This is a genomic window from Lentzea sp. JNUCC 0626, assembly GCF_043632865.1.
Taxonomy (GTDB): domain Bacteria; phylum Actinomycetota; class Actinomycetes; order Mycobacteriales; family Pseudonocardiaceae; genus Lentzea.
Window position 1 is genome coordinate 8,945,597 of record NZ_CP171635.1, and the last position, 55,219, is coordinate 9,000,815.

The following is a 55,219-nucleotide window of genomic DNA, read 5'->3' on the forward strand; positions in this document are numbered from 1 at the left end:
CGGCGAACGCATCGGCCTGTGGCCGCAGGACGTCGAAACGCTGTCCCTAATGGTCCGCCACCACCTTTTGCTGCCACACACCGCAACCCGCCGCGACGTCGAAGACGAGGCGACGGTGCACAGGGTGGTGGAAACGTTGGGCGGCGACGCGGTCCTGCTGGAACTGCTGCACGCTCTGGCCGAGTCGGACTCCATCGCCACGGGCCCAGGCGTCTGGACGGACTGGAAGGCCGCGCTGATGGCCGACCTGGTCAAACGCTGCCGCACGGCCATGGCGGGCGAAGCCCTGCCCAAACCCGAACCCCTCGACCCGGCCCACGTGCAGATGGCAGAACGCGTGGCTTCGTCGGGGAAACCGGACGTGCTGCTCGAAAAGCAGGACCACGCCGCCGTCGTCACCGTGCTGGCCCCCGACCGCCCAGGCGTGCTCTCCAAGGCCGCCGGGGTGTTGGCGCTCAACTCTCTAGAGGTGCACGCGGCAACGTTGCGCTCACACGGCGGTGCGACGGTGGATGCGTTCACGGTGTCACCGAGGTTCGGCTCCCTGCCCGACGCCAAACTCCTGCGCGAACAGCTCACCCGCGCGATCGAGGGCTCGCTGCTGCTGGCGGACAAACTGGCCGCCAAGGAACGCGACTACGGCGGCCCACCCCAAGACCCACCCCCGGCGCGCGTCCTGTGGTTCGACGACGAGGCAACCGGCGCCGTGGTCCTGGAACTCCGCGCCGCCGACCGGATCGGCCTGCTGCACCGCGTGGCGGGCGCGTTGGAGCAGTGCGGCGCCGACGTGCAGTGGGCCCGCGTGTCGACGCTGGGAGCAACGGTCGTCGACTCGTTCAGCATCGCGGGCGACGACCTGGACCGACGCCGGATCGAACGGGCGGTGCTCGACGCGGCCAGGTAGCGGTTGAGTAGCTCTACGCACAACCACTCCGGGTGCTCACGCTCCTGCGCACGTCTGGAACCCGGCAGGCTTCGTGGTGTCCGGAAAGCGTCTTCGAGGGGTAGATCGCTTACCGGACGGGCAGGCCGGCCGGGGCAAGGCCGGTGGTGGCGGGTGACGGAGCCGGGGGAGGTACCGGACACCCACCACCACCGCCGCTCCGGCCGGTGTCGCCCAACCCCGCCACTCGGGCTTCCGCGCCGCCGAAACGCACGCACCGCCGCCGCTCCGTCCGTGTGGCTTCAACGCGCGTAGCCACCCCTGCGACCGTGCCGCCGCGACCTCCGACCCCGCGACCCCCTAACCGAGCCCCCTAAATCCAAGAGAACCCTGTGCATTTCACCCGAAACCGGACCAAACTGAACGAGAAGGAAGGTCAAGACGTCTTCTAGGACATGACCGCCGTGCTGAACACGCAGACCGCAGTCGTCCGAGTGCCGAAGCGCTCGCTCGTAGTCCTCGCCGGAATCCCGGGCGCGGGCAAGACGACCCTGCTCAGCCGACTCGACGCGGACGAACCGGTCACCGTCCTCGACTCCGACCAGGTCCGCACCTGGCTCGAGCCACGAATCCCGCTCCCGTACAAGTACTGGCGCGTGTTGGTGCACCTCACCCACCGTGCCCGAGTCTTCTGGGCGGCGATCTTCTGCAAGGGCCTCCTGGTGGTCCACGAGCCGTCCACCCGCCCCGGCACCAGGTTCATGCTCCTGCTCGCCGGGCTCGTCTCCGGCCGCAGCCGGCACTTCCTCTGGCTGGACGCCTCAGCCGCCCAGGCCCTGGACGGCCAGATCGCCCGCAAGCGCATCGTCCGCACCCACGCGTTCGAACGCCACGTGCGGCGCGGCTCCTCGATGCGCGCGCAGTTCGAGGCGGGCTGGGTGCCGTTCGGATTCAGCGGCGTGACGCTCCTCACCCGTGCGGGAACCTCGGGTGGTCTGCGCATCATGGTGTCGTGATCAAGGCCGTCCTCTTCGACTTCGCGGGCACCCTCTTCGGGCGCCCCACCCACCCGTGGCTGTCGGCGCAGCACCTCTCGGTGCTGCGCGCCCCGGCACCGTTCGTGGCGCGGATGAACGCGGCGGAACGCGCTGTCTGGGACGCCCGCGACCTCACCGTGCTGGCCAACCGGTCGGCCTACTGGACCCTGTTTCGGCTGGCAGGGCTCAGGATGACCGACGACATCTTCCAGCGGCTGCACAACCCGGCGTTCTGGTTGCCGTACCCCGACACCGCCCAGGCGCTCGACGTTGCCAGGCCGTTGAAGATCGGGGTCCTGAGCAACGTCTCGTGGGACATCCGGACCCTCTTCAAACGCGAGGAACTGGACGTCGACGCGTTCCTGCTCTCCTACGAGATCGGCGTCTCGAAGCCCTCCAAGAGGGCTTTCGAGACCGCCTGCGTGCGTTTCGACGTTAGCCCGGAAGAGTGTTTGTTCGTCGGCGACGACCCGGTCTCCGACGGCGCGGCGGTCGAGGCCGGGCTCCAGTTCGCCCAGATCTCGACCGCCCCGGTCGGCCGCCGCGCACCGGTGCTGCTGGAGGCACTCGCCCAGCACGGCATCAGCTGAGCCGCAGCCGCGCCTCCCACAGCGGGTCCTCGCCGCCGGACAGCGGGTGCCGGAACCCGTCGGAGACGTTCCAGTACCGCACGGTCCCGTCCAGCGACCCGGTGACGGCCGCGCCGAACGGAGACCACAGCGCGGCGGTCACCGAGTCGTCGTGGCCGATCAACGCCGTGCGCTGGCCGCCCGTGTACGGGTCCCAGACGCGGGCCGTGCGGTCCTTCGACGCGGTCAGCAGGCTCCGGCCGTCCGGAGACCACGCCAAGGCGTTGATCTCGTTCGTGTGGCCGCGCAGCTCACCTATCTCGGTCAACGCGCCGTCCATCCGCAGCAGCACCACCGCGCCGTCCGTGCAGCCGACGGCCAGCAGGTCCGTGTCCGGATGCCACGCGGCGGACGTGAAGCGCTTGCCCCTGCCGAACGAGCACAGCGTGCGCTCCAGCGAGTTCACCGTGATCAGGTCGTCCTCCCCGGCGACCGCGAACACCCGCCGGTTGCGATGCCACGACACCGCGCGCAACACCCCGGAGTGGCGGGTCCACGAACCGGCCGGCAACGGGGTCCCGGAACGGTCGTAGAGCCGCGGTGACCAGTCGCGGTCGCGGGACACCACGGCCAGCACACCGCCGTCCGACGACCAGCGCACGTCCGTGATCGCGTCCGTCCAGTCGGTCAGCCGCCGCACCTCGGTCGTGAGGCCGTCGGTGATCGAGACGGACCCGTCGGTGCAGCCGATCGCGAGCCGCGCGCCGTCCGCCGACCACGCCACCGCCTCCGGCCAGCCGTCGTAGAACTTGCCGCCGACGGGGTTGTAGCCGTAGCCCGCGAACGGCCGTGGCTCCACGATGAGGTGCCCCACCGTGAGTTCGTCGTGGCGCGGACTCCACGCCAACGCGCGCACGGGGTGCTCCACGTCGATCGAGTTGTTCTCGTCGGGTTCTGAGCCGATCTTCCACGTCCGGTGCGTGCCGTCGTCGGAGACCGTCGCCAGCCGATCACCCTCGTGCGACCACGCGACGTCGCACACGTCCCGCTGGTGGCCGCGCAGGCACAGCAGGTCGGCGCCGGAGTCGGCGTCCCAGATCCGCACGGTGCCGTCGGCCGACGCGGTGGCGATCCGCGACCCGCCCGGCGACCACGCGACCCGGTGCACCTGGTCGAGGTGCCCGGTCAGGTCCCGTTGCCCGCGGGCGTGGTTCACGACGGCCTTGGCGTCCGGGCCGCCGCTCACGAACACCCTCGGACGCAACGGGTGGAAGCGCACCGATCGCACCGCCGACGACGCCACCTGCACGGTCGTGCGGCGCGGACCGCCGGGTTTGCGCAGGTCGATCATGCCGTCGTCGCGCGCGCTCGCGACGAGGTTGTTCGACGCGATGTCGGCGTCCCACAGCGGCACCGGCTGGCCGAGCTTGTCGAGGTTCTCGATCTCGTCGACCGGGGTGCCGCCGCCGTCGACCTCCCACAGGTACGCGACGCCGTTCTCGCACGCGACCAGCACGCGACTGCCGTCGGTGTCGAAGCGCACGGACCTGGGGCGGTGCCGGAGCTTGATCACTCGGATCTCCTGGTGCGTCCACGCCGACCACAGCCGCAGCGTGAGGTCGGTGGCGACGGACGCGATGACGTCGCCCTTGGGGGACCAGGCGACCGAACGCACCCAGCCCGGGCCGTCGCCGTGGCGTTCCTGGTCGTGCGTGAAGACGTGCAGGCAGGCGCCCGTTTCCGCGTCCCACAGCCGGACCGTGCCGTCCTTGGAGCCGGTCACGACGGTGGTGTCGTCCGGCGACCAGTCGACGCCCCAGATGCCGTCCGAGTGGCCCGTGAACGAGCGGTGCAGGTGCGTTGCGGCTATGGCGCGCAACAGACTTCTGCGCCAACCCGTCAGATCGGGTGCGTGCAGCAGCAACCGCACGGCGTCGTCGTCTCCGGCGAGAGCGCGCAGCACCTCGTCCGGGTTCAGCCGGTCCGACCGGTGCACCTCGTCGTTCATCCGCTGTTGCAACGACTGCCGCAGCAGCTGCATCGCGTTGCCGGAGAAGTGCAGTCCTGCCAACGTTTCTTCGAGCTCGGGCCAACGGTTGTCGTTTGGTGCCAACAAGTTCAGCAGTGACGAGAGCCGCGACGGCGCGATGACCTGGTCGGGGTGCTTGACCCAGTCCGTCGCGATGTCCTCGACCTCACGCCGCGCGCGCAGGCCGACGTGGTCGCGTTCCAGCTCCTCCTGCAACTGGGGCCAATGCAGGAACAGGCTCTCGTGCGCGACCTCGATGGTCTGGCGCGTCGCCGTGAGCACGCGGTTGGTGATGAACGGGTCGAGCAGCCGCCGGTCCTCTGCGGGCACCTCGTCCATCGCGAGCGCGCGGCGGGTGAACTTGCCCGACTCGTCCACCGCGACCAGCCGGCGCAACGTCCGCAGCACGCGGCGTTCGGCCTCGTGCAGCGGCGGCCACGAACCGTCCGCGTCACGCACCAGGTCACGGGCCATCGCGAACGCCTCGTCGGCCTGCCTTCGCAGCACGTCCATCACACGACCCGATGCCGTGTACTCGGCCCGTGTGATGGGCCTCGGCGTGCGTTTGCCGTCGGGGTTGACGTGCCGCCACAGGTTCTCCAGCGCGAACGCCAGCAGTGGCAACGATTCGCGGCTCGCGTCCTCTTGAATCAACCCCAACGCGGAGTCGTCGACGTTCCAGCCGAAGGAACGCAACGGGCCGTTGACGACCATCGGGATTTCGGCCTTGGTCAACGGCGTTACCAAGAAATCGTCCCGTAAGAGAGGGGCGAAGTCTTCGCGGCGCATGAGTTCATCTAGGAAATCCGCACGAACCGTGTACACGACCCATGCCTCGCCACGGCTTGCAGCAACGAGTCTGCGCACTAAGTCCGCAGACTCGCTCATTAAGAGCTCCTCGGCCTGATCGAGCACGACCAGCCGTCTGCCCGGTCCCTCGATCTCGGGCAACACGCCCTGCGACGGCGTGACCGGTCCGATGATCGTCCACCCCTCCCGTCGGAGGAGAGGGATCAGACCGGCTCGGACCAGCGACGACTTGCCCGCACCGGACGGACCGATGACCGCCATCGCACCGTGCGTGCGGCGACCGAGCAACGGCTCCGCCAGACGTTGGACGTCGTCGTCACGTCCGAAGAAGAGGGACGCCTGGTGCTCGTCGAAAGCCTTCAGGCCGGGGAACGGGGACGAGAGAGGTGCTGCCTTGGTGACGCCCGCGTGTTCGAGGACCTTCAGCGCGGTATCGCGCGCTGCGGCCAGTGAGTCGGGAGAAGTGGTATCGACGCGTTGGGCCTGGAGGTCGTTGAGAACCGCACGATTCTGCGACCGTGCACTGAAGAACTCGACACACGGCGAATGCGGCTTGCGCTCGCGGAACACGGACGCCTCCCAGATGCACCACTCGGAGAACGAGCCGGGCGACGTCACGACGATCAGGGCGTCGGCGCCCAGCAGCTCTCTGCGCAGGCTGTCCTTCCAGGGCAGTGAGACGTCGAGTCCGGAACCGGGCGCGGTGTAGGCGTGCACGTCCTCGAAACCCGCGGCCAGCAGGGCGTCGCGCAGGTACAGCGCGATCTCGCCGCCCTCGTCGTGCCCGTGGTAGCTGAGGAAGATTCGCCCCATGAGCTGCATCCTGCATCACGAGCTGGGGAGGCACACCGGGCCGGACGACGTGAACGGCTAGTGTGGAGGGCGTGTTCTCCACGCTTTCCGACCGGCTGACCACGGTTCTCCAGGGCCTTCGCGGCAAGGGCCGGCTCAGCGACGCCGACATCGACGCGACCGCCCGCGAGATCAGGGTCGCCCTGCTCGAGGCCGACGTCGCGCTGCCCGTCGTCCGCAACTTCATCGCCAAGGTGAAGGAACGGGCCAAGGGTTCCGAGGTCCACCAGGCGCTGAACCCGGCGCAGCAGGTCGTGAAGATCGTCAACGAGGAGCTCGTCAACGTCCTCGGCGGCGAGACGCGGCGGCTGAACCTCGCCAAGAACCCGCCCTCGGTGATCATGCTGGCGGGTCTGCAGGGTGCCGGTAAGACGACGCTCGCGGGCAAGCTGGCCAAGTGGCTGAAGGGCCAGGGCCACACGCCGCTGCTCGTCGCGGCCGACCTGCAGCGCCCGAACGCCGTCACGCAGCTCCAGGTCGTCGGTGAGCGCGCGGGCGTGCCCGTGTTCGCCCCCGAGCCCGGCAACGGCGTCGGCAACCCGGTCGAGGTCTCGCGCCAGGGCATCGCCGAGGCCAAGGCCAAGCAGCACGACATCGTCCTCGTCGACACGGCCGGCCGGCTCGGCGTGGACGAGGAGATGATGCAGCAGGCCATCGACATCCGGGCCGCCGTCAACCCGGACGAGATCCTGTTCGTGGTCGACGCCATGGTCGGTCAGGACGCGATCAACACCGCCACGGCGTTCCGCGATGGCGTCGGCTTCACCGGTGTCGTGCTCACGAAGCTCGACGGCGACGCCCGCGGTGGTGCGGCGCTGTCGGTCCGCGAGGTCACCGGCCAGCCGATCCTCTTCGCGTCCAACGGCGAGAAGCTCGAGGACTTCGACGTCTTCCACCCCGACCGGATGGCCTCGCGCATCCTCGGCATGGGCGACGTCCTCACGCTGATCGAGCAGGCCGAGCAGCACTTCGACCAGGAGCAGGCCGAGAAGGCCGCCGCGAAGCTGCACACCGGCCAGCTCACGCTGGAGGACTTCCTCGAGCAGATGCTCGCGATCCGCAAGATGGGCCCGATCGCGAACCTGCTCGGCATGCTGCCCGGCGCCGGTCAGATGAAGGACCAGCTCGGCATGCTGGACGAGAAACACCTCGACCGCATCCAGGCGATCATCCGCGGCATGACCCCGGCCGAGCGCGACGACCCCAAGATGATCAACGGCTCCCGCCGGCTGCGCATCGCGAACGGCTCGGGCGTCAAGGTCAGCGACGTCAACGACCTGGTCAACCGCTTCTTCGAGGCCCGCAAGATGATGGCGTCGATGGCGGGCCGGATGGGCTTCGGCGGCGGCGGTGGCGGCAGCAAGACCCGCAAGGGCAAGAAGGGGAAGAAGGGCAAGGGCCGCGGCCCGACGCCCCCGAAGATGAAGGGCGGCTTCCCGCCCGGCATGTTCCCCGGCGGCATGCCCGGCATGCCTCCCGGTGGCGGGATGCCGAACATCCCTGGCCTCGGCGGCGGCATGAACGAACTCCCGCCCGGCTTCGACCCGTCGAAGTTCAAGTTCGACGGGGACGACAAGAAGAAGTGACCATGCACCTGCGCGGCGTCGTCCTGCCGGACGGCGAACCGCGGGACCTGTGGGTCGTCAACGGCCGCGTCCGCACCCGCCCGGTGCCGAACGCGCAGACCGTCGTGGACGGCGGCTACCTCGTGCCGGGCCTGGTCGACGCGCACTGCCACGTCGGCCTGGGCCCGCAAGGCGGCGTCGAACTGCCCGAGGCCGTCGAACAGGCGATCACCGACCGCGACGCGGGCACGTTGCTGATCCGCGACTGCGGCTCCCCGATCGACACCCGCCCGCTGCAGGAACGCCTCGACCTGCCGCGCATCGTCCGCGCGGGCAAGCACATCTCCAAGCCCAAGCGCTACATCCCGGGCATCAGCGTCGAGGTGGAGACCGACCTGGTGACGGCCGTGGCCGAGCAGGCCGCGGACGGCGACGGCTGGGTGAAGCTCGTCGGAGACTGGATCGACCGCGGCGAGGGCGACCTGGCTCCACTGTGGACAGACGACGAACTGGCGCAGGCCATCAAGGTCGCCCACGCGGCCGGTGCCAAGGTCACCGCCCACGTGTTCGGCGAGGACGCACTGCCCGGCCTGATCAACGCGGGCATCGACTGCATCGAGCACGGCACGGGGCTCACCGACGACACGATCGCGTTGATGGCCGCTCGTGGCACTGCCCTGGTGCCCACTTTGATCAACATCGAGACTTTTCCCGGCATCGCCGAGAAGGCCGGGAAGTATCCGAAGTACGCGAACCACATGCGTGATCTGCACGCTCGCGTGTCGCGGACGGTGGCTTCCGCTGTTGAGGCTGGGATCCCTGTTTACGCTGGTACTGATGCTGGTGGGGGGATTCAGCACGGGCGCATCGTTGACGAGATCGTCGCGTTGCGCGGGGTGGGGATGAGCGCTGTTGATGCCATTGGGGCGGCTTCTTGGAACGCCCGGGAGTGGCTTGGGTTCCCTTCGTTGACCGAGGGGGCGGCGGCGGACATCGTCGTTTATGACGAGGATCCTCGGGAGAACCTCGAGGTTCTTCGGTCACCGCGGATGGTCATGCTGCGGGGCCGGATTCACTGACGCGGGTCGGTTTGCGTTCGGGGGCGTTGCGTTCCAGCGGGGTGGGTTGCGTTCCTGGGGTTCCGTCGCCTTGCGAGGGTGGTCCATCAGGCAGTGACGAAGTGAGCGGGGTTGCGATTGGGGCTTGACCTTGAGCCTCTAGCTGGATGCATTCGCGGCCTCCAAAGCCGGGGAGTAGTACGCCCCGGCCGGACCGGACAGGTTGGCATCCAGCCCCTCAAGGTCAAGCCCCAATCGCCATGAACGGCGGAACCGGTTCCCAGAGCTGATCAGCCCGTTCGGGCTCGCTTCGCGTCGCCACGCCAGGTTTCGTAGGTGGTTGGCTTGCGTTGGTGGCTGTCCGGTTGGCACCTCGCGCCTGGCCAAGACGGTGGTCGCCTTGCGTTGGCGACTGCGGTTGGGCGGGAGTGTCAGACCTGCTCGGTACGGTGGGTTGCGGGGGAGCCAACATCCAGGGGGACCCTTGCGTCAGCCTGCCCCCGCCGCCCCTCAGCCGTGCTGCGCGAACGCCCCCACCTCGTAGTTCCCGCCCTTCTGCCGAGTGATCACGTTCAACCGGTTCGCGGCGTTGATCAGCCCGATCAGCGTCACCAGAGCGACGGTCTCCTCGTCGTCGAAGTGCTTCCGCACCGCCTCCCAGGTCTCGTCGCTGGTGCCTTGAGGCGTCAGCAGCGTGCCCTCCTCGGTGAGTGCGAGCGCGGCCCGTTCGGCGTCGGTGAACACCGTCGTCTCGCGCCACCCCGCCACCAGGTGCAGGCGCAGCGGGTCCTCGCCGTTCGCGATGGCCTCCTTGACGTGCATGTCGAGGCACAGGCCGCAGCCGTTGATCTGGCTCGCGCGCAGGCTCACCAGTTCGATCACGCTCTTCGGCAGCGTCGACTCGTGCAGTACGCCGTTGAGTCCCGCGAACCGCTTCGCGAGCTTGGCGCCGGTCTGGGTGGCGAAGAAGTTGATGCGCGGTTCCATTTGGGGTTCCTCCCTCGTTGGCGTTTCGACCACGAGATGCCGGAGCCCCGAATCCTGTGACTGTGATCCGGGCCACTGTCACAAACGCGCGTGTAGTGGTGTCTTGTGGCCATGGATGTCGCCACCGACGCGTTCGTCAGTCATCGGAACCTGCTCTTCACGATCGCCTACGAGATGCTCGGGTCGGCCGCGGACGCCGAGGACGTGTTGCAGGAGACGTGGCTGCGGTGGTCCGGGGTTGAGCACTCGGGCGTGGAGAACCACCGGGCGTACCTGGTGCGGATCGTGACGCGGCAGGCCCTCGGGCGGCTGCGCACGCTCGGCAGGCGCAAGGAGTCGTACGTCGGGTCGTGGTTGCCGGAGCCGTTGCTGACCACGCCGGACGTCGCCGAGGACGTGGAGCTCGCGGACAGCGTGTCGATGGCGATGATGCTCGTTCTGGAGACGCTCACGCCGACCGAGCGAGCGGTGTTCGTGCTGCGTGAGGTGTTCGGGCTGGAGTACGACGAGATCGCGTCCGCCGTGGACAAGAACGCCGCCGCTGTCCGCCAGATCGCCCATCGCGCACGGTCGCACGTGGCTGCGCGCCGTCCGCGTGAGGTCGTGACGCAACAGCAGTCGCGTGAGGCTTTGGCCGCGTTCCAACGCGCCACCGAAACGGGTGATCTCCAGGCGTTGCTGGACCTGCTGGCGCCCGACGTCGTGCTGCTCGGTGACGGCGGCGGCGTGAAGCAGGCGGTGCCGCGGCCGATCGTCGGTGCCTCGAAGGTGGCGCGGTTGCTGGTCGGCGGGCTGCTCAAGTTCAGCGGCTGGACGATGGAGCCCGCGCAGGTCAACGGCCACCCGGCGCTGGTCGTGCGATTTGGTGGCGAACTCGACACGGTGATCGCCGTCCGGATGGAGGACGGCCTGATCAGCGGCCTGTACGCGGTCCGCAACCCGGCCAAGCTCACGCACATGGCGGAGCAGACGGCATTGCGCCGAGGGGTTTAGTAGCAGCGTCTGTACGCCGATCCAACCACCAGGAACTAGGACAACCGGCGGGAACCCGATCTGACCAACTTTTGTCCAGGTGGTTGGTCCGGTTTCCCGCTGTGCCGCACAGTAACCTCGGAATTCCGGGCGGCGGCGTCGAACGCGAGGTGGGCTGATCATGAGAGTGCCAGTGCCTGCTGTTCCTCCGCCGGCGGACGTGGCGTGACTAAATTGCAGAGTGTGAGTGAGCCGGAATCCGTGAAGCCGAGCAACGGCCTCATCGAGACGTTGCGGGACATCAGCCGCAACCCGGAGCCCGAGCGGGTGGGCCAGCGCTGGGGTTTCGGCGCGTTCCTGCTGGTCGAGGCCGTCTTCATCCTGAGCGCCGTGTTCATCACGGCCGTGGGCTCGAGTTTCGGCGCGACGCTCGAGTCGTCGCCGACGCTGGTGCTGGTCGGCTCGCTGGTGCCGATCATGCTCGCGGCCGGGCTCGCGATCGTGATCACGTACGTGCGCGGCAACGGCCCGGTGATCGACCTGCGGCTCAGCCTGACCAAGGCGGACGTGGTCTTCGGTCTCAAGATCGGCGTGATCGGCCTGGTCTTCACCTACTTCGCCGCGTGGCTGTGGGGGACGATCGTCGGCAAGGACAACGCCACGAGCGCCATCGGCGAGCTCTTCAACCAGGCGAACCTCCCGCTGTCCGCCGCCATCACGATGTTCGTCTACATGAGCTTCATCGGGCCGATCTGCGAGGAGATCATCTTCCGCGGTCTGCTCTGGGGCGCGGTCGAACGGCAGGGCTGGAGCCGGTGGGCGGCGTTCGTGCTGACCACGGTGATCTTCGCGGTGAGCCACCTCGAACCGCAGCGCACGTGGTTGCTGCTGGTGATCGCCATCCCGATCGGCGTGGCCCGGCTGATCACCCGCAGCCTCGGGGCGAGCATGGTGGCGCACGTGCTGAACAACTTCCTGCCCGGCCTGTCCCTGCTGCTGCTCTCGGTCGGGGTCATCTGATGGACCTGAACAGCGACCTCGGCGAGGGCTTCGGCATCTGGCAGCTCGGCGACGACACCGCGTTGCTGGGCGTCATCAGCAGCGCGAACGTCGCGTGCGGGTTCCACGCCGGCGATCCGTCCACGATGCGTCGTGTGTGTGAGGAAGCCGCACGCAACGGAGTTCGCATCGGTGCGCAGGTCTCGTACCGCGACCTCGCCGGGTTCGGCCGCCGGTTCATCGACGCGGACCCCGTGGAGTTGGCCGACGAGGTGCTCTATCAGATCGGCGCACTCGATGCGTGCGCACGAGCAGCAGGCACCGAGGTCGTGTACGTGAAGCCACACGGCGCGCTGTACAACGCCACGGTGCATCACGCTGCACAGGCTCAGGCCGTCGTGAACGGCGTACGGGCCTTCAAGGACCTGCCGATCCTCGGTCTGCCCGGTTCGCAGTTGCTGGAGAAGGCGTCGGCGGCGGGCCTGCGGGGCGTCCAGGAGGCGTTCGCGGACCGCGGCTACACGCCCGAGGGCACGCTGGTGCCCCGCAGTCAGCCCGGTGCGCTGCTCACCGACACCGCCGCCGTCGTCGAACGGGCCACCAGGCTGCTCGACGGCGAGATCGTCGCGGTCGACGGCACGGTGCTCAAGACGCAGGCCGAGTCGTTGTGCGTGCACGGCGACACGCCGGGAGCCGTCGCGCACGCGCGTGCCGTGCGGGAAGCGCTCGGGGCCGTCACGCCGTTCGCGTAGGACCCGATTCGGATCCACCGGCCCCCATCTGGCACAATTGCCCGCTGTCCGTCGTGGTCGGCCCCTCTGCCCGGGCCACGGCCGTGCGAACCATCAACACAGAGCTCTCGAGGAGTACCAGGCCAATGGCCGTCAAGATCAAGCTTCAGCGTCTCGGCAAGATCCGCCAGCCGTACTACCGCATCGTGGTCGCCGACGCGCGCACCCGTCGCGACGGCAAGGCCATCGAGACGATCGGCAAGTACCACCCCAAGGAAGAGCCGTCGTTCATCGCGGTCGACTCCGAGCGCGCGCAGTACTGGCTGGGTGTCGGCGCGCAGCCGACCGAGTCCGTCCAGCGCCTGCTGGAGATCACCGGTGACTGGCAGAAGTTCAAGGGCCTGCCGGGCACCGAGGGCACCCTGCGCGTCAAGGAGCCCAAGACCTCCAAGGCCGACCTGTTCGCCGCCGCGCTCGCCGCCGCGAACGAGGAGCCGATGACCGAGGCCACCACGCCGAAGGCGAAGAAGGCCAAGAAGGCCGACGACGCGCCCAAGGCTGACGCCGAGGCGCCCAAGGACGAGGCGTGAGTTTGTTGGCTGACGCCCTCGAACACCTCGTTCGCGGCATCGTCGACCACCCGGACGACGTCCGGGTGAACCTCGTCACGACCCGCCGCGGCCGCACCCTCGAGGTCCACGTCCACCCGGACGACCTCGGCAAGGTGATCGGTCGTGGCGGTCGCACCGCGACGGCTCTGCGCACCGTGATGGCCGGTATCGGCGGTCGTGGCGTGCGGGTCGACGTCGTCGACACCGACCGCTGATCGAAGCTGTTAAGGGCAAATGGACGTCGTTGTCGGCCGTGTGGCCAAGGCGCACGGGATCACCGGCGAACTAGCCGTTGACGTGCGCACCGATTCTCCCGAACTGCGCTTCGCGGTCGGGAGGACGATGCAAGCCAAACTGCGTGACGGCACGTCCCGAAGCCTCACCGTGTCAGCCGCCCGGCCTCACGCCGGGCGGCTGCTCGTGCGTTTCGAGGAAGTCCTCACGCGGGACGTCGCGGAGGCGTTGCGCGGCACGTTGTTGCTGGGCAGCACCGACGACCTGCCGCCGACCGGCGACCCCGACGAGTTCTACGACCACGAGCTCGAAGGGCTCGCGGCCGAACTCGTCGACGGCACGAAGATCGGCACGGTCAAGGAGATCCTGCACGGACCGGGCGGTGAACTGCTCGTCGTCATCCGTGACAAGGGCGAGGCGCTGATCCCGTTCGTGCGCGAGATCGTGCCCACCGTGGACGTGCGCGGCGGCCGTGTCGTGATCGACCCGCCAGAGGGTCTGCTCGATGCAGATTGACGTCGTCACGATCTTTCCCGAGTACCTCGCGCCGTTGCGCGCGGCGTTGCTCGGGAAGGCGATCGACCGCGGCCTGATCAGCGTCGGCGTGCACGACCTGCGCGACTGGACCGAAGACGTGCACAAGGCTGTCGACGACAGCCCGTACGGCGGCGGTCCGGGCATGGTCATGAAGGCCGACATCTGGGGTCATGCCCTGGACGACGTGTGCACGGACGAGACGCGTCTCATCGTGCCCACGCCGGCTGGACGTCCGTTCACGCAAGCGTTGGCGCACGAGTACGCGGACGAGTCGCACCTCGTCTTCGCGTGTGGTCGCTACGAAGGTATCGACCAGCGTGTGGTGGATGACGCTCGTCGGCGCGTGCGCGTTGATGAGGTGTCCATCGGCGACTACGTGCTCGTCGGCGGTGAGGTGGCGGTGCTCGCGATCGTGGAAGCGGTCGCACGGCTGCTGCCCGGCGTGCTCGGGAACCCGAAGTCACATGCTGAGGACTCGTTCCAGGACGGGCTGCTCGAAGGGCCGAGCTACACGCGGCCGTTGGTGTGGCGCGACCTGGAGGTGCCGGACGTGCTGCGGTCCGGCAATCACAAGAAGATCGACCGCTGGCGGCGTGACCAGTCCCTCGTCCGGACCTTCGAACGGCGTCCTGACCTGCTGGAATCGTTGCCCGCGACTGCTTTCGACAAGCACGACCGCGCCCTGCTCACGCGCCTGCGCGAGGGTGGGGAGTAGCCCGATTTCGTTCCGGAAGGCCTGGTCTGGCACACTGGACCAGTTGCCGCAGCCGGTGTGACGTCGGCGTGCGCACACAAACCGACCCCCATCATGTCGTGCACAGACATGGAACATGCTCTGGGGAGTTCAAGACACGTGAGGAACACCGATGAACATCCTGGACGCACTCGACGCCCAGTCGCTGCGCACTGACATCCCGGCGTTCCGCGCCGGTGACACGCTGAAGGTCCACGTCCGCGTCATCGAGGGCTCGCGCGAGCGCGTCCAGGTGTTCCAGGGCGTCGTGATCCGTCGCCAGGGCGGCGGCATCCGCGAGACCTTCACCGTCCGCAAGGTCTCGTTCGGTGTCGGCGTCGAGCGCACCTTCCCGGTGCACACCCCGAACATCGCCGAGGTCGAGGTCGTCACCCGCGGTGACGTGCGTCGCGCCAAGCTGTACTACCTCCGCGACCTGCGCGGCAAGGCCGCCAAGATCAAGGAGAAGCGCGAGGCCAAGCCGGTCTCCTGATCGGTGGCTTCGAGCCCAGAGGACTTCGAGGACGCCTCCGCACCGGACGAACCGGAGCGGGGGCGTACTCCTGTTTGGAGAGAAGTCCTGTACGTCGTCGTGACGGCCGTCGTGCTGACGGTGCTCATCCAGGCGTTCGTGGCGCGGGTCTACGTGATCCCCTCGGCGTCCATGGAAGCGACCCTGCACGGGTGCACCGGCTGCGAGAACGACCGCGTGCTGGTCGACAAGATCGTCTACCGGTTCGGTGACATCGAGCCCGGCGAGGTCGTCGTGTTCCGCGGCCCCGAGGCGTGGACGACCACGGACTTCCGCACCCCGCCGTCGACCAATCCCGTCGCGGGTTTCGTGCGGAACATCGGTTCGTTGCTGGGCATCGCGCCCGCGAACGAGCGTGACTTCGTGAAGCGCGTCATCGCGTTGCCCGGCCAGACGGTGATGTGTTGCGACGAGCAGCACCGTGTTGTTGTGGACGGCAAACCGCTCGACGAGCCCTATGTGCATTGGCAGGCCGGAAGTTCGCCCGCGGACCACCAGCCGTTCGATCCGGTGCGCGTGCCGGAGGGACGATTGTTCGTCATGGGGGACAACCGGATGAACTCCACCGACTCGCGCAAACAGGGCGGTGGGGGCGTAGCGGGCACAGTGCCGGTCGAAAACGTCATCGGCAAAGCCCGGTACGTCGTTTTCCCCAAAGATCGGTGGAGTGTTGTGTCGGATCACAACCCCCCAGCCCCTAGGCTGATCTCGTGGTCGACGACGCTCCAGAGCAGAACCCGCCAGCCGACGAGCCCGGTTCGGACGCTTCGGACAAGCCAGCGAAGAAGCAGAAGAAAAAGGGCAACTTCTGGAAGGAACTGCCCGTCCTCATCCTGGTCGCGTTCGGCCTCGCGATCGGCATCCAGATCTTCCTCGGCCGGGTCTACATGATCCCGTCCGAGTCGATGGAGACGACGCTGCACGGGTGCACCGACTGCTACGGCGACCGGGTGCTGGTGGACAAGGTGACTTTCCGCTTCACCGATCCGGCGCCGGGCGACGTGATCGTGTTCCGCGGGCCGCCGTCGTGGCAGAACGACTTCATCTCCGACGAGCCGACGAACCCGGTCTCGCAGGCGTTGTCGTGGCTCGGTTCGCTGGTGGGTCTGCCGTCGGCGAACGAGGAGGACTTCGTCAAGCGCGTGATCGCCGTCGGCGGCCAGACCGTGAAGTGCTGCGACGAGCAGAACCGCGTGACGGTCGACGGCAAACCGCTCGACGAGCCCTACAAGCACTACGACGAGGGCACGCCGGCCGAGCAGGAGTCGTTCGAGGAGCTCAAGATCCCCGACGGCATGCTGTTCGTGCTCGGCGACAACCGCAACCACTCGTGCGACTCGCGCTGCCAGGGCCAGGGCGGCCTGAACGGCCTGGTCCCGGTGGACGACGTGATCGGCAAGGCACGCGTGATCGTGCTGCCGCCGTCGAGGTGGGGCGGGGTGTCGGACCACAACCCGCAGACCGTCGCGATGAGCGCGCCGGGCTGGCAGGAGAGCGCCCCGCTGGGCCTCGGTATCGTCGGTGCGTGGCCGCTCCTCCTGCTCGGACGCCGAGTGCGAGACCGATTCCGCCGATGACCATGCTGATGCCGCCCCGCGCCGTCGTGCGGGGCTCGACGGGCAACTGGGCCCTGCAGAGCACCCTCGAACGCCGAGGTCTCGGCCCGGTGGCCGGCGTGGACGAGGCAGGCCGCGGCCCGTGCGCGGGCCCCCTCGTGATCGCCGCGTGCGTCCTTCGACCGGGTGATGCTGCCCGCTTCGAGGGCCTCAACGACTCGAAGCTCATGACGGCAGCAGCACGCGATCGGATGTACGACCTGGTCCTGAAGCGTGCCTTGGATCACTCGATAGTGGTCGTTTCGCCCGCCGACATCGACTGGCTGGGCATCCACGTCATGAACATCGAGGGTATGCGCCGAGCCGTGGCCCAGATGGCGACCCACCCCGGCTACGTCCTGACGGACGGCTTCAAGGTGCCGGGCATGCCCGCCCCGAACGTGGCGGTGCTCAAAGGCGACCAGGCAGCAGCCTGCGTGGCAGCGGCATCAGTGCTGGCCAAGGTCACAAGAGACCGGATCATGGCCGACCTGCACGCCCGGCACCCGCAGTACGGATTCAACGTCCACAAGGGCTACTGCACACCAGAACACACGGCAGCGTTGATGGAACACGGCCCGTGTGCAGAGCACCGCTGGTCGTATGTAAATGTGGCAGCAGCGGCCGTTAAGCACGGTCTCGCCGCGCCGCACAGGGTGGCGCGCGGCACGACCGCGACCACCGTGGTCCAGAATGATGCAGCCCCGGCTGACGCCGGGGAGCTCGCGACGAGGGAGGGCGCGGAGCAGATGACCCGCGCGGAGGCGTAATGAGTGCAGAGGATCTCGAAAAGTACGAGACCGAGATGGAGCTGTCGCTGTACAAGGAGTACCGCGACATAGTCAGCCAGTTCTCGTTCGTCGTGGAGACCGAACGGCGTTTCTACCTGGCCAACTCGGTGGACGTGCAGGTGCGCAACGCCGACGGCGAGGTGTACTTCGAGGTGCGCATGTCGGACGCGTGGGTGTGGGACATGTACCGCCCCGCGAGGTTCGTCAAGAACGTTCGTGTCATCACGTTCAAGGACGTGAACGTGGAGGAGCTGGACAAGCCGGATCTCCGCCTGCCGGAAAGCGGTCCGTTCCCCAGCTAGAAGACCAACCCCGCCCTCGCCCCTCGTGCCCAGCACGCGGGAGCGAGGGCGGCGCCATGTCCAGCCTGGCCCCACCGCGCCTTGTCCTGCCGCGCTAGCACACCCCTCTGACAATTCTGCCGTTCCAACATCCACAACGGCCGACTTGTCCACAGCCGCCGAGTTGTCCACAGATTCCCGGCGCCCCCACCGCACACCCCTCCCAGCCCGGCACTGTCGTCTCCAACGACCCGCAGGGAGGCGAGCACAGTGGCACTGGCCGAGACCAGGCAGCAGGAGAAGGGCAGACAGGGCGAGGACCTCGCGTGCAGGTATCTGGAAGGCCAGGGCCTGGTCGTCCTGTCCCGCAACTGGACCTGCCGAGACGGCGAACTCGACGTGGTGGCAGTAGAAGACGGCCGCCTCGTCGTCTGCGAGGTCAAGACCAGAAGCACCCCGCGCTGGGGGCGCCCCGACGAGGCCGTGGACCAGCGCAAGCTCTCCCGCCTCCGCCGAACCGCGCTCCGCTGGCTCGCCGCCCACCACGTCGGCTGGTGCGAGGTCCGCGTGGACCTGATCTCCATCACCTGGCCCGCCCACGGCGAACCCACCCTGCAACACCTGCGGGGAGCCTGAGATGGGCCTGGCACGAGTCTGGTCGGTCGCCCTCTACGGCGTGGACGGCATCGCGGTCGAAATCGAGGCCGACGTGGGCGCGGGCCAACCCCGGACCCACCTCCTGGGCCTCCCGGACGCAGCCCTGCACGAATCCAAGGAGCGCGTCAAAGCAGCGGTCCGCAACAGCGACGAGGAGTGGCCCCAGCAACGCATCGTCCTGGGCCTCTCCCCGGCCAACCTCCCCAAGGGCGGCAGCAGCTACGACCTGGCCATCGCCTGCGCGACCCTCGCCGCCGCAGGCAAGGTCCCCGCGGACCGCCTCGCCACCACGGTCCTGCTGGGCGAACTCGCCCTGGACGGCCGCGTCCGCCCGATCAGAGGCGTGCTCCCGTCCCTCCTGGCCGCCCGCAGGGCAGGCCTGCACGCGGCCATCGTCCCGGTGGACTCCCTTCCGGAAGCGGCCTTGGTGGACGGCGTGACCCTGCACGGCGCGAACACCCTCGCCGAAGCCCTGGCCTGGCTGAGAGGCGGCGACATCACCCTCCAATCCCCGCCGCCGGCACCAGACCCGCCCGCACCACCCGTCCCGGACCTGGCAGACGTCGTGGGTCAACCCGAAGCCCGCTGGGCCCTGGAGGTGGCCGCCGCAGGTGCCCACCACCTGTGCCTGACGGGCCCGCCAGGCACAGGCAAGACCATGCTGGCCGAACGCCTGCCGGGCCTGCTTCCACCCCTGACCCGGCAAGAATCCCTGGCGGTGACGGCCGTCCACTCGGTGGCCGGTGTCCTGTCCTCCGACTACCCCTTGGTGGCCACGCCGCCCTTCGTGAACGTCCACCACACGACCTCGATAGCTGCCCTGATAGGCGGCGGCAGTGGCATGGCCAAACCAGGCGCCGCCTCCAAGGCCCACAAGGGAGTCCTCTTCCTGGACGAGGCCTGCGAGTTCGGCCAGAAGACCATCGACACCCTCCGCACCGCCCTGGAGGAGGGCGAGGTCCGCATCCCGAGACGAGACGGCATAGCCCGCTACCCGGCCCGCTTCCAGCTGATCCTCGCCACCAACCCGTGCCCCTGCGCCCCGCCCAAAGAGATCGACTGCATCTGCACCATCACAGCTCGCCGCCGCTACCAGGCCAAACTGAGCGGTCCCCTGCTGGACCGCGTGGACCTGCGCGTCCGCATGAGGGCCACCACGGCCATGTCCAACGCCGAAGCAGCCCCGCCGGAACCCACAGCCTTGGTGAGGGCGAGAGTCCTCAAAGCCAGGCAGCGAGCAGCCACCCGCTGGTCCTCCCACGGCCACACCTGGCCCTCCAACTCCCAGGTCCCTGGCCCGTCGCTGAGACGAGAGTTCGCCCTCCCGAGAACGACGACGGCCCTCCTGGACAAAGCCCTGGCCATAGGGGCCCTGACCGGCCGGGGAGCCGACCGCTGCCTGAGGGTCGCCTGGACGCTCGCCGACCTGGCCGAAGTCGACCGCCCCACCCAGGACCACGTCGCAGCCGCCCTGCAGTTCCGAGAACGAAGGGCTCCTTAGCCCACCAGAACCGCCGGCCGCGGACCCCACTCCCACTCCGCGCGCCGGCCCCCTGAGCGGGTCGCCCGCCCGTCCCCGGCGGGCGACCCGCTCCTCACCCCCGAGGAGCCACCGTGACCACCCACCTCCCCACCCCAACCCCGACCGCCGCCCTTCTCCGCCTGAGCTGCACAGTCCGAAAGCGCACCTCAGGCGCCAGCCCTCCACACCCCTGGACCCTCGACCCCTGGCAACGCTGGCTCCCGTGGCGGTGGTTCCGATGACCACCACAGATCCGCCCGCAACCCGCTCCGCCACCGAGCCGCCCGGAACCCCTTCCGCCACCGAACCGCCCGCAACCCCTTCCGCCAGACGGGCGTCCGACACCGTCCGCCTGGCCAGGGCCTACCTCTCCCGAGTGGCCGAGCCCTACCCGGCAGCGCTGGCCGCGTTCGTCAAGGAGGTCGGTCCGGTAGAGGCGGCAGCCCGCGTGCGCTCCGGCGAAATTTCGCCCACCGTGGCCAGCCAGACCTCCGCGAGGCGAGCCGAAGAACGCGCCGAAGCCGACCTGGCCACCATCGCCAAACTGGGTGGCCGCCTGGTGGTCCCCGAGGACGAGGAGTGGCCCCGCTGGCCGTTGCTGGCACTGGAGAACATCGCCGCCCTCCGCTGCGGCGGCGAACCCCTGGCCCTGTGGGTGCGCGGCCCGCACTTCCTCGCCGACGTAGTGGACAAGGCGGTGGCAATAGTCGGCTCGCGCGCCTCCACCGCGTACGGAGAGCACGTCGCCGCCGAGTTCGCCTACGGGCTGGCGTTGACGGGCACGACGGTCGTTTCCGGTGCCGCATACGGCATCGACGGCGCAGCCCACCGCGGCGCACTCCACGCCGGCGGCATGACGATCGCGGTGCTGGCCTGCGGCGCCGACACCGCCTACCCCGGCGGACACCAGGGCTTGCTCGCCAAGATCGCGCTGGAGGGCTTGATCGTCAGCGAGTACGCACCGGGCGTGATGCCCGCGCGGCACCGCTTCCTCACCCGCAACCGCCTCATCGCCGCCCTCGGCGGCGGCACCGTCGTCGTGGAGGCGGGGCGTCGCAGCGGGGCCAAGAACACCGCGGCGATCACGCTCGCCCTGGGACGGCAGCTGATGGTGGTGCCAGGCCCCGTCACGTCGGCGAGTTCCGTCGGTTGCCACGAGTTGCTGCGGGACGGACGGGCCGTGTCAGTCAGTTCGATCGCCGAGGTCGTGGAGTCGATCGGACGTTTCGGCGACGACCTCGCCACCCAACCCGCCGAGAAGGAGAGCGACCTCGGCACCCCACAAGGAGAGGCCATGCGCGTCTACGAGGCCTTGGGCAAGCGACGCGGCCTGAGTGCCGAGGTCGTGTCAGTCGAGTCAGGCGTGCCGCTGGAACGGGTTCGAGCGCTGTTGCCCGAGTTGGAGCTCGCCGGACTGGCACTCCGCCTCGACGAAGGCTGGCAGAAGCTGGAACCGGGGTGAGCAAGAGTCCACTGTGGATAGAGCGGGCCGGCGTCAAGCCGCCTGATCGGCCAGGCCCGCAAGACCGCGTGCAGTCAGCCGCCCCGCCAAGCGGCCAACCGGCACGGCGTAGTTCAGCAAGGTCCGCATTCGGGTGGCCCGAGGTCGACTCGACGCCAGTAGGAGCTCAAGGACGACCTCCAGCCTGCCTCGGGGACGGGGCTCTTGCTTCCGTCATCTGGATGTGCCGCCGCCCTTGCGCCTGGGCTGGTCGTCGTCCGGGTCACCTTGGCCTGCGTCGGACTGGTCGGTGTCGGCCTGGTCGGCGTCGCGCAGCACGAGGGCGGCGATGACGGCGTCTGCCAGCGCGTCGGCCTTCTGTTGCTTCATGCCCAGCGAGAGGGCGCGTTCCAGGGCGATCTGGCGCACTTCGGCCAGTTGGGCGGTGGTGAGCGGGGTGGACGGCAAGGCCAGTGGTTCGTCGGGCTTGCCTCGCATCTTGCGCCAGGCCTTGCGGACGGCGCTGGTCATGCCGTCGCGGACGGCCGTGCCGATGCTGTCGGAGACGGCGGTGATCACGCTGCCGGACACCAGGGCGATCACTGGTGTGGCCATGGCCACGACGTCTCCCAGGCCGAAGCCGATCGGGTCGTCGTGGGCCTGGCGCAGGCGGCGTTCGGCCTGCCTGGGGTTCTCCAGGTAGGGAGCGGCCACGACGTCGAACGACGGCAGCTCCTCAGGGGCGATCTTGCGCACCACGTGGCGCGCGAGGTCGTCGGCTGTTCGGACGGTGGTGCTGGCTGCCATCACTACTCCGAAAGGTGATCTGTGCGTGCCGCCAAACCCCTGCTCGTCACAGGGAGTTGAAACGTTATCGTGTTCACGATCATGAGAGCGCTCTCAAATGGGGCGAGGGTGTGGCGATACTTGACCAAACGCCCCGACTGGCGCAGCGTCTTGGCCTATGTCCTCGCCGCCGCATGGTCGGACACGTCGTGTCGATCTCGTTCGCCTGCGCGAAAAACTGCCGGCGAACGTGGAAGACGTGTTGCGCCAGTACGAACGGCATCTGATGTTGGAGCGTGATCTGTCTCCGCACACGGTGCGCGCCTACATCGGAGACGCGGTGGCGTTGCTGGGACACGTCGCCGGGAATATCCCGGAACAAGCGGATGTCACGCGCATTGATCTGACGAATTTGCGCTCTTGGCTTGCCGCGCAACGCACTGCGGGCGCGAGTCGCACGACTCTCGCGCGTCGTGCCGCTGCCGCGCGCGCATTTACCGCTTGGGCGCACCGAGCAGGGCATTTGGCGGCGGATCCGGGGCCTCGGCTCGCGGCTCCGCGTCCGCATCGGACGTTGCCCTCGGTGTTGCGGGAGGACCAGGCGAAGGACGCCATGAGGGCCGTATCCTCTGGCGCGTCCCAAGGCGATCCGGTTGCGCTGCGTGATCAGGCCGTGGTGGAGTTGCTGTACGCCACAGGTATCCGCGTGGCCGAACTCTGTGGTCTTGACCTCGAGGACGTGGACTACTCCCTAAGGGTGATTCGAGTTCTGGGCAAAGGTGGACGCGAGCGCAGCACGCCCTTCGGCGTGCCTGCCGAGCGAGCGCTCAGGCGGTGGGTGGACGAGGGGCGAAACGCCCTGGTAGCACCGGATTCGCCACCGGCGCTGTTCCTCGGTGCCCGCGGCGGCCGGCTGAACCAGCGCGCCGTTCGCACTCTGGTGCACGAGGTGGTCGCCGTGGTACCGGATGCACCGGACATCGGGCCGCACGGGTTGCGCCACTCCGCTGCGACCCATTTGCTGGAAGGAGGAGCGGACCTGCGCACCGTCCAAGAACTGCTTGGTCACGCTACGCTCGCAACGACTCAGCTTTACACACACGTCACTGTCGAACGGCTGAAGGCGATCCATGACCGAACCCACCCCCGTTCCTGACGCCGCAGGGGGAGGATCGCGTACGGCGACCGTGCCCCCTGAACCCGTCCTGCCCGCACCAGTGTCGAAGCAGGCGAGCAACGGGCACCGTCAGAACGGCGCGCCACGCACCGAGGCATCCCCCGAGCCCGGTGCCAACACGCATGTCAACGGCACGCCCGCTGCCGTTCCGACTGCGGTGACGCGCGCGGACGTCCGGTCCGGTGACGACGTCGAAGCCGGCATCGTCGCCCTGTGGCGCAGCTACGGCGAGTCGCGCGACCAGAGCCAGCGAGACCGCCTGGTCCTGCACTACGCGCCGCTGGTCAAGTACGTGGCCGGCCGCGTAGGCACCGGCCTGCCCGCCCACGTGGACGTGGCCGACCTGATCCAGTCCGGCATCTTCGGCCTGGTCGACGCCATCGAGAAGTTCGAACCGGAACGCGGTCTCAAGTTCGAGACCTACGCCATGCAGCGCATCCGCGGCGCGATCCTCGACGACCTCCGCTCCCAGGACTGGGTGCCGCGCTCGGTCCGCAGCCGGGCCCGCGACGTCGAACGAGCCCTCGAACGCCTAGGCGCGAAACTGCAGCGCACGCCCACCGACCGCGAGCTCGCCGCAGAGCTCAAGATCGGCCTGGCCGAACTCCGCGAGCTCTACGGCCAGCTCCAACTCACCAGCGTCGTCGCCCTGGACGAGCTCATCGCCCCGAACAAGGGCGGCTCCTCCCTGGCCGAATCGCTGCCCGACGACGCCGCGGAAGACCCGGTGGCGAGCCTCGTCGACCAGGACAGCCGCCGCCAGCTGGCCGACGCGATCGCCCAGCTCGCAGAACGCGACCGAGTAGTAGTCACCCTCTACTACTTCGAAAACCTCACCCTCGCCGAAATCGGCAAGGTCCTGGGCGTCACCGAGTCGCGCGTCTGCCAGCTCCACACCCGCGCGGTCCTGCGCCTGCGCACGAAGCTCAACGAGCAGTCCGAGGCCTGACCGCAGCCTCACCGCTCACCCCAGCAGCCTGGCACCAGCCGGGCTGCCGCACGCCCGCACCAAGAAGGCCGCGAGGGCCTCACAAATCGGACTTGAACCCCCTTTCCGTCCTTCGCCGGGCCAAATTCACTCGAACGGGTGGCCCTTGGGCTAGGTCCAAGCACGCCCCGTGCCCACTCGGGCATCCGCCGCCCCGCCAGACCCGTGAGCCGGGCGGACCCCGACGGTCCAGGCCAGCCGCAGATCGAGCGCCTGGCAGATGGAGTAGTCGACGCCTGCCGGACGAACTGCTGTGCCCCACCGCAGCCAGGTCGCCAGTTGTCAGGGACGCCGCCGGCCGGGAGGCCGGTCGACGGGTTGCGAACTGGGCAGCTCGCGAACAGCAAGGCCAAGAATCGGGCAGCCGGCGAACAGCGAGGCCGGGATCAGGCGGCCGCTCTGGGGCGGGCCGGGGCACGTCGGGCTGGGCTTGGCTGGGTAGCGCTGGGGCGCGTCGGGTTGGGCCAGGCCTGACCGGGCTGGGCCGGTGCGGGCTGGGTGGCGCTGAGGCGCGTCGGGCGGGGCTGGCTGAGGCGGGCTGGCCTTAGCTGGTCAGAGGGCGAGTGAGTGGTGAGTCCGCCTGGTGGTGGCCTCAGCTGCAAGGTCGGCCGACAGGTCGGGAGCCGGGTGACAGCGAACGGCATGGCCGGGAATCAGACGGAAGATCGGGCTAGGCCAGCCAGGCCAGGCGACGCCAGGCGGGATGGGGCGAGGCCAGGTCAGGTGAGGCGGGGCGAGGTCAGGGCGCGGGCTAGTGGACGGCGCCGATGGGGGTGCTCGGTCGTGAGCTTGGGCCGTGGCGGGAAGCGGTGGCCCGCAGGTTGGCTGGGCGGCACGCGAGGCGGGCGGCGGCCAGCGGTGTTGAGAGTCGGGTAGCTGGCGGGTGGACTCGGGGCGTTGGGGTGGGCCGGGAGGCTGGCCTGGTTGGGGTTGGCCGCCTCCCGGCCCGCCTGGCGGGCCGGCTCGGCGCGCAACGGGGTCGCGCCGGTGCTCCACCGCCGCGGGAGGTCGGCGGGAGTGCCCGCGGGGAGCGCCTGCGGTGGTGTCCGGGGGCACCGCGGCGCGGGGCTGTCAGCCGCCTCTTGGCGGCGTGGCTGGGGTTAGGGGGAGCAGGCGGACTTTGCCTGTGGTCAGCAGGCGGAGCGGGTCCAGGTAGGTGGTGGTTCTGCGGGCTCCCCAGTGCAGGCACGGGGTGGTGGGGCAGTGGCCCGGTTGGAGGTGGCCGATCACGTCGCCCTGGCGGACCTTGTGGCCTGCGGTGACGGTGGGGGCGATGGGTTCGTAGGTGGTGCGCAGGCCCGTGGTGTGTTGCAGGGAGACGAGGGTTCTGGCTGCTACCGCGCCCGCGTAGACGACTGTGGCGTCGGCTGTGGCCAGGACCGGCGTGCCTGCCGGGGCCGCCAGGTCGGCTCCTCGGTGGCCTGGGCCGAAGGGGGTCGCGGGGGCCTCGAAGGTGCGTACTACCTGGTGCGGGGGTGGGAGGGGCCAGGTGTGGCGGGTGGTTGTGGGTGGGGTGAGGGTCAGGACCAGGGCGGCTGTTGTCAGGACTGTGGTGGGGAGGAGGGGCATGGGGTAACGGTGGGGGTGGGGGACCCCTGGGGACCAGCGGGGATTGGGGATCTGTGGATTACTCGCCGGTTGTGGACAGGTCGGGTGGGGAGGTGGGGGGCGATTCGAGATTTGTCGGGGGGTCGGAGTAGACTTTCGGGCGCGTCCCGTCTGTGTGCGGGGCGACTTCGCGTGCCAACGCAGATCCGACTCGCTGATTCAGTGCGGTCGAGTCACGACGTCCGACGGTCCTGACGGTGCAGAGATGCATCGCGGGTGCGGGCTGAGGCGGTGGCACCAGGGCTGAAGGCCGAACAGGCCGGAAGCGACAACCGGACTGACGCGCAAAGGCGAGACCTCGCGCGTCCTACAGATGAGGTGCGAACCGGCCATGGCCGTCGTAACCATGAAGCAGCTGCTCGACAGCGGCGTGCACTTCGGGCACCAGACCCGACGCTGGAACCCGAAGATGAAGCGCTACATCCTCACCGAGCGCAACGGCATCTACATCATCGACCTGCAGCAGACGCTGACCTACATCGACCGGGCTTACGAGTTCGTGAAGGAAACGGTCGCGCACGGCGGGTCGATCCTGTTCATCGGCACGAAGAAGCAGGCGCAGGAGGCCATCGCCAACGAGGCGCTCCGCGTCGGCATGCCCTACGTGAACCAGCGCTGGCTGGGCGGCATGCTCACCAACTTCTCGACGGTCCACAAGAGGCTTCAGCGCCTCAAGGAGCTCGAGTCGATGGAGCAGACCGGCGGTTTCCAGGGTTTCACCAAGAAGGAAATCCTGATGATGAACCGCGAGAAGGACAAGCTGGAGCGCACGCTCGGCGGTATCCGCGACATGTCCAAGGTGCCCAGCGCCGTGTGGATCGTGGACACCAAGAAGGAGCACATCGCGGTCGGTGAGGCTCGCAAGCTGAACATCCCGATCGTCGCGATCCTCGACACCAACTGCGACCCGGACGAGGTCGAGTTCCCGATCCCGGGCAACGACGACGCGATCCGTTCCGCGGCTCTGCTGACCAAGGTCGTGGCCGAGGCCGCCGCCGCCGGTCTCATGCAGCGCTCCGGTGCTCGCCGCGACGCCGCCGAGGGCCAGGACAAGCCCGAGGTCGCCGTCGACGAGCCGCTGGCGGAGTGGGAGCAGGAGCTCCTCACCAACACGGCCCCCGCGGCCGAGGCTCCCGCCGAGGTTCCGGCCGAGCAGCCCGTCCAGTCCTGATTTCCCCCACGAGGTGCCCGCGAACCAGCGGGCACCTCGTGACCTAAGCGCGTACATCGCAGAAGGAAAACGATGGCGAACTACACCACCGCGGACGTCAAGAAGCTCCGCGAGCTGACCGCCGCCGGCATGATGGACTGCAAGAAGGCGCTGGACGAGGCTGACGGCGACTTCGACAAGGCCGTCGAGATCCTGCGCATCAAGGGCGCGAAGGACGTCGGCAAGCGCGCCGAGCGCACCACGTCCAACGGCCTCGTCGCCGTCAAGGACGGCGCGATGGTCGAGCTGCGTTGCGAGACCGACTTCGTGGCCAAGAACGCCGACTTCATCGCCCTGGCCGACGACATCGTCGCCCTCGCCAAGGCGAACAAGGTCGCCGACGTCGACGCCCTCAAGGCGGTCGAGGTCGACGGCAAGACCGTGGACGCGCTGGTCCAGGAGTTCTCCGCCAAGATCGGCGAGAAGCTCGAGCTGGCGAAGGCCGTCGACTACGACGGCACCGTCTCGGTCTACCTGCACAAGCGCGCTGCCGACCTGCCGCCCGCCGTGGGCGTGCTCGTCGAGTACACCGGTGACAACGCCGAGGTCGCGAAGGGCGCCGCGATGCAGATCGCCGCCATGCGTCCGAAGTACGTCACGCGTGAGGACGTCCCGGAGGAGCTGGTCGCCAACGAGCGCCGCATCGCCGAGGAGACCGCTCGCGAGGAGGGCAAGCCCGAGGGCGCGCTCCCCAAGATCGTCGAGGGTCGCGTCAACGGCTTCTTCAAGGACGTCGTGCTCCTCGAGCAGGCTTCCGTGACGGACAGCAAGAAGACGGTCAAGGCTCTTCTGGACGAGGCCGGCGTGACGGTTACCCGTTTCGCTCGGTTCGAGGTCGGCCAGAGCTGATTCGCATGAGGGCGGGGTTGCAGGTACCAGCGACCCCGCCCTTGGCGTGTCCACACCAGTTTCCCAGGGCGCGAGGAGAGGACCTGTGAGCGAAGAAGGTAGCCACGGCTACGACCGGGTGATGCTCAAGCTCGGTGGCGAGATGTTCGGCGGCGGTGGCGTCGGCGTTGATCCCGACGTCGTCCAGACAGTCGCCAAGCAGATCGCGGCCGTCGTCCGCTCCGGCGTGCAGGTGGCCGTCGTGATCGGTGGCGGCAACTTCTTCCGCGGGGCCGAGCTCCAGCAACGCGGTATGGACCGGTCGCGCGCGGACTACATGGGCATGCTCGGCACGGTCATGAACTGCCTGGCGCTGCAGGACTTCCTGGAACGCGAGCACGGCATCGACACGCGCGTGCAGACGTCGATCCAGATGACGCAGGTCGCCGAGTCCTACATCCCCCGCCGCGCGATGCGCCACCTCGACAAGGGCCGCGTCGTGATCTTCGGTGGCGGTGCGGGTCTGCCGTACTTCTCCACCGACACCACCGCCGCCCAGCGCGCGCTGGAGATCGGCTGCGAGATCGTCCTGATGGCGAAGGCCGTCGACGGCGTCTACACGGCCGACCCCAAGATCGACCCGGACGCGCTGATGTTCGACAACATCACCCACCGCGAGGTGCTGGAGCGCGGCCTCAACGTCGCCGACGCCACGGCCTTCAGCCTCTGCATGGACAACAACATGCCGATCCTCGTCTTCAACCTCCTCACCGAGGGCAACATCGCTCGCGCGGTGCGTGGTGAGAAGATCGGCACTCTGGTCAGCACCCCCGGTGGCCGCCCGGCCTTCTAGACCTGGTGGGATCTCTCCAGGACCGGGAATTGGGCACGAACACGCAGAGCAAGGAGCAGTCGTGATCGACGAGACCCTCCTCGACGCCGAGGAGAAGATGGAAAAGGCGGTTTCGGTCGCGAAGGAGAACCTCTCCTCCGTCCGAACCGGTCGTGCGACTCCCTCGATGTTCAACCGCATCCACATCGACTACTACGGCTCGATGACGCCGCTGAACCAGATGGCCAGCATCACGGTCCCCGAGGCGCGCATGGCTGTCGTCAAGCCGTACGACGCGGGGCAGCTGAACGCCATCGAGAAGGCGATCCGGGACTCCGACCTGGGCGTCAACCCGAGCAACGACGGCTCGATCATCCGCATCGTCATCCCGCAGCTCTCCGAGGAGCGCCGCCGGGACATGGTGAAGGTCGCCAAGTCGAAGGGCGAGGACGCGAAGGTCTCCCTGCGCGGTGTCCGTCGCAAGGCGAAGGAAGAGATCGACAAGCTCGTCAAGGACGGCGAGGTCGGCGAGGACGACGGCGCTCGTGGTGAGAAGGAGCTTGAGGCTCTCACCCACAAGTACGTCGCCCAGGTCGAAGAGCTCGTGAAGCACAAGGAAGCCGAGCTTCTCGAAGTCTGATCCCCACTGATGGTTCGCCCGGCCGAGTCGCGGCAGGCGTGATGGCCCTGGCCGGGCGGAGGTCCTGATGGGAGCACAGGTGGCAGGCGGTCCCGCGGACGTGCCTGCGGCGAAGCCGTCGCGGGCGGGACGTGACCTGCGGGCGGCGATCCTCGTCGGCGTCGGGCTCGGCGCGGTGATCATCGCGTCGCTGCTGACCGTCAAGGAGACGTTCATCGGCATCGTCGCCGCCGCGGTGGCGGTGTCGACGTGGGAGATCGCCAACGCCTTCAAGAAGGCCGGCATCACCGTCGCCCTGTGGCCCGCGTTGATCGGCGGCCAGGCGATCCTCTGGCTGTCCTGGCCGCTGGAACGCTCCGGCATGATGACCGCGTTCGTGGTCACGGTGCTGGTGTGCATGATCTGGCGGTTCCGGGGCGGCTCCGACGGCTACCTGCGCGACCTGAGCGCCTCGGTGTTCACCGTCGCGTACGTGCCGTTGTTCGCGGCTTTCGCGGCCATGCTCGTCGTTCCCGACGACGGTGCGGGCCGCGCGTTCGCGTTCATCATCGGCGTCGTGCTGTCGGACGTCGGCGGCTACGCGGCGGGCGTCTTCCTCGGCAAGCACCCGATGGCGCCGACGATCAGCCCGAAGAAGTCCTGGGAGGGCTTCGCCGGGTCGCTGGTCGCCGGCATGGTCGGTGGCGCGATCACCCTGACGACGCTGCTGGACGGCCAGTGGTGGCACGGCGTGCTGTTCGGTGCCGCGCTCGTCGTCACGGCCACGGCGGGCGACCTGGTCGAGTCGCTGATCAAGCGCGACCTCGGCATCAAGGACATGGGCACGCTGCTGCCCGGCCACGGCGGCCTGATGGACCGGATGGACTCGCTCCTCCCGTCCGCCGTCGTCTCCTGGCTGTTGCTGCACCTCTTCGTCCAGTAAGAGCTCCGCGGTGACGGTTTCCGCGCTACGCCGCAACCAGTAGGTGTGAGAGACCACGAAGCACTGGCGGCGTTCGAGCGGATCTACCGCGCCGACGTCGGCGCGATCACCCGGTTCTTCGCCAGGAGATGCACCGAACCGCAGCTCGTCGCGGATCTGACCGCGGACACCTTCGTCCGCGCGATGACGTCGTTCGGCACCTTCGACGCCCGCAAGGGCACCGCCACGAGCTGGCTCTACGGCATCGCCCGGCACACGTACGCGGCCCACCTCGAACGCCAGGCGCGCACCCGCGTCCTGGTGATCAAGGCCGGTGGACGGCGTGAGCTCGACCGCGACGAACTCGCCGAGCTCGAAGCCCGCATCGACGCCGAACGGCCCGGCAGAGCCCTCCTCGAACGGCTCGCGGAACTCCCCGAGCTGGAACGGGAAGCCGTCGAACTCGTGCACCTCTGTGGTCTCGAGCCCAAGGAAGCGGCCGAAGCGCTCGGCGTGCCCAAGGGTGCGATGCGCACCAGGCTGTATCGCGCCATGACACGCCTCCGCGCGGTCGTCGACGACGATGAGGAGGCACGGACCGATGAGCAGGTTTGAGGACAACCTCTGGACGCGGCTGGAAACCGAGCACGCGCCGGCGTTGCTGAAGAGCGTTGCCGCACAACGACGACACACGACCAAGTTGCGCATCGCGGCCGCAGCGGCAGGAGTCGCCGTCCTGGGAGGCGTGAGTGTCGTCGCACCCGCCTACTTCGGCGGCACACCACCCGCGTACGCCGTGGTCGACAACCCGGACGGCTCGGTCACGCTGACCGTGCGGGACCTGCGGCAGGTCGACAAGGCCGCGCAGGAACTCCGGGAGCGTGGCATCAACGCCGTCGCGGTGCCGTTGCGCAAGGAGTGCCCGCCGGAGGAGGAGAAGAAGATCGCGAACTCTCCCAAGGCGGAGGCCGAGCACACGGGCGAGGGCTTCAGGATGCGGTTCGAACGCGCCGACGGCACCGTCGTGCTGGCCTCGACGCCCGGCCACGACGAGATCGTCCGCGTCGACGCCAAGGGCAGCGCCGACGTCCCGACCTGCGTCGTCGGGGTGCCGCCGGGGAAGACGATCATCGAGTCGGCGGTGCCGGTCGGCACGCGCTAGTCGTCGTACGGGTCGTCCACCTCGGTGCGCGGCCCGGCCTCGATCACGCGGGACTGGTCGATCACGGAGAACGCCATTCCCGCGTGGTCCTCGACCACGGTGATGCGCCCGAACGGTGTGTCGTAGGGCTCGACGGTCACCCGGCCGCCGAGCTCCAGCACCCGGTACGCCACGGAGTCCGTGCCGATCTCCGGCGCGGCGTTGAAGTACACCATCCAGTGGGAGCGCTCTCCGTACGGGAACTCGCGCCCCATCTTCTGCCGCCCGATCACCTCGGTGCCCTCGACGGACCACGACGCGTAGTCCAGCCGGTGACCGTCGCCGATCTGCGTGATGTCGTAGTGGCACAGCTCGCCGAAGAACTCGTCGGCTGCCGCGCCGTCACGGGTGTTGAGCTCGGCCCAAGCGTAGGAACCGTGCCCTCCCATGCCGAAGCGCCACTCCGGCGGCACGTGCCGGAACCCGACGACGGCTCCGGTCGGGTCGGCGATCACCGTGCTCTGCGTGTGGTCGGCGGCGTCCTCGGGGTTGCGCAGGACAGAGCCGCCGAGGTGGAAAGCCTTCTCCGCGGTGGCCCGTGCATGGGGCGTGACCAGGTACAACCGCCACGCTTCCGGATCACCCTGGGGCAGTCCGGCGACGGGGATGCCGTCGACCATCGCGACGGTGTAGCCCGCGTCGTCGGCGTAGTGCCAGCCGAACAGGCCTGTGTAGAACTCGATCGCGCCTTTGAGGTCGTCGACCGTTCTCTCGACCCAGCACGGACTTCCGGACAGCAACGGCGCGAGTTGGGGTGTGTTGGGCGCGATCGACACTGACGCCTCCTGCAGGGGGAGAGATGCCACAACGCTACGCCGTGATTGGACGAATTCGTACGGTCGCTGACAAATGGAAGCCCTACAGTGGCTTTTGTGAGGGGATTCGTGCGGGCGGCGCTGAACGCGGTGCGTCCGGCAGATGTCGTGCCCAGTCCGAACATCTGGCATTGGCCTGCCGTGTACGAGGTCGAGAACCGCGCGCAGGACGTCCAGGGGGCCATCTGGGCGGCGATACGCGAAGAATGTCCGTTTGACGGGCGTGATGTCGTGGATGTGGGCTGCGGCGATGGATTTCATCTGCCGTTGTTCGCCGAGACCGCGAAATCTGTCACGGGGGTGGAACCGCACCCGCCGTTGGTCGCTCGGGCGAAGCGCCGAATTGCTTCACTGTCGAATGCACGCGCCGTCTCCGGACCCGCGCAGGGATTGCCGCTCGACGACGCGTCGGCGGATCTCGTGCACGCCCGCACCGCCTATTTCTTCGGTCCCGGATGTGAACCGGGACTGCGCGAGGCGGACCGGGTGCTGCGGCCTGGTGGGGCGCTGGTGATCGTCGACCTGGACGGGCTCGCCGATCCGTACGGGCCGTGGTTGCGCGCCGATGAACCGCGCTACGACCCGGCGGCGGTGGAGAAGTTCTTCGCGGACAACGGGTTCTCGTTGCGCAGGGTCACGGCCGAGTGGCGGTTCGAGCGTCGTGAGGACCTGGAGGCGGTGCTGCGCATCGAGTTCTCCGAGAAGGTCGCCGAACGCGCGATTGCCTCCGTGGACGGGCTGAGCTTCCCTGTCGGGTACCGGGTGCACGTGCGGCGCAAGCCGACCGGGCTCATCGTGTGATCCGCGACTAGGCTCTCGGTTCGTGGAGAAGCGGAACGCAGGCAGGTTGGGTCGCCAGGTCGGTGTCGTGGGACTGGGCTGCTGGCAGCTCGGTGCGGACTGGGGCGAGGTGGACGAGAGCGACGCGCTCGCGTTGCTGCACGCCGCGGCGGACACGGGGGTCGACTTCTTCGACACCGCCGACGTCTACGGCGACGGTCGCAGCGAGACGCTCGTCGGGCGTTTCCTCAAGGAGCGCAAGGACGACGGCATCTTCGTCGCCACGAAGATGGGGCGGCGGCTGCCAGCGCAGGTCAGCGAGGGGTACAGCAAGGAGAACTTCCTCGCGTGGAACGACCGGAGCCGCCGCAACCTGGGCGTCGACACCCTGGACCTCGTGCAGTTGCACTGCCCGCCGACCGCGGTCTACAGCCGCGACGAGGTGTACGACACCTTGGACGAAATGGTGGAGCAGCAACGGATCGCTGCTTACGGCGTGTCGGTGGAGAAGGTCGAGGAGGCGCTGGAGGCGATCAGGCGCCCGCACGTGGCCAGCGTGCAGATCATCCTGAACGCGTTCCGGCACAAGCCCCTCGAGCAGGTGCTGCCCGCGGCCGCCGAGGCCGGTGTGGCGATCATCGCGCGGGTGCCGCTCGCGTCCGGTCTGCTGACCGGGAAGTACGACAAGGCAACGACTTTCGGCGCGGACGATCACCGCAACTACAACCGCAACGGTGAGGCGTTCGACGTCGGCGAGACCTTCTCCGGCGTGCCGTTCGAGGTCGGCCTGGAGGCGGTGGAACGCCTGCGGCCGCTGGTGCCGGAGGGGGCCACGATGGCGCAGTTCGCGCTCAGGTGGATCGTGGACCAGTCCGGCGTCACGGTGGTGATTCCCGGTGCCCGCAACGTGGAGCAGGCGCGGGCGAACTCGCACGCGGCCTCGCTTCCGCCGGTGGACGGCAAGGCCGTCGCCGAGATCTACGACGAGCTGATCCGGCCGCACGTGCACGACCGGTGGTAGGTCACTCCTCGGCGAGGATGGCGTACAGCTTGCGCCGCAACTCGTTGTAGAGCTCGACCGCGCGGGTCTTCTGCTCCGGCGTGCCCGCGTGGGAGATCTGCTCCATCGCGGCGCCGAGCAACCGGACCGCGGTGCGCAGCTCGCCGTCGACCGGGTCGAGTTGGATGTCGATGTCGTGCCAGGGCGGGGCCGTGTGCTCCGCCCTGCCGTGTTCGGTGACGGTGAACAGCTTCTTGCCTCCTTCTTCCTCGGCGGAGACGAGGCCTTCGTCGGCGAGCATCTGCAGCGTCGGGTAGACCGAGCCGGGGCTCGGACTCCACACGCCGCCGGTGCGCCGGGCGATCTCCTGAATGATCTCGTAGCCGTGCATCGGCCGTTCTGCCAGCAAGGACAGAACCGCCGCCCGGACGTTGCCGCGCCTTTGGCGGCCGCCCCTGCCGCCGCCCCCGAAGGGACCGCGGCGATGCCTGTGGTGGTGCTCTCTGTGGTGTGGTTTCATCATCATGTCGCTAACGATATATCGGAAGCTATCGCGATGCAACGGTCTTAGTCCGCCGAACTTCGTGGGACACTGGATGTGCTATGACTTCGCTTCCCCTTGTCTTCGACGCGCCCAAGCGCGGCCTGCCGCCGCGCCACCTGGTCGACCTCTCGCCCGCCCAACGCGCGGAAGCCGTTGCGGCCCTTGGTGAAAAGCCGTTCCGGGCGAAGCAGCTGTCGAACCACTACTTCAGCCGCCTGACCGTCGACCCGGCCGAGATGACCGACATCCCGGCCGACACCCGCGAGAAGCTCGTTGCCGACCTGATGCCGCCGTTGTTCACGGTCGTGCGCAAGGTCACCGCTGACGAGGGCACCACGGCGAAGACGCTGCTGCGCGCGCACGACGGCACGCTCATCGAGTCCGTCCTCATGCGCTACCCGGACCGCGCGACGCTGTGCATCTCCTCGCAGGCGGGCTGTGGCATGGCCTGCCCGTTCTGCGCGACCGGCCAGGGCGGCCTGCAGCGCAACCTGTCGACGGCGGAGATCGTGGACCAGGTTCGGCTGGGTGCCGCCGCGATGCGCGACGGCGACCTGCCGGGCGGCCCCGGCCGGCTGTCGAACATCGTCTTCATGGGCATGGGCGAGCCGCTCGCGAACTACAAGCGGATCCTCGAGGCCGTGCACCGCATCTGCGACCCGGCGCCGGACGGCTTGGGCATCTCCCAGCGCCACGTCACCGTGTCGACGGTCGGCCTGGTGCCCGCGATCAAGAAGCTGACGGAGGAGAACCTCCAGGTGCGGCTCGCGGTGTCGTTGCACACGCCGGACGACGAGCTGCGCGACACGCTGGTGCCGGTCAACACGAAGTGGAACGTCGCCGAGGTGCTGGAGGCGGCCCGCGGGTACGCCGACAAGACCGGTCGCCGCGTGTCCATCGAGTACGCGTTGATCCGCGACATCAACGACCAGGGGTGGCGAGCGGACCTGCTCGGCAAGAAGCTGCGCAAGCACCTCGGCCAGTTGGTGCACGTGAACCTGATCCCGCTGAACCCCACGCCGGGGTCGAAGTGGGACGCGTCGCCGAAGCCCGTCGAGCGGGAGTTCGTGCGGCGGGTGCGTGAGCAGGGTGTCGAGTGCACCGTGCGCGACACCCGCGGGCAGGAGATCGCCGCCGCCTGCGGTCAGCTCGCCGCCGAAGGCTGATGGACGCCGCGCAGATCGGTGCGGCCCTCGACGACGTCTTCGACCACGCGCTCGTCTTCCACGGCTTCACCGACTACATGCGTGACTACGACGTCTTCGTCCACGCCACGTCCGACCCCGCCACGGGCATCCCGCCCGAGTACCTGCGCTACCGGTTCAAGCACTGCGTCCACGCGGCGGTCACGTCCTCCGTGGCGCCGCAGACGTGGCGCGAGTCGCTCGACGACGCGTTCGTCGACGGCTGGGAGGAGCGTGACGACCTGGACGGGTACGTCTGGGGCGTGCGCTGGCAGGTGCTCTACCCCGGCGCGAAGGTGGTGGCGGACTCCGAAGCCGCTGGGACGTGGTCCCAGCGGCTCGGGATGCCGATGCACGAGGTGGTGATCGAGGCCAACGGACACCACATCACGCTGGTGTTCGCGGACCTGGTGGTCGACCACGTCGAGCCGGGGCACGTGCCGTTCAGGTTCGTCTGAGGCGGTCAGACGTCGGTGTACCAGTGCACGCCGAGCGTGCCGCGGTTCGCGATCCGTTGCTGCGCCTCGATGCCCACCCAGCCGCGGAACTTCTGCGCGTCGTCGATCACCTGGAGTTGCGGCTTGAGGTGTGAACCGCCGGCGTAGCAGGTGTTGCCGCCCTGCAGCAGGCACGTGCAGAAGTGCTCGTAGTAGTTCTTGCGGCCTCCGTCGGACGCCAGGTAGTAGCGGACCGCCTTCTGCTCACCCGGTTTGCAGGCCGAGCAGGCGGTCGAACCGTCGGCCACCGCGATGGCGGCGCTCAGGCAGTTGTCGTTGCAGCGCTTGAACTCCTGCAGGTTGATGCCCGAGGTGCCCCAGTCGGAGGTCAGCTTCTCGTTCTTGGCGTCCCAGGCGTTGTAGCGAAACTCGCCGGGGTAGCGCTTCTTCGGGATGTCCTTGAGCGCCACGGAAACCGTCGTCCTGACGTTGCTGCCGTAGCCCTTGCCCACGTTGGCGCCGTAGCTCGAGCCGGTCAGGGCGAGGACGCTGATGCCGGTCTCCGGGCGGGTCACCGTCCAGTTCTCGGTGCTGCCGTTGCTCCAGGTGATGGCCAGCCTGTCGCCGGTGACGGTGTAGGTGCCGCGCAGTTCCTTGACCTCGGCGCCGTTCTGGAAGCCGCCCGCGGTGTGGATCTTGCAGTTGTCGCAGCCCGCCGAGGTCGGGGCGATCGTGGCGGCCGGGTAGCCGATGTTCCAGCTCCAGAACCAGAACGCCTCGCGCACGGTGCCGTTCAGGTCGAAGTAGTACATCGCGAGCCGGGCGAACTCCTTGCCCGTCGGCGGGGTGCCTTCGGGTGCGACCTGGCCGATGGAGACCGCGTAGCTCTCCTTGCCGCCTGGTCGTTCGGCGGCCTGCGCCGGGACGGGTGACACCAGGGCCACGAGGACCCCGATCGTGATGAGGCTCAGCAACTTGCGTTTCAACGTCGTCAACCCCCTGAAGACGTGGTCTGCAACCGTTCGGAACGTAGCAGCGTGACCGAACGGTTACGCAGAGTTTCATCAGGTCGGGTGACGGTCGTAAATCCGTCGCCTGGGGTGGAGCCGCGCTCTAGCGTTGCCCGCGATGAGACTCGAGGGGGAACGCTGGCGCACGCTCGTCAGCACCGTGAGGCTGGGCAAGGACGAGTACCGCGTGGTGCGGCCTGCCCGGCCGCTGAAGCACGCGCCGCTGTTCGAGTGGTGGGCCGGTGTCGAGTGCTGTGTGGACAAGGCGGCGGCGCTGGAGATCACGATGGCGTGGGCGTTCGCGATGCGGTCGCCGCGCACGATCGTGTACCTGCCGTTGAAGCAGAGCGATTCGGAGTGCTCGTGGAGCGACGGGCCGTTTCTGGACCTGGTGCTGGTGCACCACAGCCTGGGACTGCGGCTGTCGAAGTGGAAGGAGATCCGGGGCAAGCTGCGCGGTGGGCGCCCGCACACCGTTGTCTGCCAAGGGTTCGGGCCGGAACCCGACTACGACCGGCGCTACCACCGGGAGAACAGGGACCTGCTGCGCGGCGAGATCGTGGGGGAGACGGTGTTCGTCGTCGGCAGTGCGCCCGCCTTCCACTTCGGCGGGCACGAGTTGCGGGAACTGGTCGAGGACGGCCCGCGGCGCATGCACGAGGAACCCGGCGTGCACTGCTGTGCGGAGGTCACCGAGAACCTGAGGTACTGGAACTGGCTGCACGTAGAGTATTGCGAGGATCATCGCGTGCATGCCTGAGGGGGCAACGACAATGGGTGTCCTGTACGACTACTTCACCGCGCCGTCGGACGAGGAAGCCGCGGCCGCGATCGAAGGCGGTCCGGTGGAGAGGTTTCCGACGGTGGAGACGAAGTCGCTCGACCCCGCGGTCGTGATGGGACAGCTGGAAGAACTGCTCACCGGGCGCCCGTACGACGACATCTGCGACGACCCGCGCTGGGGTGATGACGTCGCGATCGAGCACGACGGCGACGTGCTGGTCCTCACGGTCACCGACGGCCTGCGGGACGGGCTCGCGGACGCCGGTGACCTGGACGAGGTCGCGGTGCGGTGGGCCGAGATCGAGGAGCTGGAAGGCTTCGACCCGATGGTGCTCGCCGAAATCCTGAAAGACCTCAAAACCCTTGCGGTGCAGGCGAAGGAGAACGACCAGCGGCTCTACTGCTGGGCGAGCGTCTAGGGCTTCACCTCGGTCAGCACGCCGGTCGCCACGTCGAACACGAAGCCGCGCACCGAGTCCTTCACCGGCACGAACGGGTTGCCGGTGATGCGCGAGATCGACTGCCGCACGTCCTCCTCCAGGTCCCCGAACGCCTCGGCGGACCACGCGGGCTTCACGCCGACCTCGTCCTGGATGGAGCGCTTGAAGTCGTCGTCGGTGAACGTCAGCATGCCGCAGTCGGTGTGGTGGATGAGGATGATCTCGCGCGTGCCGAGCAGGCGCTGGCTGATCGCGAGCGACCGGATCTCGTCCTCGGTCACGACCCCTCCGGCGTTGCGGATGACGTGCGCCTCGCCCTCCTGCAGGCCCAGCACGCGGTACACGTCGATGCGGGCGTCCATGCACGCCACGACGGCCACGTGCTTGGCGGGCGGCAGCGGCAGCGGTCCGGAGAACTGGGCGGCGTAGGTGGCGTTGTTGGCGAGCAGTTCGTCGGTCACCGACATGGTTCAAGTCCTCTCACCTGGATGTATAGGTGAGCAAACTGTCGTATGCGCATACCTGCAACAGCGCCCGAAAGGTGGGAAAGGCCCCCACTCAGACACAAGCGGGGGCCGACACATCTCTAGAGCGCCCAGTTCTGGTTCGCGCCGCCCGTGCACGTCCAGATCTGCACCCGCGTGCCGTCGGCGGACGAGTTGCCCGCCGCGTCCAAACACTTGCCGGACTGGGGATTGCGCAACGTGCTCCCAACGCGAGACCACACCTGCGCACCGCTGCCGTTGCACGTCCAGAGATGCACGACGGTGCCGTCAGCGACGCCGGAACCGTTGACGTCCATGCACTTCCCGAACGCGCGCAGCGTGTCGCCGACGCGCGACCACTGCTGCGCGCCGGTGCCGTTGCAGCCCCACAGCTGGATCACCGTGCCGTCGGCGGTGCCGGAATTGCTTACGTCCACACACTTTCCGCCGACGCCCACGATCGTGCCGGAGCCGGAACCCGACGACGACAGGAACTGGCTGCGGGCCACGTTCCAGCGCGTCGCCAGGTACGAACCGGAAGGCGGGTTGGTGTGGAAGTAGTCGTTGCCACCGCAGTCGATCTGGTTCTCCGGCGCACCGGGGCAGACCTTCACCAGGCCACCAGGCGGGTTCGGGATGCCGCCGTCGTCGTAACACATGATGTCCTCGTCGTCCCAGCAGTGACCGAACGCCGTGGAGTTCGGCGCCGACCGCTGCACGGCACCCAACGTGTGCAGGAGTTCGTGGGCGCTGGCCTGCCACGTCCAGCAGCCCGTGCCGACGGCGGCGTAGGACGGGCCCGAGTTGTAGCCGTTGTCGGCACCGGGACGGTCGTCGCCGGGCGCACCCCAGGCCACACCGCAGCCGCCGGAGTCGTGCCAGAACAGGTACTTCCGGTCGGTGCGGTTGTACCCGCGCGCGGCCAGTTGGTCGGCGACGGCCGAGGGCGACGACATGGCCGACTGCGGCACGACAACGTTGTCCACCTTCGCGCGGCAGTCGGGCTGCGTCACGAAGCGCACGTGCCGGACGCCACCACCCAGGCGTGACGCCGCCTCCACGAACGCGTTGTCGATCTGGTCGGCGAACGTCTGGAACTGGCCCACGAGCTGCGAATACCGGTCCGGCGACTGGTCTCCGCGCACGTACACGGCCTGAACGCGCTTGCCGCTCACCCCGTCGCCGTCGCACACGACGGACTGCACGGAAAGGGTGGGTGAGGGCTCGCGGAACTCGTTCGGAAGATCGTCCACGATCGGACTGAACAGGGCTAACGCCGCTAACAACACGCCAAAAGACATGAGAGACCGCCTTCAACGCGAGGGGCAGGGAAGCGGTCTAGACCTTCTCGAACGGTAGCGAACCCGGCACGCACTGTCAGCGGACAGAACCGGACAGGAAACCGGCCGACACGACCGTGCGGCTACCATGCCGCGACGTGGGGGAAGAAACGAGGCTGGTCGCGGGCAGATACGCGACGATCCGGGAGCTGGGCCGGGGCGGCATGGGGGTCGTCTGGCTCGCCGAGGACAGGGTCATCGGACGGCAGGTCGCGCTCAAGGAGCTGCGCACGACCGAGACCGAACGGGTGCTCCGCGAAGCACGCACGGCAGGGCGTCTGAACAGCCCGAACGTCGTCGGCATCTACGACGTCATCGTCGAGCACGGCGCGACCTACCTGGTCATGGAACTCGTCGAGGCGCCCACGCTCTCGCAGGTCATGACCCGCAGACAGCTCACCGAGGACGAGGTCGCGGACATCGGCCTGCAGACCCTCAGCGCCCTGGAGGCGGCGCACGCGGCGGGGATCGTGCACCGCGACGTCAAGCCCAGCAACATCATGGTGCTGCCCGACGGCCGCGTGAAACTCGCCGACTTCGGCATCGCCCGCGCGATGGACGATCCCGGCCTGACCGCGACCGGCGGCATCATGGGTTCGCCCGGGTACATGGCGCCGGAGTTGTTCGCGGGCAAGCAACCTTCGCCGGCGAGTGACCTGTGGGCGTTGGGCGCCACCATGTTCCACGCCGCCGAGGGCCGTTCGCCGTTCCAGCGCGACACGACCGCGGCCACCATGCACGCGATCATGTACGAGGAGCCGGTCCTGCACCGGACCAGCGGCCCGCTCGCCGACACGATCATGGCGTTGCTGACCCAGGACGACACGCACCGGCTCACGGCCGCGCAGCTCAGGCAACGGCTCAGCGGTGCGACGACGGTGGTCAAGCCGCTCACGCCGTCCGAGCAGACCGTCGTCATCGAACCGGTCACCAGCTACGTCACCCCGAGCACGCCGACGCACGCGGACTGGGACGACAAACCCAAGTCGCGCAAGAAGATCGGCATTTTCGCCGGAGCTGCGGCCGCGCTCGTCGTGATCGCCCTCGTCGCGGTCTTCGTGCTCAAACCCGATGCGCCGCAAGGGAACGCGGCCGCGCAGCAGAGCGCGAGTTCGGCACAGCCGACCGAGACCACGAGCAGCGCGGCGTCCAGCGCTCCGGCGAGCAGCAGCAGCGCGGCACCCAGCAGCAGCTCCGCGCCGCCGTCCAGCCAGGCGTCGCAGCCCGTTCAGGCACCCCCGCCGCAACAGACGACGACGCAGCCGAAACCGCCGCGCCAGACCGTCGCGTTCACGCGGTACATCAAGAACGGCACCAACTTCCACTACAGCGGCACCCCGCAGCTCGGCCCGCCCGCGGGCTTCAGCGTCGAGGACACCGGCGGCCTCGGCAAGCTCCTGGTGACCGAGGAACCGGGCACCCGGATGCTCTACGCGTGCCGCCTCATCAACTCCGAGGACCACATGACCTCGACGCAGCCGAACTGCGAGGGCCAGACGGTGCTCGGCAAGCTCGGTTACGTCTTCATCCACCAGCCGACGGACGTGCCCGCGCTGCCGGTGTACCGGTGCCTGTTCAAGGGAACGCACTTCGACTCGATCCACGCGAACTGCGAGGGGCAGCAGCCCGAGTTCCAGTTCGGCTGGACGGTCCGCTGATCACCGAGCGTTGGCGGGCTCCAGACCGACGGGTTCGGAGCTGTCGAACGTCTCGCGCGCCTCGGCCACGGACTCGTAGTTGCGCTGCGCCCACAACCGCAACGCGGCCAGCGGCTCGGTGACGCTGCGCCCGAGTTCGGTCAGCTCGTACTCGACGCGCAACGGCACCGAGGGGTACACAGTGCGCGTGACGAGCCCATCGCGTTCGAGGGTGCGCAACGTCTGCGTGAGCATCTTCTGGCTGATGCCCTCCAGCCGGCGCTTCAACTCCCCGAACCGGCGCGGCCCGTCTTCGAGGTCGCCGATCACCAGCGCCGTCCACTTGGACGCGACCATGTCCAGCAGGTCGCGGCACGGGCACATCTTGAGGTAAACGTCCCTGATCACAGCATGGTTTCTACCAGGTACCTAGTGCACAAGATAGTGCCTAATTGCCGTGAGAGACCTGGTCTCTCATGCTTGAAAGCATGCGAGCGATCATCCAGAACGAGTTCGGCGGCCCCATCACCCTCACCGACGTCCCGAAGCCTGCCCCACTGCCGACGGAGGTGCTGGTCAGGGTGCACGCGGCGGGCGTCAACCCGGTCGACTGGAAGACCCGCGCGGGCAGCGGCATGGCGGGCGTGCAGACGTTCCCGTTCATCAACGGCTGGGACGTCTCCGGCGTGGTCGAGGAGGTCGGCTTCGGCGTCACGACCCTCAAGGTGGGCGACGAGGTCTACGGCATGCCGTGGTTCCCGCGCGCCGCGAGCGCCTACGCCGAGTACGTCACGGCCCCGTCGCGGCACTTCGCGAAGAAGCCGCAGAGCCTGACCCACGTCGAGGCGGCCGCGCTGCCGTTGGCCGCGCTCACCGCCCACCAGATCCTCATCGACACCGCTGACGTGCAGAAGGGCCAGAAGGTCCTGATCACGGCCGCAGCGGGTGGCGTCGGCCACCTGGCCGTGCAGATCGCGAAGGCCCACGGCGCGCACGTCATCGGCACCGCGCGTGAGCCCAAGCACGCGTTCCTGAAGGACCTCGGCGCCGACGAGGTGATCGACTACACCAAGGGCGACTACGAGGGCACCGACATCGACCTGTTCGTGGACCTGGTCGGCGGTTCGTCACCGGCGCCGGTGCGGCCCGGCGGGTTGTTCGTCGGCGTGCCGTCCGGAGTGGACAGCGCGATCCGCGGCGACATCAGGACCAGCCCGATCCTGGTCGAACCCGACCGCGCGGGCCTGGAGGCGATCACGGCGCTGGTCGAGTCCGGGGAGCTCAGGGTGCACGTCGCGGAGACGTTCCCGCTGGCAGAGGCCGAAAAAGCGCATGCCCTGGGCGAGACGGGTCGCACCCAGGGCAAGATCGTGCTCGAAACGCTCTAGCGACGCCAGGGCTTCTTGCGGCGCGCGGCGTCCCACACGAGCAGGGCGATGATCGAGACGCCCGACGCGATCAGCCAGATGTTCTCGGTCTGGCCGTGGTGGTTGCCGATCAGCATCAGGAAGCAGAAGATCGCGGAGAGCCAACCGGCGATGCGCGTGCCCTTGGGCAGCTGGCCGTGCCAGCCCCACTCGTGCGACGGCTCCTCGTGCGGGTCGACGGCAGGACGCTTGTCCAGTTCCGAGGACGTGGCCACGGTTTCCTCCACTGCTCATCCGGATTACGAGGTCATCGTCGCACATGTGGGTCCGCGCGGATGTGTGAGGTCGCGCGCGCACGACTGACGAGCGAGGTCGGACGGGTTTAGGCCCTGTCCTGCAAGTCCGTCGGGCGGCAGTGGCGGCCGAGGGACCCGGAGACGGCACCGCCGCGATGCCCGAATACCTCCGGTATGAGGGCATCGCGGCGGCACCGTCTCCGGGTCGCTCACCCGCGCCTGCCACCTGACAGACTTGCAGGACAGGGCCTAGGCTCCACGCGGCCCACCCGTTCGATCTCTGCGAAGGCGCCTCGACCCTTGACCGGCTTCTCTCCCGCCGAGGCCTCCAGCCCGGACACGTTCGCCCCCGTCGAGATCGGTCTCCACGGCGTGCGCAAGCGCTTCTCCGACCAGGTGGCGGTCGACGGCATCTCGTTGAACGTCCACGAGGGCGAGTTCTTCTCCGTCCTCGGCCCGTCCGGCTGCGGCAAGACCACGGTCCTGCGCATGATCGCCGGGTTCGTGGACCCGGACGAGGGCCGCATCGAGCTCGACGGCAACGACATGGTGGGCGTCCCTCCGTACCGGCGGGACGTCAACACCGTGTTCCAGTCGTACGCGCTGTTCCCGCACATGTCGGTGTGGGACAACGTCGCGTACGGCCTCAAGCGCAAGAAGGTGCGCGGCGACGAGCTGAAGAAGCGCGTCGGCGAGCACCTCGAACTGGTCAGGCTGTCGCAGTTCGCCAAGCGCAGGCCCACTCAGCTGAGCGGTGGTCAGCAGCAGCGCGTGGCCATCGCCCGTGCGCTCGCCGCAGGTCCGCAGCTGCTGTTGCTCGACGAACCGCTGGGTGCGCTCGATGCCAAGCTCCGCAAGGAGTTGCAGATCGAGCTGATGCGCATCCAACGCGAGGTCGGCACGACGTTCCTGTACGTCACGCACGACCAGGAAGAGGCGCTGGTCCTCTCGCACCGCATCGCCGTGATGAACGCGGGCAAGATCGAGCAGGTCGGCTACCCCGAGGACGTCTACGAACGGCCGGCGACGCGGTTCGTCGCCGGGTTCATCGGCACGTCCAACATCCTCGACGCCGAGGTGTCCGGTGTGGACGGTGGGCTGGTCTCGCTCAAGGCGTCCGGCGCGACGAACCTGCGGGCGAAGTTCTCCGGCAGCGTCGCGCACGGCAAGAAGGTCGCCGCGACCGTGCGCCCGGAGAAGGTGCACCTGTTCAACGAGACCGCCGAGCCGCCGACGGGCTGGTGCGTGCTGCAAGGTGTCGTCCAGGACGTCGTCTACACCGGCGTTTCCACGCAGTTCGTGGTCGAGACACCTGGTGGCGTGCTGTCGGCGTTCGTGCAGAACGCCCAGCGCATCGACGACGCGGGCGCGCCCGGCCAGACCGTGCGGATGGCGTGGGACCCCGAGTTCACCGTGCTGCTGGAGTCCGGCGATGGGTGAGCTGCGGATCGCCCGGCTGTGGGACGTCGACAGCCCTAGGGTGACCCGGCGCACGATGCTCGGTTCGATGGCGTTCTTCGCGCTGGCCGCCTGCGCGGTCGGCCCGGCGCCGACGAACACCGGCGGCCCGAGCGCGGGCAAGGCCGTGAACCTCACCGACGAGCCGAAGCTCAACTTCTACAACTGGACCGACTACATCGCGCCGGAGACGTTGCCGGGCTTCACCTCGATCAGCGGCGTCGAGGTCACCTACGACAACTTCTCCACCAACGACGAGATGGAAGCCAAGATCGCGTCCGGCCAGGCGGGCTACGACCTGGTGGTGCCGTCGGACAACTTCCTGCGGCGGTTCCTGCGGTCCGGCCTGCTCCAGCCGCTCGACCACGACGCGATCCCGAACCTGCGCAACCTCGAACAGCGGTTCGTCGAGGCCGAGTACGACCCCGGCAACCGGTTCTCCGTGCCGTGGGCCTGGGGCACCACGGGGCTCGCGTACTCGAAGTCGCAGATCGGCGGCGAGGTGACGAGCTTCGACGCGTTCGACCTGCCGAACGCCCAGGGCCGCAGCTCGATCCTGGACGAGGCCCGCGACGGCATGGCGATCGGCCTGCTCAAGCTCGGCCACGACCCCAACACCACGGACCCGAAGCAGATCGACGACGCCGCGAACTTCCTGCTGTCGTTGAAGAAGAAGCTCGGCCAGATCACCTCGGACGTGATCGAACCGCTGACCTCGGGCCAGGTGCGGCTCGCCCAGTCGTACTCCGGCGACGCGTTCCAGGCCGGGGACAACAACGACGACATCGGGTACGCCATCCCGGCCGAGGGCGGACTGTCCTACGTGGACCTGCTCGTCATCCCGAAGGACGCGCCGCACGCCGGCAACGCGCACCGGTTCATCGACTACATCCTCGGTGCCGAAGCGGGTGCGGCGCTCTCCAACGCCGTCCGGTACGGCAGCGCCAACGCCGCCGCGAAACCCTTGATAGACAAGGAACTGCTGACCAACCCGGTGGTCTACCCATCGGACGAGCAGCTCGCGAAGCTCCCGTTCACCAAGGACCTCGGCGGCGACGCCGAAGCGCTCTACGCGGACGCCTGGACGAAGGTCAAGACCGGCTGACCGGGAAGTGCTTGATGCCGCGGATCACCACGGAGTCGCGGAACCGGAGCATGCCCGTCTGCCGCAGGTCGGGCATCTTCCTCGCCAGCGCGCGGAACGCCACCTCGCCCTCCATGCGCGCGAGCGTGGCGCCCAGGCAGTAGTGGATGCCGCTGGAGAACGCGAGGTGCTCCGGCCTGTGCACGCGCATGACGTCGAACTTGTGCGCTTCCGGGTACACCTCGGGGTCGCGGTTCGCGGCGCCGAGCAGCAACGTGACCATCTCGTCCTTGCCGATCTGATCGACGTCCTCGTGCGCGATCCGGCTGGTCAGCTGCACCGGCGGCGCCCACCGGAGCGTCTCCTCGACCACGGCGGACGCGAGTTCCGGGTTGGCCTTGAAGAGCTTCCACTGCGCCGGATGATCGAGCAGCGCGCGCGTGCCGTTGCCGATCAGGTTCACCGTCGTCTCGAAGCCCGCGACCAGCAACAACACCAGCGTGCCGAGCATCTCCTCCGGGGTGAGCTTCTGCTCCGCCTCGGCCGCGACCAACGAGCTGATCACGTCGTCACCGGGGGTCCTGCGGCGTTGCGTGATCAGGCGGTCGAACAGCGCGAGCACCTGGTCGTTGGCGTTGGCCATCTCCGCCGTGACCCCGCTGTCGAACGACGCGGCGACGAGCGCGCCGTAGTCGGCGAACTCGGCGGTGTCCGCGTCCGGGATGCCCAGCAGGTCGCTGATCACCGAGATCGGCAACGGCGCCGCGAAGTCCGTGATGAGGTCGAACTCGTCCTTGTCCAGCAACGATTCCGCGACCTTCTCGACGCGCGTGCGGTACTCGTCGATCTTCTTCGGGCTGAACGCCGGCGCGGCGATCCGGCGCAACCTGGTGTGGTCCGGCGGGTCGAGCTCCAGGAACGACTCGGGCAGCAGCCCGCCGTTAACCGGGTAGCTGCCGTCGGAGAAGCGGACGCCGAACCGGCGGTCGCGCAGGATCTTGTTGCTCAGCGTGTGGCTAGTCGTCACCCATAGGCCGCCGGAACGCGTCAGCGGGCCGTGCGCGCGTAGCCGTTCATAGATCGGGTGCGGGTCTTCATGTCCGGTCAGTTGCTCCAGCACTTGCTACCCCCTCGAACACCGTGGTGAGCACGAACCGGGGAGCGTCCAGCGGCGCGAGACGGCCGTAGCTGATCGCTTCCCAGGCGTTGAAGAGCCCGGCGTAGAGGGTGTGCAGGATCCACCACGCGGGCAGGTCGCGGCGCAGTTTCGTGCCCTGCAGCCGGGTGATCAGGTCGAGCACGGGCTCGTCCATCGCCTCGATGCGGGTCCGCAGCTCCGCGTCGCGTTCGAGGCCGGGGAAGCGGAGCAGGAACTCCACTCGCGGGCCGAGCGCGACCAGGCGCGTGATGAGGTCCTCGATCGCGTTGTCGCGGTCGAAGTCCACCTGGCAGGCCACCGAGTCGATCAGGTCGAGCGCGTCGTTCGCGACCGCGCGGACCAGGTCCGTGCGGGTCGGGAAGCGCTTGTGGAGTGTGGTCCTGCCGACACCGGCTGCCCGCGCGACGTCGCCGAGCGACGCGGTCGGGTCCTTGAGCAGCACAGACGTCGCCGTCTGGAGCAGGTGAACACTCATGTTCACAACGGTACACGGATGTTCAGGTCCTAGGATGTGCGCTCGTGCTCCGACGCTGGCTGAAGGCCAACGCCCTGCTCGTCCCCACCGGGGTCTGGCTGGGGTTCTTCCTCATCGCGCCACTGGTCGTGGTCGTCGAGTTCAGCATCGCCACGCGGGACACCGGTGTCGCGCGCGCCGTGCTGCCGTGGACGATCGACGCCTACCGGACGGCCCTCGACCCGGCGTTCCTGCCGATCTTCGGGCGGACGCTGCTGTACGCGGGCGCGACGACGGTGGCCTGTCTGCTGCTCGGCTTCCCGTTGGCGTGGTTCATCGCGCGGCACGGCGGCCGGTGGCGGACGGCGTTGCTCGCGGCCGTGCTGATCCCGTTCTGGTCGAGCTACCTCGCGCGGATCTACGCGTGGAAGGCGTTGCTGGACGGCGAAGGGCTCGCGAACACCGTGCTCGGCTGGGTCGGCCTGGACCGCGACGGCGGCTTCCTGCTCACCGACGGCGCTGTGATTCTCGGCCTGACGTACGGGTTCCTGCCGTTCATGGTGCTGCCGCTGTACGTGGCGTGCGAACGGTTCGACGTGCGGCTGATGGAGGCGTCCTACGACCTCGGGCACGGGCGGGTGTCGACGTTCTTCCGGGTGGTGCTGCCGGGCGTGATGAGCGGCGTGCTGGCCGGGTCGTTGCTGGTCCTGGTGCCGGCGGCGGGTGACTTCGTGACGCCGAAGCTGCTCGGCGGGGTGGAGCAGTCGACGTTCGGGTCGGTGATCGACGACCAGTTCCGCGGCGGCAACAACTGGCCGTTGGGGTCGGCGATGGCGGTGCTGCTGCTCGTGTTGGTGGTGGCGGTGCTCGTGCTGCGCGGACGCCGTGGGGAGGACGTGCTGTGAACCGTCGTCCGTGGGCACTCGGTGCCGTGGTGGCGCTGGTGTTCCTGTTCTTGTACGCACCGATCGCGTGGCTCGCCATCGCGTCGTTCAACTCGTCGCGGTCGTTGTCGCGCATCAGCGGTTTCTCGTTGCAGTGGTACTCGGAGTTGGCGGACGACACGCGCGTGTTCGCGTCTCTTCAGCTGACGTTGCAACTGGCGTTGGCGTCGGCGTTGATCTCGACGGTCATCGGCACGTTGGCGGCCTTCGGGCTGAGGCGGGCGTTCCCCGGCCGTGGGCTGTGGACGGTGTTGTTGTCGTTGCCTTTGGTGGTGCCCGAGGTCGTCATGGGCGTGGCGATGCTGGGGTTCTTCGTGAAGCTCGCCGGGATTCCGCTGGGGTTCGGGGCGTTGCTGTTCGCGCACGTGGCGTTCTCGCTGAGCTTCGTGGTCGTGGTGGTGCGGTCGCGGGTGTCCGGAATGGACGCCCGGATGGAGGAGGCCGCCGCCGACCTCGGGGCGTCGCCGTTCGTGGCGTTCCGGACCGTGACGCTGCCGTTGGTCGCACCCGCGGTGGCGGCGGGGGCGGCGTTCGCGTTCCTGCTGTCGTTCGACGACGTGGTGATCTCGTCCTACCTGACCGGGGTCGGCTCCACGACGTTGCCGGTGTTCGTCTACGCGCAGGCGTCGAAGCGCGGGATCTCGCCGGAGATCGTGGCGCTGTCGACGTTGATGGTGACGGCTACGGCCCTGCTTTTGATCATCGGCGTGGTGTTCGCGTCCTGGCGTGCGAGGAAGGCCGGATCAACCGCGAAGCTGGCTGGGTAGTCAACTTTCGTCGCGCGGATTCGATACTCCAGCGTGCCGCGCGAGACCTGGGGCGTCTCGTAACTTGGCAGCGTGATTACTGCTGTGCGGGCGAGGGCGGAGGCGTTCCGAGCCGACACCCTGGCCCGGCTCCGCGGCCTGACCCCGGTGCGGCTCATCGGCGACCTGCTCGTCGTGGTCGCCGCGATCCTGCTGGACGTGTGGCCGGGACCGTGGGCCGAGGCGAAGTTCTCAGGCTGGGCGTTCGTCGGGGTCTTCGCCATCTACGTCGTGCTGCTGCCCCTGCGGCACCTGTTCCCGGCGACGGCCATGATCGGCGGAGCGGCGATCCCGGTGCTCGGGCCCGCGATCATGGTCGTGCTGAGCTACACGGCCGGCCGCCGGATCGAGTCGTGGGGCAGGGCGATCGTCTCGGCCGCGCTCACGTTCGTCGTCGTGGCGCTGATGTGGGACTGGGGCGCGCAGCCGCTCGACATCGACCCCGCCTACGGGATGCTCATCCTCATCACGATCTTCGGTGTGGGCGTGGCGCTGCCGTTCCTCGTCGGGCGTTATCTCGCGCAGCGCGAGGCGTTGGTGCAGGCGATGCAGGACCGCGAGGAACGCATGCGCGGCGAGCACAAGCTGCTGTCGCGGCAGGTGCGGTTGCGCGAACGCAGCCGCATCGCCCAGGACATGCACGACAGCCTCGGCCACCGGCTTTCGTTGATCTCGGTGCACGCCGGGGCGTTGGCGCTCGATCCGTCGCTCGGGGAGAAGCAGCGCGAGGCGATCGGGGTGCTGCGCTCGGCCGCGTTGACCGGCATGGGCGAGCTGCGGGCGATCATCGGGGTGTTGCGGTCCGAGGACGGCCCCGACGACGACCCCGCGACACGCACAGCGGAGTCCATCGACTCGTTGGTGAGCGACGCGCGCAAGGCCGGTGTTCTGGTCAGTCTGGTGCGCGGCGGACAAGCACACCCGTTGCCGTCTCGTGTCTCTCACGCCGCCTATCGCGTCGCACAGGAGGGTTTGACCAACGCCGCGAAGCACGCGCCGGGTGCCGCCGTGCAGGTGACGGTGAAGTACGAACCGGATGCGTTGGTGGTGGAGGTGCGCAACAACCCGTCGCGCAACGGTTCCACCGTCGGCACACCGGGCGTGGGGCTCATCGGCCTCACCGAACGCGTGCGGGTGGCAGGCGGAATCCTGCACGTCGGCGCGTTGCCGTCCGGTGGCTTCCGGATCGCGGCCGTGCTGCCGTACGAGGAGACGCCGCTGCCCGACGAGCCCGAGGACGAGCAGGACGAGACCGAGGCGCCGGGTGCCTTGCGCAAGTGGGCGGGCGTCGGTTCGATCGCGGGCGCGTCCCTGGTGCTGGCCGTGATCATCGGCGGCTTCACCTACCTCGGCTCGCAACCGGTGACCCAGGTCGTCTCGCAGGACGCCCTCGACCGCATCGAGGTCGGCCAGTCCGAGTCCGACGTCCTGAAACTCCTGCCGGAGGGCGACGAACCCCTGGTCGCCGACGGCGAACGCAAGTCGCAGGCGTCGCCGGAGCCTTCCGGGGCCCGGTGCGTCTACCACATCACCGACGAGCAGTCGTACCTCGCGAAGGGCACACGGGTGGTGCGTTTCTGCTTCCGAGACGGCAAGCTGGTCGAGAAGAAGATCCACGTGCAGAGGACAGGTCAATGATCCGGGTGCTCATCGCCGACGACGAGCCGTTGATGCGGGCCGGCATCAAGGCCATCCTCGGCACCGCCGACGACATCGAACTCGTGGCGGAGGCCGGTGACGGCCGCGAGGCGCTGCAGATCGTGCGCGAGCGCCGGGTGGACGTGGCGGTGCTCGACATCCGCATGCCCCGCATGGACGGCCTGGCGTGTGCCAAGGAACTCCGGGTCGTCGCGCCCTCCGTGCGCGTCGTGATGCTGACGACGTTCGGCGAGGACGACAACATCGTGCGCGCGCTGTCCGACGGCGCCGCGGGGTTCCTGCTGAAGGACTCGGCGCCCGAGGAGCTGTTGAGGGCCGTGCGGGCGGTCAACAACGGCGAGGCGTACCTCTCGCCGATGGTCACGTCACGCGTGGTCGGCATGGTGGCGACCTCCGGGCAGCCGAAGCGGCAGGAGGCGCAGAAGGCCGTCGAGGGGCTGACCGACCGCGAGGTCGAGGTGCTGGCGCTGCTCGGGCAGGGGATGTCGAACGCGGACATCGGCGCGAAGCTGCACATGTCAGAGGCGACGGTGAAGACCTACGTGTCGCGGCTGCTGGCCAAGCTGGGGCTGACGAACCGGGTGCAGGCCGCGCTGATGGCCAGGGACGCGGGCATCGCGAACTGAGTCAAGACAAAAGAAAGGCCGTTCGGGTGTCCCCCGAACGGCCTCAAACGTCTCTGGCGGCTAAGCGTGGCTTCGCCTGCCGGTCACCAGTCGGTAGATGCCCAGCAGGATCAACGATCCGACGATCGCCAGGATCCACGTCCGGATCTCGAAGAACGACCCGAGATCGGTCCCGAAGAGCGCGGATCCGATGAATCCGCCCAGGATCGCGCCCACGATGCCGATCAGCATCGTGATGATGATTCCGCCCGGGTCTTTGCCCGGCATGATCGCCTTGGCGATGGCTCCGGCCAGCAGGCCGAGCACGATCCATCCGAGGATGCCCACGGAGAGTCTCCTTCCAACGACTTGACGACGCTGGAATGCCCTCGAACTGGTGACTTCACACCTCCAAAACCGGTCCGTTATCAAAGTAACGGGCTGTGCCGAGGCTCTCAGGCACTCTCCGGAACAATGAGGGGCGATGAGTACTCCACGCACTGTCCTGATCCTGGGGTCGACCGGCTCGGTCGGGACCCAAGCGCTCGACGTCATCCGGCGCAACCGCGACCGCTTCCAGGTCGTCGGGCTCGGCGCGGGCGGACGTCAGCTGGACCTGCTCAAGCAGCAGGCGGCCGAGTTCGACGTGCCCGTCGTGGCGGTGGCCAACGGGGCCGAGGTGCCCGGTGTCAGGACGCTGACCAGCATGGTCGACCTGATCGAGGCCGCACCCGCCGACGTCGTGCTGAACGGCATGGACGGGTCCAGGGGGCTCGAGCCGTCGCTCAAGGCCCTGGAGACCGGGGCGACGCTGGCGCTCGCGAACAAGGAGTCGCTCATCGCGGGCGGACCGCTCGTGCTGGCGGCGGCGAAGCCCGGCCAGATCGTGCCGGTCGACTCCGAGCACTCCGCGCTCGCGCAATGCCTGCGGGGTGGCACCGAGAACGAGGTGCACAAACTGGTCCTCACGGCGTCCGGCGGGCCTTTTCGCGGCAAAACGCGCAAAGAGCTCGAAGCGGTCACCATGGCCGAGGCGATGGCGCACCCGACGTGGTCGATGGGCCAGGTCGTCACCATCAACTCGGCGAACCTCGTCAACAAGGGCCTCGAGCTGATCGAGGCGCACCTGCTGTTCGGGGTCCCGTACGACCGGGTCGACGTCGTGGTGCACCCTCAGTCCATCATTCACTCGATGGTCACCTTCACGGACGGCTCGACGCTCGCGCAGGCGTCGCCTCCGGACATGCGCCTGCCGATCTCACTGGGGCTGGGGTGGCCCGAGCGCGTCGCGGGTGCCGCGCCCGCCTGTACCTTTGACACCGCCTCCGCGTGGACTTTCGAACCCCTGGACGACGTCACGTTCCCAGCGGTCGAGCTCGCGCGGCAGGCCGGCACCGCGGGCGGTTGCGCGCCCGCGATCTACAACGCCGTGAACGAGGAGGCGCTCGCCTCCTTCGTCGCCGGCAACACGTCGTTCCTGTCGATCGTGGACACCATCGGCCAGGTTCTCGGCGAGGCGAACGAATGGCATCACGACCCCGCGGACGTCGCGGAGGTCATGGCCGCCGAGGACTGGGCACGCGCACGTGCCCGCGAGCTGGTTGGAAGGAACTGAACTTCTCGTGAACACATTCATCAACATCCTCGGGGTGCTGTTGTTCGCGTTCGGCATCGCGGTGTCAATCGCGTTGCACGAGTTCGGGCACCTGCTGACCGCGAAGGCCTTCGGCATGAAGGTCACCCGCTACTTCATCGGCTTCGGCCCGAAGCTCTTCTCGTTCCGCAAGGGCGAGACCGAGTACGGCCTGAAGGCGATCCCGGCCGGTGGTTTCTGCGAGATCACCGGCATGACGGCCCTCGACGAGGTGCATCCGGACGACCGCAAGCGCGCCTTCTACAACCAGAAGGTGTGGAAGCGCGTCGTCGTGCTGTCCGCCGGGTCGATCACGCACTTCATCCTCGGCTTCATCATCCTGCTGTTCCTCGCGATGTCGCTCGGCCTGCCGAACAACAAGGAACTGCCCGTTCTCGCCGAGGTCACGCCCTGCGTGCAGAACCACACGGTCGGCCTCACCGCGCCGTGTCAGCCCGGCGCCCCCGCTCCGGCCAAGGACGCGGGCATCCAGCCCGGTGACGAGGTCGTCGCGATCGCCGGAAAGCCGATCGCCACGTGGACGGAGATGATCAAGGCCACGCAGAGCCTGAAGGGCCCGACCGAGTTCAAGGTGCTGCGCGACGGCAAGGAACTCGCGCTCACGGTGAACGTGCCGCAGGTCACCCGCGAGGTGCTCGACGGCAAGGGCGGCCGCGAGGTCAAGGAAGTGGGCGCCATCGGCGTCACCTGGAAGCAGAACTTCGAGTACAGCCCGCTCGCCGCGGTCCCGGCGTCCATCGCGTTCACCGGCGACATGTTCGTGAACACCTGGAAGGGCCTCATGCGCTTCCCGGAGCGCATCCCGGCCGTGGTGAAGGCCATCGGTGGCGGAGAGCGAGACCTGGACACGCCCATCTCAGTGGTCGGTGCTTCACGGCTGGGTGGTGACGCGGCCGAACGCGGCCTGTGGGCGTTCTTCATCCTTATGCTCGCGGGCCTGAACTTCTTCGTCGGTGTGTTCAACCTCCTGCCGTTGCTCCCGCTTGACGGTGGTCACATCGCCGTCAACCTCTACGAACGGGTGCGAGACTGGATGAGGAAGCTGCGCGGGAAGCCCGCCGGAGCCCCGGTCAACTACATGCGTCTGCTGCCCCTCACCTACGTGGTCATCTTCATCGGCGGCGCCATCACGCTGCTGACCGTGACCGCCGACATCGTCAACCCGATCAGGTTGCAATAAGTGATCCACGGAAAGGTGCACAACCCATGAGTGACGGCGTGATGCTCGGAATGCCGGCACTGCCGCCGCCGGTGCTGTCGGAACGACGCAAGACCAGGCAGTTGATGGTCGGCAACGTCGGTGTCGGCAGCGAGTTCCCTGTCTCCGTCCAGTCGATGACGACGACGCTCACGTCGGACGTCAACGCGACGTTGCAGCAGATCGCGGAACTCACCGCGGCCGGCTGCGACATCGTCCGCGTCGCCTGCCCCTCGCAGGACGACGCGGACGCGCTGCCGGCGATCGCCCGCAAGTCCCAGATCCCGGTGATCGCCGACATCCACTTCCAGCCGAAGTACGTCTTCGCCGCCATCGAGGCTGGTTGTGCCGCAGTCCGGGTGAACCCTGGCAACATCCGCAAGTTCGACGACCAGGTGAAGGAGATCGCGGCCGCCGCCCGCGATCACGGCACGCCGATCCGCATCGGCGTCAACGCGGGTTCGCTGGACCCGCGCCTGCTCG

Annotated in this window: 60 protein-coding genes and 1 pseudogene (2 of these 61 cut by a window edge); 47 read left to right on the top strand and 14 right to left on the bottom strand. The window is 68.5% G+C overall.

The features are described from left to right. From JNUCC0626_RS41910 to JNUCC0626_RS41920, 3 genes are all read left to right on the top strand, one after another. Positions 1-904: the final stretch of a [protein-PII] uridylyltransferase gene (locus tag JNUCC0626_RS41910; protein ID WP_394616183.1), read on the top strand. 1,421 nt of this gene lie to the left of the window's left edge; 904 of the gene's 2,325 nt are visible here — the last part of the coding sequence; its start codon lies beyond the left edge, outside the window; the stop codon is at positions 902-904. Positions 905-1,338: 434 nt separating this feature from the next. Beyond that, positions 1,339-1,899: an AAA family ATPase gene (locus JNUCC0626_RS41915; RefSeq protein ID WP_394616184.1), complete on the top strand. Its 561-nt coding sequence runs from the start codon at positions 1,339-1,341 to the stop codon at positions 1,897-1,899. Beyond that, complete coding sequence (locus JNUCC0626_RS41920) at positions 1,896-2,510, top strand: HAD family hydrolase (protein ID WP_394616185.1); 615 nt, start codon at positions 1,896-1,898, stop codon at positions 2,508-2,510. Before JNUCC0626_RS41915 ends, JNUCC0626_RS41920 begins: the two co-directional genes overlap by 4 nt. Here the strand turns inward: JNUCC0626_RS41920 and JNUCC0626_RS41925 are convergent. Next, complete coding sequence (locus JNUCC0626_RS41925) at positions 2,503-5,946, bottom strand: NACHT and WD repeat domain-containing protein (protein ID WP_394622215.1); 3,444 nt, start codon at positions 5,944-5,946, stop codon at positions 2,503-2,505. The genes JNUCC0626_RS41920 and JNUCC0626_RS41925 overlap by 8 nt on opposite strands. On the opposite strand from JNUCC0626_RS41925, the gene JNUCC0626_RS41930 reads away from it, so the two are divergent. The 3 genes from JNUCC0626_RS41930 (at position 5,912) to JNUCC0626_RS41940 (ending at position 8,824) form a co-directional block, all read left to right on the top strand. Then, on the top strand, positions 5,912-6,037 hold the full coding sequence (locus JNUCC0626_RS41930) for a hypothetical protein (protein ID WP_394622278.1): 126 nt from the start codon (positions 5,912-5,914) through the stop codon (positions 6,035-6,037). The two genes, JNUCC0626_RS41925 and JNUCC0626_RS41930, sit on opposite strands and share 35 nt — an antisense overlap. A gap of 175 nt (positions 6,038-6,212) precedes the next feature. After that, positions 6,213-7,766, top strand: coding sequence for a signal recognition particle protein (gene ffh, locus JNUCC0626_RS41935; protein WP_394616186.1), 1,554 nt, complete (start codon positions 6,213-6,215; stop codon positions 7,764-7,766). Between the two features lie 2 nt (positions 7,767-7,768). Beyond that, the gene (locus JNUCC0626_RS41940) at positions 7,769-8,824 is read left to right on the top strand and encodes an amidohydrolase family protein (RefSeq protein WP_394622216.1); all 1,056 of its coding nucleotides are present in this window, start codon (positions 7,769-7,771) and stop codon (positions 8,822-8,824) included. A 489-nt stretch (positions 8,825-9,313) separates the two neighbouring features. Here the strand turns inward: JNUCC0626_RS41940 and JNUCC0626_RS41945 are convergent, their stop codons facing one another. Continuing rightward, positions 9,314-9,790: a carboxymuconolactone decarboxylase family protein gene (locus tag JNUCC0626_RS41945; RefSeq protein ID WP_394616187.1), complete on the bottom strand. Its 477-nt coding sequence runs from the start codon at positions 9,788-9,790 to the stop codon at positions 9,314-9,316. 111 nt (positions 9,791-9,901) lie between these two features. Here JNUCC0626_RS41945 and JNUCC0626_RS41950 point away from each other — a divergent pair, with 111 nt between their 5' ends. From JNUCC0626_RS41950 to dprA, 15 genes and pseudogenes are all read left to right on the top strand, one after another. Next, positions 9,902-10,783 (top strand): RNA polymerase sigma-70 factor, encoded by an 882-nt coding sequence (locus tag JNUCC0626_RS41950; protein ID WP_394616188.1) that lies wholly within the window; start codon positions 9,902-9,904, stop codon positions 10,781-10,783. 222 nt (positions 10,784-11,005) lie between these two features. Continuing rightward, positions 11,006-11,782 carry a CPBP family intramembrane glutamic endopeptidase gene (locus JNUCC0626_RS41955; RefSeq protein WP_394616189.1) on the top strand — a complete coding sequence of 259 codons (777 nt, stop codon included), beginning with the start codon at positions 11,006-11,008 and terminating at the stop codon, positions 11,780-11,782. Beyond that, entirely contained in the window at positions 11,782-12,513 is a 732-nt protein-coding gene (locus JNUCC0626_RS41960) for a LamB/YcsF family protein (RefSeq protein WP_394616190.1), read from the top strand. Before JNUCC0626_RS41955 ends, JNUCC0626_RS41960 begins: the two co-directional genes overlap by 1 nt. Positions 12,514-12,638: 125 nt before the next feature. Next, the gene (rpsP, locus tag JNUCC0626_RS41965; protein ID WP_191303055.1) at positions 12,639-13,082 is read left to right on the top strand and encodes a 30S ribosomal protein S16; all 444 of its coding nucleotides are present in this window, start codon (positions 12,639-12,641) and stop codon (positions 13,080-13,082) included. Further along, positions 13,079-13,318 carry an RNA-binding protein gene (locus tag JNUCC0626_RS41970; protein WP_030468017.1) on the top strand — a complete coding sequence of 80 codons (240 nt, stop codon included), beginning with the start codon at positions 13,079-13,081 and terminating at the stop codon, positions 13,316-13,318. The genes rpsP and JNUCC0626_RS41970 overlap by 4 nt, the downstream gene beginning before the upstream one ends. Before the next feature lie 19 nt (positions 13,319-13,337). Continuing rightward, on the top strand, positions 13,338-13,853 hold the full coding sequence (gene rimM, locus JNUCC0626_RS41975) for a ribosome maturation factor RimM (protein ID WP_394616191.1): 516 nt from the start codon (positions 13,338-13,340) through the stop codon (positions 13,851-13,853). After that, positions 13,843-14,589 (top strand): tRNA (guanosine(37)-N1)-methyltransferase TrmD, encoded by a 747-nt coding sequence (trmD, locus tag JNUCC0626_RS41980; protein WP_394616192.1) that lies wholly within the window; start codon positions 13,843-13,845, stop codon positions 14,587-14,589. The genes rimM and trmD overlap by 11 nt, the downstream gene beginning before the upstream one ends. Positions 14,590-14,740: 151 nt before the next feature. Beyond that, complete coding sequence (gene rplS, locus JNUCC0626_RS41985; RefSeq protein WP_394616193.1) at positions 14,741-15,100, top strand: 50S ribosomal protein L19; 360 nt, start codon at positions 14,741-14,743, stop codon at positions 15,098-15,100. 3 nt (positions 15,101-15,103) lie between these two features. Further along, positions 15,104-15,784, top strand: a pseudogene (gene lepB / locus JNUCC0626_RS41990) (signal peptidase I); the annotation flags it as partial. A gap of 65 nt (positions 15,785-15,849) precedes the next feature. Continuing rightward, the gene (gene lepB / locus JNUCC0626_RS41995) at positions 15,850-16,716 is read left to right on the top strand and encodes a signal peptidase I (protein WP_394616194.1); all 867 of its coding nucleotides are present in this window, start codon (positions 15,850-15,852) and stop codon (positions 16,714-16,716) included. Next, on the top strand, positions 16,713-17,504 hold the full coding sequence (locus JNUCC0626_RS42000) for a ribonuclease HII (protein WP_394616195.1): 792 nt from the start codon (positions 16,713-16,715) through the stop codon (positions 17,502-17,504). The genes lepB (JNUCC0626_RS41995) and JNUCC0626_RS42000 overlap by 4 nt, the downstream gene beginning before the upstream one ends. Next, the gene (locus tag JNUCC0626_RS42005) at positions 17,504-17,827 is read left to right on the top strand and encodes a DUF2469 domain-containing protein (RefSeq protein WP_030479657.1); all 324 of its coding nucleotides are present in this window, start codon (positions 17,504-17,506) and stop codon (positions 17,825-17,827) included. Before JNUCC0626_RS42000 ends, JNUCC0626_RS42005 begins: the two co-directional genes overlap by 1 nt. Positions 17,828-18,076: 249 nt before the next feature. Next, positions 18,077-18,442: a YraN family protein gene (locus JNUCC0626_RS42010; RefSeq protein WP_394616196.1), complete on the top strand. Its 366-nt coding sequence runs from the start codon at positions 18,077-18,079 to the stop codon at positions 18,440-18,442. A gap of 1 nt (position 18,443) precedes the next feature. Next, positions 18,444-19,964 carry a YifB family Mg chelatase-like AAA ATPase gene (locus tag JNUCC0626_RS42015; protein WP_394616197.1) on the top strand — a complete coding sequence of 507 codons (1,521 nt, stop codon included), beginning with the start codon at positions 18,444-18,446 and terminating at the stop codon, positions 19,962-19,964. Between the two features lie 373 nt (positions 19,965-20,337). Continuing rightward, a complete protein-coding gene (gene dprA / locus JNUCC0626_RS42020; protein ID WP_394622217.1) occupies positions 20,338-21,447 on the top strand; it encodes a DNA-processing protein DprA in 1,110 nt (369 codons plus the stop codon). Between the two features lie 213 nt (positions 21,448-21,660). Here the strand turns inward: dprA and JNUCC0626_RS42025 are convergent, their stop codons facing one another. Further along, on the bottom strand, positions 21,661-22,233 hold the full coding sequence (locus tag JNUCC0626_RS42025; RefSeq protein WP_394616198.1) for a hypothetical protein: 573 nt from the start codon (positions 22,231-22,233) through the stop codon (positions 21,661-21,663). Positions 22,234-22,390: 157 nt separating this feature from the next. Here JNUCC0626_RS42025 and JNUCC0626_RS42030 point away from each other — a divergent pair, with 157 nt between their 5' ends. Next, positions 22,391-23,368: a tyrosine recombinase XerC gene (locus JNUCC0626_RS42030; RefSeq protein WP_394616199.1), complete on the top strand. Its 978-nt coding sequence runs from the start codon at positions 22,391-22,393 to the stop codon at positions 23,366-23,368. Positions 23,369-23,399: 31 nt separating this feature from the next. After that, entirely contained in the window at positions 23,400-24,338 is a 939-nt protein-coding gene (locus JNUCC0626_RS42035) for a FliA/WhiG family RNA polymerase sigma factor (protein ID WP_382441049.1), read from the top strand. 1,110 nt (positions 24,339-25,448) lie between these two features. On the opposite strand, the gene JNUCC0626_RS42040 is transcribed toward JNUCC0626_RS42035, so the two are convergent. Further along, complete coding sequence (locus tag JNUCC0626_RS42040; protein WP_394616200.1) at positions 25,449-25,946, bottom strand: M23 family metallopeptidase; 498 nt, start codon at positions 25,944-25,946, stop codon at positions 25,449-25,451. Positions 25,947-26,316: 370 nt separating this feature from the next. On the opposite strand from JNUCC0626_RS42040, the gene rpsB reads away from it, so the two are divergent. The 7 genes from rpsB (at position 26,317) to JNUCC0626_RS42075 (ending at position 31,558) form a co-directional block, all read left to right on the top strand. Further along, positions 26,317-27,156, top strand: a complete 840-nt coding sequence (rpsB, locus tag JNUCC0626_RS42045; RefSeq protein WP_394616201.1) for a 30S ribosomal protein S2 — start codon at positions 26,317-26,319, stop codon at positions 27,154-27,156. 72 nt (positions 27,157-27,228) lie between these two features. Beyond that, complete coding sequence (tsf, locus tag JNUCC0626_RS42050; RefSeq protein WP_191303043.1) at positions 27,229-28,044, top strand: translation elongation factor Ts; 816 nt, start codon at positions 27,229-27,231, stop codon at positions 28,042-28,044. Positions 28,045-28,165: 121 nt separating this feature from the next. Beyond that, positions 28,166-28,876, top strand: coding sequence for a UMP kinase (pyrH, locus tag JNUCC0626_RS42055; protein WP_207310670.1), 711 nt, complete (start codon positions 28,166-28,168; stop codon positions 28,874-28,876). A 61-nt stretch (positions 28,877-28,937) separates the two neighbouring features. Further along, the gene (gene frr, locus JNUCC0626_RS42060; protein ID WP_382436250.1) at positions 28,938-29,495 is read left to right on the top strand and encodes a ribosome recycling factor; all 558 of its coding nucleotides are present in this window, start codon (positions 28,938-28,940) and stop codon (positions 29,493-29,495) included. Between the two features lie 67 nt (positions 29,496-29,562). After that, positions 29,563-30,417: a phosphatidate cytidylyltransferase gene (locus tag JNUCC0626_RS42065; RefSeq protein ID WP_394616202.1), complete on the top strand. Its 855-nt coding sequence runs from the start codon at positions 29,563-29,565 to the stop codon at positions 30,415-30,417. Between the two features lie 45 nt (positions 30,418-30,462). Then, on the top strand, positions 30,463-31,011 hold the full coding sequence (locus JNUCC0626_RS42070; RefSeq protein ID WP_394616203.1) for an RNA polymerase sigma factor: 549 nt from the start codon (positions 30,463-30,465) through the stop codon (positions 31,009-31,011). After that, positions 30,998-31,558 carry a hypothetical protein gene (locus JNUCC0626_RS42075; protein WP_394616204.1) on the top strand — a complete coding sequence of 187 codons (561 nt, stop codon included), beginning with the start codon at positions 30,998-31,000 and terminating at the stop codon, positions 31,556-31,558. The genes JNUCC0626_RS42070 and JNUCC0626_RS42075 overlap by 14 nt, the downstream gene beginning before the upstream one ends. Here JNUCC0626_RS42075 and JNUCC0626_RS42080 read toward each other — a convergent pair. Beyond that, a complete protein-coding gene (locus tag JNUCC0626_RS42080) occupies positions 31,555-32,373 on the bottom strand; it encodes a VOC family protein (RefSeq protein ID WP_394616205.1) in 819 nt (272 codons plus the stop codon). The two genes, JNUCC0626_RS42075 and JNUCC0626_RS42080, sit on opposite strands and share 4 nt — an antisense overlap. A gap of 96 nt (positions 32,374-32,469) precedes the next feature. On the opposite strand from JNUCC0626_RS42080, the gene JNUCC0626_RS42085 reads away from it, so the two are divergent. Then, a complete protein-coding gene (locus JNUCC0626_RS42085) occupies positions 32,470-33,213 on the top strand; it encodes a class I SAM-dependent methyltransferase (RefSeq protein ID WP_394616206.1) in 744 nt (247 codons plus the stop codon). 22 nt (positions 33,214-33,235) lie between these two features. Continuing rightward, positions 33,236-34,213: an aldo/keto reductase gene (locus JNUCC0626_RS42090; RefSeq protein WP_394616207.1), complete on the top strand. Its 978-nt coding sequence runs from the start codon at positions 33,236-33,238 to the stop codon at positions 34,211-34,213. A gap of 1 nt (position 34,214) precedes the next feature. Here the strand turns inward: JNUCC0626_RS42090 and JNUCC0626_RS42095 are convergent, their stop codons facing one another. Further along, positions 34,215-34,601, bottom strand: coding sequence for a PadR family transcriptional regulator (locus tag JNUCC0626_RS42095; protein WP_394616208.1), 387 nt, complete (start codon positions 34,599-34,601; stop codon positions 34,215-34,217). Between the two features lie 194 nt (positions 34,602-34,795). Here JNUCC0626_RS42095 and rlmN point away from each other — a divergent pair, with 194 nt between their 5' ends. Next, positions 34,796-35,902, top strand: a complete 1,107-nt coding sequence (gene rlmN / locus JNUCC0626_RS42100; protein ID WP_394616209.1) for a 23S rRNA (adenine(2503)-C(2))-methyltransferase RlmN — start codon at positions 34,796-34,798, stop codon at positions 35,900-35,902. Further along, positions 35,902-36,378, top strand: a complete 477-nt coding sequence (locus JNUCC0626_RS42105; protein ID WP_394616210.1) for a hypothetical protein — start codon at positions 35,902-35,904, stop codon at positions 36,376-36,378. The genes rlmN and JNUCC0626_RS42105 overlap by 1 nt, the downstream gene beginning before the upstream one ends. 5 nt (positions 36,379-36,383) lie before the next feature. Here the strand turns inward: JNUCC0626_RS42105 and JNUCC0626_RS42110 are convergent, their stop codons facing one another. After that, positions 36,384-37,343 carry a hypothetical protein gene (locus tag JNUCC0626_RS42110; protein ID WP_394616211.1) on the bottom strand — a complete coding sequence of 320 codons (960 nt, stop codon included), beginning with the start codon at positions 37,341-37,343 and terminating at the stop codon, positions 36,384-36,386. Between the two features lie 142 nt (positions 37,344-37,485). On the opposite strand from JNUCC0626_RS42110, the gene JNUCC0626_RS42115 reads away from it, so the two are divergent. Then, positions 37,486-38,127 carry a hypothetical protein gene (locus tag JNUCC0626_RS42115; protein ID WP_394616212.1) on the top strand — a complete coding sequence of 214 codons (642 nt, stop codon included), beginning with the start codon at positions 37,486-37,488 and terminating at the stop codon, positions 38,125-38,127. Next, a complete protein-coding gene (locus tag JNUCC0626_RS42120) occupies positions 38,120-38,569 on the top strand; it encodes a hypothetical protein (protein ID WP_394616213.1) in 450 nt (149 codons plus the stop codon). Before JNUCC0626_RS42115 ends, JNUCC0626_RS42120 begins: the two co-directional genes overlap by 8 nt. Here JNUCC0626_RS42120 and JNUCC0626_RS42125 read toward each other — a convergent pair. Together JNUCC0626_RS42125 and JNUCC0626_RS42130 are read right to left on the bottom strand one after the other, a co-directional pair. After that, on the bottom strand, positions 38,566-39,057 hold the full coding sequence (locus JNUCC0626_RS42125) for a beta-class carbonic anhydrase (protein WP_394616214.1): 492 nt from the start codon (positions 39,055-39,057) through the stop codon (positions 38,566-38,568). The two genes, JNUCC0626_RS42120 and JNUCC0626_RS42125, sit on opposite strands and share 4 nt — an antisense overlap. Positions 39,058-39,176: 119 nt before the next feature. Next, the gene (locus JNUCC0626_RS42130) at positions 39,177-40,328 is read right to left on the bottom strand and encodes a ricin-type beta-trefoil lectin domain protein (RefSeq protein WP_394616215.1); all 1,152 of its coding nucleotides are present in this window, start codon (positions 40,326-40,328) and stop codon (positions 39,177-39,179) included. A gap of 185 nt (positions 40,329-40,513) precedes the next feature. Here JNUCC0626_RS42130 and JNUCC0626_RS42135 point away from each other — a divergent pair, with 185 nt between their 5' ends. Then, the gene (locus JNUCC0626_RS42135; protein ID WP_394616216.1) at positions 40,514-42,073 is read left to right on the top strand and encodes a serine/threonine-protein kinase; all 1,560 of its coding nucleotides are present in this window, start codon (positions 40,514-40,516) and stop codon (positions 42,071-42,073) included. Here the strand turns inward: JNUCC0626_RS42135 and JNUCC0626_RS42140 are convergent, their stop codons facing one another. After that, positions 42,074-42,436, bottom strand: a complete 363-nt coding sequence (locus tag JNUCC0626_RS42140) for a winged helix-turn-helix transcriptional regulator (protein ID WP_394622218.1) — start codon at positions 42,434-42,436, stop codon at positions 42,074-42,076. A 104-nt stretch (positions 42,437-42,540) separates the two neighbouring features. Here JNUCC0626_RS42140 and JNUCC0626_RS42145 point away from each other — a divergent pair, with 104 nt between their 5' ends. After that, positions 42,541-43,440, top strand: coding sequence for an NADP-dependent oxidoreductase (locus JNUCC0626_RS42145; RefSeq protein WP_394616217.1), 900 nt, complete (start codon positions 42,541-42,543; stop codon positions 43,438-43,440). Here the strand turns inward: JNUCC0626_RS42145 and JNUCC0626_RS42150 are convergent. Continuing rightward, on the bottom strand, positions 43,437-43,694 hold the full coding sequence (locus tag JNUCC0626_RS42150; RefSeq protein ID WP_394616218.1) for a DUF2631 domain-containing protein: 258 nt from the start codon (positions 43,692-43,694) through the stop codon (positions 43,437-43,439). The genes JNUCC0626_RS42145 and JNUCC0626_RS42150 overlap by 4 nt on opposite strands. A gap of 321 nt (positions 43,695-44,015) precedes the next feature. Between JNUCC0626_RS42150 and JNUCC0626_RS42155 the strand changes: the two genes are divergently transcribed. Further along, complete coding sequence (locus tag JNUCC0626_RS42155) at positions 44,016-45,155, top strand: ABC transporter ATP-binding protein (protein WP_394616219.1); 1,140 nt, start codon at positions 44,016-44,018, stop codon at positions 45,153-45,155. Then, positions 45,148-46,278: a polyamine ABC transporter substrate-binding protein gene (locus JNUCC0626_RS42160; protein WP_394616220.1), complete on the top strand. Its 1,131-nt coding sequence runs from the start codon at positions 45,148-45,150 to the stop codon at positions 46,276-46,278. The genes JNUCC0626_RS42155 and JNUCC0626_RS42160 overlap by 8 nt, the downstream gene beginning before the upstream one ends. Here JNUCC0626_RS42160 and JNUCC0626_RS42165 read toward each other — a convergent pair. Next, positions 46,265-47,377 carry a cytochrome P450 gene (locus JNUCC0626_RS42165; protein WP_394616221.1) on the bottom strand — a complete coding sequence of 371 codons (1,113 nt, stop codon included), beginning with the start codon at positions 47,375-47,377 and terminating at the stop codon, positions 46,265-46,267. The two genes, JNUCC0626_RS42160 and JNUCC0626_RS42165, sit on opposite strands and share 14 nt — an antisense overlap. Continuing rightward, positions 47,352-47,891, bottom strand: a complete 540-nt coding sequence (locus JNUCC0626_RS42170; RefSeq protein ID WP_394616222.1) for a TetR/AcrR family transcriptional regulator — start codon at positions 47,889-47,891, stop codon at positions 47,352-47,354. Before JNUCC0626_RS42170 ends, JNUCC0626_RS42165 begins: the two co-directional genes overlap by 26 nt. A 44-nt stretch (positions 47,892-47,935) precedes the next feature. Between JNUCC0626_RS42170 and JNUCC0626_RS42175 the strand changes: the two genes are divergently transcribed. The 4 genes from JNUCC0626_RS42175 to JNUCC0626_RS42190 all read left to right on the top strand — a co-directional run bounded on the left by JNUCC0626_RS42175 (position 47,936) and on the right by JNUCC0626_RS42190 (position 51,905). Further along, positions 47,936-48,775, top strand: coding sequence for an ABC transporter permease (locus JNUCC0626_RS42175; protein ID WP_394616223.1), 840 nt, complete (start codon positions 47,936-47,938; stop codon positions 48,773-48,775). Then, positions 48,772-49,581 (top strand): ABC transporter permease, encoded by an 810-nt coding sequence (locus JNUCC0626_RS42180; RefSeq protein WP_394616224.1) that lies wholly within the window; start codon positions 48,772-48,774, stop codon positions 49,579-49,581. The genes JNUCC0626_RS42175 and JNUCC0626_RS42180 overlap by 4 nt, the downstream gene beginning before the upstream one ends. Before the next feature lie 72 nt (positions 49,582-49,653). Beyond that, on the top strand, positions 49,654-51,258 hold the full coding sequence (locus tag JNUCC0626_RS42185; protein ID WP_394616225.1) for a sensor histidine kinase: 1,605 nt from the start codon (positions 49,654-49,656) through the stop codon (positions 51,256-51,258). Beyond that, positions 51,255-51,905, top strand: coding sequence for a response regulator (locus tag JNUCC0626_RS42190; protein WP_285638736.1), 651 nt, complete (start codon positions 51,255-51,257; stop codon positions 51,903-51,905). Before JNUCC0626_RS42185 ends, JNUCC0626_RS42190 begins: the two co-directional genes overlap by 4 nt. A 60-nt stretch (positions 51,906-51,965) precedes the next feature. Here JNUCC0626_RS42190 and JNUCC0626_RS42195 read toward each other — a convergent pair whose 3' ends face one another. Continuing rightward, the gene (locus tag JNUCC0626_RS42195; protein ID WP_394616226.1) at positions 51,966-52,232 is read right to left on the bottom strand and encodes a GlsB/YeaQ/YmgE family stress response membrane protein; all 267 of its coding nucleotides are present in this window, start codon (positions 52,230-52,232) and stop codon (positions 51,966-51,968) included. 136 nt (positions 52,233-52,368) lie between these two features. Between JNUCC0626_RS42195 and dxr the strand changes: the two genes are divergently transcribed. The 3 genes in view from dxr to ispG are tightly spaced (at most 50 nt apart) and all read left to right on the top strand, a layout consistent with a single transcriptional unit that may run on beyond the window. After that, entirely contained in the window at positions 52,369-53,499 is a 1,131-nt protein-coding gene (gene dxr, locus JNUCC0626_RS42200) for a 1-deoxy-D-xylulose-5-phosphate reductoisomerase (RefSeq protein WP_394616227.1), read from the top strand. Between the two features lie 7 nt (positions 53,500-53,506). Further along, the gene (locus JNUCC0626_RS42205) at positions 53,507-54,718 is read left to right on the top strand and encodes a M50 family metallopeptidase (RefSeq protein ID WP_394616228.1); all 1,212 of its coding nucleotides are present in this window, start codon (positions 53,507-53,509) and stop codon (positions 54,716-54,718) included. A gap of 50 nt (positions 54,719-54,768) precedes the next feature. Then, positions 54,769-55,219 carry the beginning of a flavodoxin-dependent (E)-4-hydroxy-3-methylbut-2-enyl-diphosphate synthase gene (gene ispG, locus JNUCC0626_RS42210; protein ID WP_189154492.1) on the top strand. The gene runs 680 nt beyond the window's last position, so the window shows 451 of its 1,131 coding nt (coding positions 1-451); the start codon lies at positions 54,769-54,771; its stop codon lies off the right edge, out of view.

Excerpts from the sequence above, each read along its gene's own strand:
- JNUCC0626_RS42115 (WP_394616212.1), top strand. The coding sequence starts at position 37,486 with ATGAGACTCGAGGGGGAACGCTGGCGCACGCTCGTCAGCACCGTGAGG.
- JNUCC0626_RS42190 (WP_285638736.1), top strand. The coding sequence starts at position 51,255 with ATGATCCGGGTGCTCATCGCCGACGACGAGCCGTTGATGCGGGCCGGC.
- JNUCC0626_RS42005 (WP_030479657.1), top strand. The coding sequence starts at position 17,504 with ATGAGTGCAGAGGATCTCGAAAAGTACGAGACCGAGATGGAGCTGTCG.
- JNUCC0626_RS42025 (WP_394616198.1), bottom strand. The coding sequence starts at position 22,233 with ATGGCAGCCAGCACCACCGTCCGAACAGCCGACGACCTCGCGCGCCAC.
- rpsB (WP_394616201.1), top strand. The coding sequence starts at position 26,317 with ATGGCCGTCGTAACCATGAAGCAGCTGCTCGACAGCGGCGTGCACTTC.
- JNUCC0626_RS42160 (WP_394616220.1), top strand. The coding sequence starts at position 45,148 with ATGGGTGAGCTGCGGATCGCCCGGCTGTGGGACGTCGACAGCCCTAGG.
- JNUCC0626_RS42120 (WP_394616213.1), top strand. The coding sequence starts at position 38,120 with ATGCCTGAGGGGGCAACGACAATGGGTGTCCTGTACGACTACTTCACC.
- JNUCC0626_RS41930 (WP_394622278.1), top strand. The coding sequence starts at position 5,912 with ATGCACCACTCGGAGAACGAGCCGGGCGACGTCACGACGATCAGGGCG.
- JNUCC0626_RS42015 (WP_394616197.1), top strand. The coding sequence starts at position 18,444 with ATGGGCCTGGCACGAGTCTGGTCGGTCGCCCTCTACGGCGTGGACGGC.
- JNUCC0626_RS42140 (WP_394622218.1), bottom strand. The coding sequence starts at position 42,436 with ATGTGCCCGTGCCGCGACCTGCTGGACATGGTCGCGTCCAAGTGGACG.
- JNUCC0626_RS41940 (WP_394622216.1), top strand. The coding sequence starts at position 7,769 with ATGCACCTGCGCGGCGTCGTCCTGCCGGACGGCGAACCGCGGGACCTG.
- JNUCC0626_RS42040 (WP_394616200.1), bottom strand. The coding sequence starts at position 25,946 with ATGCCCCTCCTCCCCACCACAGTCCTGACAACAGCCGCCCTGGTCCTG.
- JNUCC0626_RS42105 (WP_394616210.1), top strand. The coding sequence starts at position 35,902 with ATGGACGCCGCGCAGATCGGTGCGGCCCTCGACGACGTCTTCGACCAC.
- JNUCC0626_RS41950 (WP_394616188.1), top strand. The coding sequence starts at position 9,902 with ATGGATGTCGCCACCGACGCGTTCGTCAGTCATCGGAACCTGCTCTTC.
- JNUCC0626_RS41945 (WP_394616187.1), bottom strand. The coding sequence starts at position 9,790 with ATGGAACCGCGCATCAACTTCTTCGCCACCCAGACCGGCGCCAAGCTC.
- JNUCC0626_RS42170 (WP_394616222.1), bottom strand. The coding sequence starts at position 47,891 with ATGAGTGTTCACCTGCTCCAGACGGCGACGTCTGTGCTGCTCAAGGAC.
- JNUCC0626_RS42075 (WP_394616204.1), top strand. The coding sequence starts at position 30,998 with ATGAGCAGGTTTGAGGACAACCTCTGGACGCGGCTGGAAACCGAGCAC.
- JNUCC0626_RS41915 (WP_394616184.1), top strand. The coding sequence starts at position 1,339 with ATGACCGCCGTGCTGAACACGCAGACCGCAGTCGTCCGAGTGCCGAAG.
- JNUCC0626_RS42030 (WP_394616199.1), top strand. The coding sequence starts at position 22,391 with ATGTCCTCGCCGCCGCATGGTCGGACACGTCGTGTCGATCTCGTTCGC.
- rimM (WP_394616191.1), top strand. The coding sequence starts at position 13,338 with ATGGACGTCGTTGTCGGCCGTGTGGCCAAGGCGCACGGGATCACCGGC.
- rlmN (WP_394616209.1), top strand. The coding sequence starts at position 34,796 with ATGACTTCGCTTCCCCTTGTCTTCGACGCGCCCAAGCGCGGCCTGCCG.
- trmD (WP_394616192.1), top strand. The coding sequence starts at position 13,843 with ATGCAGATTGACGTCGTCACGATCTTTCCCGAGTACCTCGCGCCGTTG.
- tsf (WP_191303043.1), top strand. The coding sequence starts at position 27,229 with ATGGCGAACTACACCACCGCGGACGTCAAGAAGCTCCGCGAGCTGACC.
- JNUCC0626_RS42000 (WP_394616195.1), top strand. The coding sequence starts at position 16,713 with ATGACCATGCTGATGCCGCCCCGCGCCGTCGTGCGGGGCTCGACGGGC.
- rpsP (WP_191303055.1), top strand. The coding sequence starts at position 12,639 with ATGGCCGTCAAGATCAAGCTTCAGCGTCTCGGCAAGATCCGCCAGCCG.
- JNUCC0626_RS42125 (WP_394616214.1), bottom strand. The coding sequence starts at position 39,057 with ATGTCGGTGACCGACGAACTGCTCGCCAACAACGCCACCTACGCCGCC.
- JNUCC0626_RS41960 (WP_394616190.1), top strand. The coding sequence starts at position 11,782 with ATGGACCTGAACAGCGACCTCGGCGAGGGCTTCGGCATCTGGCAGCTC.
- rplS (WP_394616193.1), top strand. The coding sequence starts at position 14,741 with ATGAACATCCTGGACGCACTCGACGCCCAGTCGCTGCGCACTGACATC.
- dxr (WP_394616227.1), top strand. The coding sequence starts at position 52,369 with ATGAGTACTCCACGCACTGTCCTGATCCTGGGGTCGACCGGCTCGGTC.
- JNUCC0626_RS42065 (WP_394616202.1), top strand. The coding sequence starts at position 29,563 with ATGGGAGCACAGGTGGCAGGCGGTCCCGCGGACGTGCCTGCGGCGAAG.
- pyrH (WP_207310670.1), top strand. The coding sequence starts at position 28,166 with ATGCTCAAGCTCGGTGGCGAGATGTTCGGCGGCGGTGGCGTCGGCGTT.
- JNUCC0626_RS42145 (WP_394616217.1), top strand. The coding sequence starts at position 42,541 with ATGCGAGCGATCATCCAGAACGAGTTCGGCGGCCCCATCACCCTCACC.